The organism is Protaetiibacter mangrovi (genome assembly GCF_024752305.1).
In the GTDB taxonomy this organism is placed as follows: Bacteria; Actinomycetota; Actinomycetes; order Actinomycetales; family Microbacteriaceae; genus Homoserinibacter; species Homoserinibacter mangrovi.
This window is the reverse complement of the sequence record NZ_JANTHX010000002.1, coordinates 1-42,123: the sequence shown is the minus strand read 5'-3', so window position 1 is coordinate 42,123 and position 42,123 is coordinate 1. Positions and strand designations below refer to the sequence as shown.

37 protein-coding genes and 1 pseudogene are annotated in these 42,123 nt (G+C 72.2%); 13 read left to right on the top strand and 25 right to left on the bottom strand.

What is annotated here, in order from left to right; translation table 11 throughout:
- From NUH29_RS00445 to ku, 3 genes are all read right to left on the bottom strand, one after another.
- Nucleotides 1-1,031: DUF222 domain-containing protein (locus NUH29_RS00445; RefSeq protein WP_258796896.1), on the bottom strand; the 1,031-nt coding region annotated here is incomplete at its 3' end.
- Nucleotides 1,032-1,157: 126 nt separating this feature from the next.
- The gene (locus NUH29_RS00440; protein WP_258796895.1) at nt 1,158-1,925 is read right to left on the bottom strand and encodes a CPBP family intramembrane glutamic endopeptidase; all 768 of its coding nucleotides are present in this window, start codon (nt 1,923-1,925) and stop codon (nt 1,158-1,160) included.
- A 74-nt stretch (nt 1,926-1,999) separates the two neighbouring features.
- Nucleotides 2,000-2,830, bottom strand: a complete 831-nt coding sequence (ku, locus tag NUH29_RS00435; protein WP_258796894.1) for a non-homologous end joining protein Ku — start codon at nt 2,828-2,830, stop codon at nt 2,000-2,002.
- A gap of 76 nt (nt 2,831-2,906) precedes the next feature.
- On the opposite strand from ku, the pseudogene NUH29_RS00430 reads away from it, so the two are divergent.
- A pseudogene (locus NUH29_RS00430) lies at nt 2,907-5,379 on the top strand (ATP-dependent DNA ligase).
- A 14-nt stretch (nt 5,380-5,393) separates the two neighbouring features.
- Nucleotides 5,394-5,537, top strand: a complete 144-nt coding sequence (locus NUH29_RS00425; RefSeq protein ID WP_258796893.1) for a hypothetical protein — start codon at nt 5,394-5,396, stop codon at nt 5,535-5,537.
- Nucleotides 5,538-5,539: 2 nt separating this feature from the next.
- Here the strand turns inward: NUH29_RS00425 and NUH29_RS00420 are convergent, their stop codons facing one another.
- The 3 genes from NUH29_RS00420 to NUH29_RS00410 are packed head-to-tail and all read right to left on the bottom strand — an operon-like array spanning nt 5,540 to nt 8,512.
- The gene (locus tag NUH29_RS00420) at nt 5,540-7,096 is read right to left on the bottom strand and encodes an aspartate ammonia-lyase (protein WP_258796892.1); all 1,557 of its coding nucleotides are present in this window, start codon (nt 7,094-7,096) and stop codon (nt 5,540-5,542) included.
- 58 nt (nt 7,097-7,154) lie between these two features.
- Nucleotides 7,155-7,373, bottom strand: coding sequence for a hypothetical protein (locus NUH29_RS00415; protein ID WP_258796891.1), 219 nt, complete (start codon nt 7,371-7,373; stop codon nt 7,155-7,157).
- Nucleotides 7,370-8,512, bottom strand: coding sequence for an inorganic phosphate transporter (locus tag NUH29_RS00410; RefSeq protein WP_258796890.1), 1,143 nt, complete (start codon nt 8,510-8,512; stop codon nt 7,370-7,372). Before NUH29_RS00410 ends, NUH29_RS00415 begins: the two co-directional genes overlap by 4 nt.
- Before the next feature lie 190 nt (nt 8,513-8,702).
- Here NUH29_RS00410 and NUH29_RS00405 point away from each other — a divergent pair, with 190 nt between their 5' ends.
- Complete coding sequence (locus NUH29_RS00405; RefSeq protein ID WP_258796889.1) at nt 8,703-9,029, top strand: hypothetical protein; 327 nt, start codon at nt 8,703-8,705, stop codon at nt 9,027-9,029.
- A 9-nt stretch (nt 9,030-9,038) separates the two neighbouring features.
- On the opposite strand, the gene NUH29_RS00400 is transcribed toward NUH29_RS00405, so the two are convergent.
- Complete coding sequence (locus tag NUH29_RS00400; RefSeq protein ID WP_258796888.1) at nt 9,039-11,570, bottom strand: DEAD/DEAH box helicase; 2,532 nt, start codon at nt 11,568-11,570, stop codon at nt 9,039-9,041.
- Nucleotides 11,571-11,746: 176 nt separating this feature from the next.
- Between NUH29_RS00400 and NUH29_RS00395 the strand changes: the two genes are divergently transcribed.
- From NUH29_RS00395 to NUH29_RS00375, 5 genes are all read left to right on the top strand, one after another.
- Nucleotides 11,747-13,012, top strand: coding sequence for a DUF2510 domain-containing protein (locus NUH29_RS00395; RefSeq protein WP_258796887.1), 1,266 nt, complete (start codon nt 11,747-11,749; stop codon nt 13,010-13,012).
- A gap of 65 nt (nt 13,013-13,077) precedes the next feature.
- The gene (locus NUH29_RS00390) at nt 13,078-13,857 is read left to right on the top strand and encodes a DUF2510 domain-containing protein (protein WP_258796886.1); all 780 of its coding nucleotides are present in this window, start codon (nt 13,078-13,080) and stop codon (nt 13,855-13,857) included.
- A gap of 38 nt (nt 13,858-13,895) precedes the next feature.
- Complete coding sequence (locus NUH29_RS00385; protein WP_258796885.1) at nt 13,896-14,090, top strand: hypothetical protein; 195 nt, start codon at nt 13,896-13,898, stop codon at nt 14,088-14,090.
- Between the two features lie 120 nt (nt 14,091-14,210).
- Entirely contained in the window at nt 14,211-15,149 is a 939-nt protein-coding gene (locus tag NUH29_RS00380; protein ID WP_258796884.1) for a DUF2510 domain-containing protein, read from the top strand.
- A 122-nt stretch (nt 15,150-15,271) separates the two neighbouring features.
- Nucleotides 15,272-16,726 (top strand): DUF2510 domain-containing protein, encoded by a 1,455-nt coding sequence (locus NUH29_RS00375; protein ID WP_258796935.1) that lies wholly within the window; start codon nt 15,272-15,274, stop codon nt 16,724-16,726.
- Nucleotides 16,727-16,742: 16 nt separating this feature from the next.
- Here NUH29_RS00375 and NUH29_RS00370 read toward each other — a convergent pair whose 3' ends face one another.
- Nucleotides 16,743-17,645: a transglutaminase-like domain-containing protein gene (locus tag NUH29_RS00370; protein WP_258796883.1), complete on the bottom strand. Its 903-nt coding sequence runs from the start codon at nt 17,643-17,645 to the stop codon at nt 16,743-16,745.
- A 41-nt stretch (nt 17,646-17,686) separates the two neighbouring features.
- Nucleotides 17,687-18,589, bottom strand: a complete 903-nt coding sequence (locus NUH29_RS00365) for a DnaJ domain-containing protein (RefSeq protein WP_258796882.1) — start codon at nt 18,587-18,589, stop codon at nt 17,687-17,689.
- 57 nt (nt 18,590-18,646) lie between these two features.
- Here NUH29_RS00365 and NUH29_RS00360 point away from each other — a divergent pair, with 57 nt between their 5' ends.
- Together NUH29_RS00360 and NUH29_RS00355 are read left to right on the top strand one after the other, a co-directional pair.
- Complete coding sequence (locus tag NUH29_RS00360; protein ID WP_258796881.1) at nt 18,647-18,973, top strand: tryptophan synthase subunit alpha; 327 nt, start codon at nt 18,647-18,649, stop codon at nt 18,971-18,973.
- On the top strand, nt 18,970-19,845 hold the full coding sequence (locus NUH29_RS00355) for an aminotransferase class IV (RefSeq protein ID WP_258796880.1): 876 nt from the start codon (nt 18,970-18,972) through the stop codon (nt 19,843-19,845). The genes NUH29_RS00360 and NUH29_RS00355 overlap by 4 nt, the downstream gene beginning before the upstream one ends.
- 938 nt (nt 19,846-20,783) lie before the next feature.
- Here NUH29_RS00355 and NUH29_RS00350 read toward each other — a convergent pair.
- Entirely contained in the window at nt 20,784-22,916 is a 2,133-nt protein-coding gene (locus NUH29_RS00350; protein WP_258796879.1) for a DEAD/DEAH box helicase, read from the bottom strand.
- 204 nt (nt 22,917-23,120) lie between these two features.
- The gene (locus NUH29_RS00345; RefSeq protein ID WP_258796878.1) at nt 23,121-23,486 is read right to left on the bottom strand and encodes a DUF6804 family protein; all 366 of its coding nucleotides are present in this window, start codon (nt 23,484-23,486) and stop codon (nt 23,121-23,123) included.
- A gap of 54 nt (nt 23,487-23,540) precedes the next feature.
- On the opposite strand from NUH29_RS00345, the gene NUH29_RS00340 reads away from it, so the two are divergent.
- Nucleotides 23,541-24,866, top strand: a complete 1,326-nt coding sequence (locus tag NUH29_RS00340; protein WP_258796877.1) for a M20/M25/M40 family metallo-hydrolase — start codon at nt 23,541-23,543, stop codon at nt 24,864-24,866.
- 6 nt (nt 24,867-24,872) lie between these two features.
- Here the strand turns inward: NUH29_RS00340 and NUH29_RS00335 are convergent, their stop codons facing one another.
- From NUH29_RS00335 to NUH29_RS00280, 12 genes are all read right to left on the bottom strand, one after another.
- Nucleotides 24,873-25,706 (bottom strand): glycerophosphodiester phosphodiesterase, encoded by an 834-nt coding sequence (locus tag NUH29_RS00335; RefSeq protein ID WP_258796876.1) that lies wholly within the window; start codon nt 25,704-25,706, stop codon nt 24,873-24,875.
- Between the two features lie 149 nt (nt 25,707-25,855).
- The gene (locus tag NUH29_RS00330) at nt 25,856-26,713 is read right to left on the bottom strand and encodes an aldehyde dehydrogenase family protein (protein WP_258796875.1); all 858 of its coding nucleotides are present in this window, start codon (nt 26,711-26,713) and stop codon (nt 25,856-25,858) included.
- Nucleotides 26,710-28,221, bottom strand: coding sequence for an aldehyde dehydrogenase family protein (locus NUH29_RS00325; protein WP_258796874.1), 1,512 nt, complete (start codon nt 28,219-28,221; stop codon nt 26,710-26,712). Before NUH29_RS00325 ends, NUH29_RS00330 begins: the two co-directional genes overlap by 4 nt.
- 11 nt (nt 28,222-28,232) lie before the next feature.
- The gene (gene deoC, locus NUH29_RS00320) at nt 28,233-29,243 is read right to left on the bottom strand and encodes a deoxyribose-phosphate aldolase (protein ID WP_258796873.1); all 1,011 of its coding nucleotides are present in this window, start codon (nt 29,241-29,243) and stop codon (nt 28,233-28,235) included.
- Nucleotides 29,240-30,175, bottom strand: a complete 936-nt coding sequence (locus NUH29_RS00315; protein ID WP_258796872.1) for a sugar-binding transcriptional regulator — start codon at nt 30,173-30,175, stop codon at nt 29,240-29,242. The genes deoC and NUH29_RS00315 overlap by 4 nt, the downstream gene beginning before the upstream one ends.
- A 106-nt stretch (nt 30,176-30,281) precedes the next feature.
- Nucleotides 30,282-30,731, bottom strand: coding sequence for an SRPBCC family protein (locus NUH29_RS00310; protein WP_258796871.1), 450 nt, complete (start codon nt 30,729-30,731; stop codon nt 30,282-30,284).
- A gap of 40 nt (nt 30,732-30,771) precedes the next feature.
- The gene (locus tag NUH29_RS00305; RefSeq protein WP_258796870.1) at nt 30,772-32,064 is read right to left on the bottom strand and encodes an MFS transporter; all 1,293 of its coding nucleotides are present in this window, start codon (nt 32,062-32,064) and stop codon (nt 30,772-30,774) included.
- Nucleotides 32,061-33,011, bottom strand: coding sequence for a bifunctional riboflavin kinase/FAD synthetase (locus NUH29_RS00300; protein ID WP_258796869.1), 951 nt, complete (start codon nt 33,009-33,011; stop codon nt 32,061-32,063). The genes NUH29_RS00305 and NUH29_RS00300 overlap by 4 nt, the downstream gene beginning before the upstream one ends.
- Entirely contained in the window at nt 33,011-33,442 is a 432-nt protein-coding gene (locus NUH29_RS00295; protein WP_258796868.1) for a hypothetical protein, read from the bottom strand. Before NUH29_RS00295 ends, NUH29_RS00300 begins: the two co-directional genes overlap by 1 nt.
- A gap of 11 nt (nt 33,443-33,453) precedes the next feature.
- Nucleotides 33,454-33,822, bottom strand: a complete 369-nt coding sequence (locus tag NUH29_RS00290) for a hypothetical protein (RefSeq protein ID WP_258796867.1) — start codon at nt 33,820-33,822, stop codon at nt 33,454-33,456.
- The gene (truB, locus tag NUH29_RS00285) at nt 33,819-34,718 is read right to left on the bottom strand and encodes a tRNA pseudouridine(55) synthase TruB (protein WP_258796866.1); all 900 of its coding nucleotides are present in this window, start codon (nt 34,716-34,718) and stop codon (nt 33,819-33,821) included. Before truB ends, NUH29_RS00290 begins: the two co-directional genes overlap by 4 nt.
- The gene (locus NUH29_RS00280; protein WP_258796865.1) at nt 34,715-35,341 is read right to left on the bottom strand and encodes a TetR/AcrR family transcriptional regulator; all 627 of its coding nucleotides are present in this window, start codon (nt 35,339-35,341) and stop codon (nt 34,715-34,717) included. The genes truB and NUH29_RS00280 overlap by 4 nt, the downstream gene beginning before the upstream one ends.
- 91 nt (nt 35,342-35,432) lie before the next feature.
- Between NUH29_RS00280 and NUH29_RS00275 the strand changes: the two genes are divergently transcribed.
- Nucleotides 35,433-36,914 carry an MFS transporter gene (locus tag NUH29_RS00275; RefSeq protein ID WP_258796864.1) on the top strand — a complete coding sequence of 494 codons (1,482 nt, stop codon included), beginning with the start codon at nt 35,433-35,435 and terminating at the stop codon, nt 36,912-36,914.
- Nucleotides 36,915-36,970: 56 nt separating this feature from the next.
- Here the strand turns inward: NUH29_RS00275 and NUH29_RS00270 are convergent, their stop codons facing one another.
- Both NUH29_RS00270 and NUH29_RS00265 read right to left on the bottom strand, forming a co-directional pair.
- The gene (locus NUH29_RS00270) at nt 36,971-38,788 is read right to left on the bottom strand and encodes a glycosyl hydrolase family 18 protein (RefSeq protein ID WP_308445732.1); all 1,818 of its coding nucleotides are present in this window, start codon (nt 38,786-38,788) and stop codon (nt 36,971-36,973) included.
- A gap of 162 nt (nt 38,789-38,950) precedes the next feature.
- On the bottom strand, nt 38,951-40,987 hold the full coding sequence (locus NUH29_RS00265) for a helix-turn-helix domain-containing protein (RefSeq protein ID WP_258796863.1): 2,037 nt from the start codon (nt 40,985-40,987) through the stop codon (nt 38,951-38,953).
- A gap of 98 nt (nt 40,988-41,085) precedes the next feature.
- Between NUH29_RS00265 and NUH29_RS00260 the strand changes: the two genes are divergently transcribed.
- On the top strand, nt 41,086-42,081 hold the full coding sequence (locus NUH29_RS00260) for a ketopantoate reductase family protein (protein WP_258796862.1): 996 nt from the start codon (nt 41,086-41,088) through the stop codon (nt 42,079-42,081).
- The last annotated feature ends 42 nt before the right edge of the window (nt 42,082-42,123 follow it).

Below are 42,123 nucleotides of genomic sequence, written 5' to 3'. Positions count from 1 at the left end.
AGGGCGCGTCCGTCGTCGTCGAACAGGATCGGGATGGCGCCAGTTGCGCAGATGAACCGTTCCGCCGTGTCGATCGACACCGCTTCGCTCTGTCCTTCGAAGAACGCCGCACCCACCCGGGTATCGAGGTCGGTCTTCGTGACCAGGATCCGCACGGCGGGCTTCCGGTCCCCGAGCAGCCGGTTCGGGTCGACCTGCGCACCGGCACGGACCAGGTCGACGAGGGTGTCGAGGGTGAGCTGTTCCGTGCTGCGCTCGTCGCGCATGATGTCTTCCGTACGCTCGATGGCGTCCGGTGCGACGAATCGGGGTCCGCCGCGTCGGGGGGAGGTGGCGGCATCGAGGATCGGCACCACGATCGCCGCGGACTCCGGATCCAGCAACCCCGTCACCCGGGTCATCCCATCCAACTGCGGCGTGACCCGCAGGAACCGCTTCTGGTGCAGTTCCTGCTCTCGGGCGGCGATGCCGGCCAGATCCAGTTCGTCACGCACACGGCCCGCACGAATCGCGAGCTGCTCGATCGTCAACCCCGCCGCCTCACCCAGCAGCCGCCCGACCGCGGTCGCGAGAGCGTCCTCGTCGACACCCTCAGCGGCGGTCAGGCGAGTGCGGATCAGCTCCGCCGCCTCCACCGAGATCGTCGCGGCCGCGACCGCGTCGCCGAGCAGCCGCTGCCACCGGGCCACCCGTGCCGCGTCCGGGGCGAGTTCACGCGCGGGCAGCAGCTCCGCTGCCTTCACCAGCGTGCGGGCATCCCGGGTGGAGGTGCCGGACACCTTCGCGATCAGCTCCTCCGCGGTCCGCACCCCCTCCGACTGCGCGAGACCCGCATGCCCGAGTTCGCGGCGCGAGCGGTGGGCGATCTCACCCGCCACGGTCGCCGCGACTGCATCCAAGCGACGACGCACCTCCGCGATCTCACGCTGCGACACGAGCAGCTCCGCATCCTCAAGACCCGCCACCGAGAGCGGGGCGAACGGCACCGACAGGTCACCCACCCGGGTGAGGGAGTCGGTGATCGAAGCCATACCCGATCCTCCCACGACCCGAACGAATGTTCGAGAGTCAGGAGCGTATTGGTGGAGAAGTCACCACCCCACCCGAGCCGGAGGATCAGACACGCGAACCGGGAGCGCGCGGAGCGCCGCGTCCCCTCAATACAGGAAGATCGGGATCCACGTGGGGTTGTGGGCGTGCACGATCGCGAGGAACACGATCGCGTCGAAGAGCAGGTGAACCGACAGCACGTAGCCGAGCGAGCGGGTGCGCGCGAAGAGGTAGCCCTGCAGCAGTGCGAACGGGAACGTCAGCAGCGGACCCCAGGCGCGGTATCCGAGCTCCCACAGGAAGGAGACGAAGATCACCGCCTGGATGAGGTTCGCCGGCAGCACCGGGAAGTGCCGCCGCAGCAGGGCGAAGCAGGTGCAGATGAAGAAGAGCTCGTCCCAGGTTCCGACCGCGTTCACCCCCACGAAGAAGCGCAGCAGCTCCGACACATCCGTGATGTGCGGCCAGTTGAGGTAGGCCCCCGAACGGATGAAGTAGAACGGCAGGATCAGCCACCCGAGGAACGGCACCGCGAACAGGTAGGCGATCTCGAGGCACGTCTTCTTCTCGCGGCTGCGCCACGGGAACCGGATGGCGCGGCGGCGCAGCAGGAACCGGTCGAGCAGGAACGGCGTCGCCACCGCGAGCGCGAGCACGGCGCCGATGCGCACGAAGCTCGGCCACGAGACGTCGGCCTCGACCGAGGTCGACGAGACGATCGCGATGCCCACCCCGATCAGGGTCAGGTCGACGCCGAGCTCCTCGTCCATCCACCACGCGAGTCCGACGGCCGCGACGAGCACCAGGTGCCCCCAGCCGGGCAGCTGGAAGCCGAAGAGCAGCAGGGCGGATGCGGCGACGCCGACCGCGGGCACGAGCGCGCGACGCGACCAGGGTGCGGCGGTCTCGAGACGCGTCCGCTGCGCGGGCGCTCCTCGACCACCTGGGTTCACGCGCTCTTCGACTTCTTCGCGGGCGCCTTCTTCTTCGCGGGGGTCGACTCGCGGCGCTTCTCGACCGAGCGCTTCAGCGCCTCCATGAGATCGAGCACCTCTCCCCCGCCCTCGGCGGTGCGCCCGAAGGTCGCCTCGGTGTCGAGCGCGTCCCCCTGCTCGAGCTTCGCCTCGACGAGGGTGCGCAGCTGCTCCTGGTAGTCGTCGGTGAACTTCTCCGGCTCGAAGTCGGAGGCGAAGCTCTCGACGAGCTGCTTCGACATCTTCAGCTCGGCATCCGTGATCTTGGGCGACTCGTCGAGCTCGGGGAAGCGGGCCTCGCGCACCTCGTCGTCCCACAGCAGGGTCTGCAGGGTGAGCACGCCGTCGCGCACCCGCAGCGCGGCGAGCCGGGTCCTCTGGCGCAGGGCGAACTTCACGATCGCGGTGCGCTCGGCGTCCTCGAGGGTGCGCATGAGCAGCACGTAGGCCTTCGTCGACTTCGAGTCGGGCGCGAGGTAGTAGCTCTTCTCGAACATGATCGGGTCGATCTGGGCGGTCGGCACGAACTCGACCACGTCGATGTCCTTGCTGCGCTCCACCGGCATCGCCGCGAAGTCGTCCTCCGTCAGCACCACCGTCTGGTCGCCGTCGACGTACGCCTTCGCGATCTCCGAGTACTCGACGGTCTCGCCGTCGAGCTCGCACACCCGCTTGTAGCGGATGCGGCCGCCGTCGGCCGCATGCACCTGGTGCAGCGGCACGTCGTGGTCCTCGGTGGCCGAGTAGATCTTCACGGGGACGTTCACGAGCCCGAAGCTCAGCGAGCCCTTCCAGATGGAGCGCATCCCGCCATCGTCCCACCGAATGTGGACGCTGTGAACAGGGGTTGTCGCATCGATGCCGCCCGGTTATGGTGCGGAAATGGCTGCCCAGACCGGATCAGGCGAGCAGTATGTGAGCGTCGGCGGTCATCGGCTCCGCCTCACGCACCTCGACAAGGTGATGTATCCGGAGACCGGCACCACCAAGGCCGAGATCATCGACTACTACTCGCGGGTCGCCGAGTACCTCATCCCCCACGCCAAGGACCGGCCGGCGACCCGCAAGCGCTGGGTGTCGGGCGTCGGCACCGCACGGACGCCGGGGCAGGTGTTCTTCGAGAAGAACCTGCCGGATTCGGCGCCGTCCTGGATCGCGCGCCGCGACATCCAGCACAGCGACCACGTGAACAGCTATCCGCTCGTCAACGACCTCGCCACGCTCGTCTGGATCGCCCAGCAGAACGCGCTCGAGCTGCACGTGCCGCAGTGGCGGTTCGGGCGAGGCGGCACCCGCCGCAACCCGGACCGGATGGTGCTCGACCTCGACCCGGGCGAGGGTGCGGGGCTCCCGGAGTGCGTCGAGGTGGCGAAGCTCGTGCGCGAGATCCTGCAGGACATCGGCCTCGACCCGATGCCCGTCACGAGCGGCAGCAAGGGCATCCACCTCTACGCCGCCCTCGACGGCACGCAGTCGAGCGACCAGGTCTCGGCGATCGCCCACGAACTGGCGCGCTCTCTCGAGGCCGACCACCCCGACCTCGTCGTGAGCGACATGAAGAAGTCGCTCCGCGGCGGCAAGGTGCTGCTCGACTGGAGCCAGAACAACGGCTCGAAGACGACGATCGTGCCGTACTCGCTGCGTGGTCGTCTGCGGCCGACGGTCGCGGCCCCGCGCACCTGGCGCGAGCTGCTCTCGCCGAAGCTGCGCCAGCTCGAGTTCGCCGAGGTGCTGGAGCGCCTGGCGAAGAAGGGGGATCCGCTCGCCGAACTCTCGGCGAGCCATCCACCTGGGCGCTGAGGTCGACGAGCGGCTCGGCACCTATCGCGCGATGCGCGACGCCGCGAAGACCCCCGAGCCGATGGGCGGGCGAACGGATGCCGACAGCGGCACACGGCCGATGTTCGTCATCCAGGAGCATCACGCCACCCGCCTGCACCACGATTTCCGGCTGGAGCGCGACGGCGTGCTGGTCTCGTGGGCGCTGCCGAAGGGACTGCCCGCCGACCCGGGCGTCAACCACCTCGCCGTGCAGACCGAGGACCACCCGATCGAGTACGGGAGCTTCGAGGGAACCATTCCGAAGGGGGAATACGGCGCGGGCACCGTCACCATCTGGGACACCGGCGACTACGAGCTCGAGAAGTGGCGCGAGGGCCAGGAGGTCATCGTGACGATCCACGGCCGGAACCACGGATCGCACCGCCTCGCGCTCATCCGCACGGGCGGCGACGACGCCAAGCCCCAATGGCTCATCCACCTGATGAAGGACCAGACCCCGCACCCCGAGCACGACGACACGCAGCCGTATCGCAAGCCGCCGTCGACCTCGCCGGGTCGGGGCCTGCGGCGCGGCAAGACGGTCGTCGGCACCCGCACGCGCGCGGCGGGCACCGTGCACCCGATGCTCGCCACCGCGGCCGAGCCCGCGGAGCTGCGCGGCCGCGACGGGTGGCGCTACGAGATGAAGTGGGACGGCTTCCGCGCCATCGCCCGGATCTCGGGCGACGAGGTCGCGCTCACCTCGCGGAACGGCCTCGACCTCACCCCCACCTTCCCCGAGCTCGCGGTGCTGGCCGAGCGGGTGCGCGGCGACGCGGTGCTCGACGGCGAGATCGTCGCTCCGGACGAGCACGGCGTGCCGCGCTTCGCCCGCATCCAGCAGCGCGCCGGCCTCACGAACCCGCGCGACGTCGATCGCGCCCGCCGCGCCGTCGGGGTCGAGTTCTACGTCTTCGACGTGCTCGAGGCGGGTGGGCGCTCTCTCACCGGCCTCCCCTACGCGGAGCGACGCGCGATGCTGGAGGACCTCGTCGACGGCGGCGGGCTCGTGCGGGTGCCGCCCGGCGCCGGCGACGACGTCGACGCGGCTCTCGCCACGAGCCGTGAGCTGGGTCTCGAGGGTGTCATGGCGAAACGCGCGCTCTCCCCCTACCGCGAGGGTCGGCGCAGCCGCGACTGGCTGAAGCTCAAGCACACCCTCACCCAGGAGGTCGTGGTGGCCGGGTGGCGCACGGGCAACGGCGCACGTGCCGACACGATCGGCTCGCTGCTCGTGGGCGTGCCGGATGCCGATGGGCGCCTGCGGTACGCGGGTCGCGTCGGCAGCGGGTTCACCGACCGGGTGCTCTCCGACATCCGGTCGCGCCTCGACTCCCTCGCGGTCGACTCCCCCGCGCTCCTCGGCGTGCCGCCCGAGGACGCCCGCGACGCCCACTGGGTGACGCCGGCGCTCGTCGGCGAGGTGGAGTACGGCGAGGCCACCCCGGACGGGCGGCTGCGGCATCCGGTGTGGCGCGGGTGGCGGCACGACAAGTCGCCCGCCGAGGTGCGCTGGGAGCGCACAATGGGATGAGGGAGGGACGAGACATGGACCGCGACACCATCGAGTACGACCCGAACCCCGACGACGAGCGCCCCGTTCCGCTCGACGAGGAGGAGCCCGCTCCCCCGCCGACGCTCGACCCCGAGGAGCGCGTCGAGGAGTTCGACCCCGACGCCGACGACGAGTAGCGCTACTCGATCGCCTTGCCCACGACGATCGGGATCGCACCCGTCGGGGGCACGATGCCGGAGAGCCGCTCGGGCGCGAGCACGCGCTCGACCTGCTCGCGCGTCATGAGCTCACGGCCCACCACGAGGTCGGCGATCGAGGCGTTCGTGGTGAGCGCGATGTGGGCGAGCGTCGCCGCCTCGGTGTAGCCGATGTAGGGCGTCAGAGCCGTCACGACGCCCACGCTCGTGGCGACCTGGCCCGCGAGCCGTGCCTCGTTGGCGGTGATGCCGTCGACGCAGTTGACGCGCAGGGTGCGGCACGCGTTCGTCATCCACGCGATCGACTGCAGGATCGAGTGGGCGATCACGGGCTCGAAGGCGTTGAGCTGCAGCTGGCCGGCCTCGGCGGCCGCGGTGACCGTGGCATCCGCGCCGATCACGCTGAAGGCGACCTGGTTCACGACCTCCGGGATCACCGGGTTCACCTTGCCGGGCATGATCGACGACCCCGCCTGCCGCGCCGGCAGCTGGATCTCGTTGAGCCCCGCCTGCGGACCCGACGACAGCAGGCGCAGATCGTTGCAGATCTTCGAGAGCTTGACCGCGGCGCGCTTGAGCGTGCCCGAGAGCGTCATGAAGATGCCGGCGTCGGCGGTGGCCTCGATGAGGTCGGGCGCGGTCTCCTGCGGGATGCCGGTGACCTCCTCGAGGTGCCGGCGCACCGCCTCCGCGTAGCGCGGGTCGGCCGTGATGCCGGTGCCGATCGCGGTGGCGCCCATGTTGATCTCGTTGAGCCACGGCATCACCTGCTCGAGGCGGTCGTAGTCCTCGGCGAGCGTCGTGGCGAATCCCGCGAACTCCTGGCCGAGCGTCATCGGCACGGCGTCCTGGAGCTGGGTGCGGCCGACCTTCAGCACGTGCGCGAACTCGTGGCCCTTGGCGCGGAAGCTCGCCGTGAGCAGCCGGTGCTCCGCCAACAGTCGCTGCGTGCCGAACACCATGGCGAGCTTGATGGCGGTCGGGTAGACGTCGTTCGTCGACTGGCTGCGGTTGACGTCGTCGATGGGGTGCAGGTGCGCGTAGTCGCCCTTCGCGTACCCGAGCTCCTCGAGGCACGCGTTGGCGATGACCTCGTTGGTGTTCATGTTGGTGCTGGTACCCGCGCCGCCCTGGATCACACCGACCACGAACTGGTCGTGCAGCTCGCCCGCGACGATGCGCTCGCACACCCGGTCGATGACGTCGGCCTTCGCGGGATCGAGCACCCCGATCTCGCGGTTGGCGCGCGCCGCCGCCTGCTTGACCCGGGCGAGGGCGCGGATGAGGTCGGGGTAGTTCGAGATGGCGCGGCGGGTGATCGGGAAGTTGATCAGCGCGCGCGCCGTGTGCACCCCCCAGTAGGCGTCGGCCGGGACGTCGAGCTCGCCGAGCGAGTCGCGTTCGGTTCGGGTGGCTGTGCTGCCAGGGTGGCCGGCGCCTGAGAGCAGTTCGGGAGCGCCGTCGGGACCGGTCGTGATGACGTCCTCGCCTCCGACGATGAACTGCTCGGAGGCGGTCAGACCGGTCGTGTCGGACATCGCGCATCTCCTTCGATGGGGTGTGATCCGAGTCTAGGACGCGCGGATCACGACGCGGTCATGCCCCGAACAGGGTCAGCAGGTGGTCGCCCACGATCAGGTAGAGCCCGAAGACCACCGCCGCCGCGCACAGCACGAACATCAGGACCGACACGGGGCGGCGCCAGGCCGCGGTGCCGTCGCCGAGTCGCAGCCCCAGCGAGAAGAGGGTGACCGCGATGCACGCCGACACCAGCGCGGCGACGAACACCGTGAGGAAGGCCATCCAGTCGATCATCGGCGCGCCTTCCGCTTCTTGGGTCGCACGAAGACGCCCGGCTCCGGCTGGTGCAGGTTGCGGTGGTCGACGTGGCTGCGGCGGGACCACAGGAAGATCCCGGTGATCGCCACGAGCGCGAGCACCACGGCCGCCACGATCCCGCCGGGTCCGAGCTGCACGAGCAGAGCGGCCGCCGCGCCGACGAGCCCCGCGGCGGGGATGGTGATGAGCCAGCCGAGGGCGATCCGCCCGGCCGTGCGCCAGCGCACCGAGGCGCCCTTGCGCCCGATGCCGGTGCCGATCACCGATCCGGATGCGACCTGGGTGGTGGAGAGCGCGAAGCCGAGGTGGGTGGAGGCGAGGATCGTGGCGGTGGTCGCCGCCTCGGCGGCGAACCCCTGGGCGGGCTCGACGTCGGTGATGCCCCGACCCATCGTGCGGATGATGCGCCAGCCGCCGGAGTAGGTGCCCGCGGCGATGGCGATCGCGCACGCGGCGATGACCCACAGCTCGGGGCCGCTGCCGACGGTCTGGAATCCCGCCGCGATGAGCGCGAGCGTGATGACGCCCATCGTCTTCTGCGCGTCGTTGGTGCCGTGCGCGAGCGAGACGAGGCTCGAGGTGAAGATCTGGCCCTTCTTGAAGCCGTCGCGCTCCCGTTTGCGGGTGACCGCGTAGGCGATCTTGGTGGCCAGGTACGACACCACGCCCGCGGTCACGGGCGCGAGGACCGCCGGGATCAGGATCTTCGAGACGAGCACGCCGCCGTCGATGACGCCGAATCCGGCCCCCACGACGGATGCGCCGATCAGGCCGCCGAACAGGGCATGGCTCGACGACGACGGCAGGCCGAGCAGCCAGGTCACCAGGTTCCACACGATCGCGCCGATCAGGCCGGCCAGGATGAGCTCCGGCCCGATCTGCACCCCGCCGTCGCCCTCGCGGATCAGCCCGCCCGAGATGGTCTTCGCCACCTCCGTGCTGAGGAAGGCGCCGATGAGGTTGAGGACGGCGGCGAGCGCCACGGCGGTCTTGGGTCCGAGCGCCCCCGTCGCGATGGGAGTCGCCATCGCATTGGCCGTGTCATGGAAGCCGTTGGTGAAGTCGAAGAACAGGGCCAGCGCGATGACGAGCGCGACCAGAATCAGGGGGTCCACTGCGGGCTATCCAAACATGACGCCGGGGTGGGGGCAACTCGCCGATGAACTCTCGGTGACGCGCCGGTGAACGGGCCCGCAGCGCCGGGCCGGATGCCGGAACCCCCGGACGGGGGAATGTCGCCGCCGGAGCCCCCGGCCCTAGCATCCGGATCAGGAAAGTCGGCCCGAACCGGCAGGAGAACCTCGCGTGCGCTCCCAGAGGGCGCTGGGCACGATCGCGCTCGTCGCGGTCGTCGTCGCAGCGATCAGTTTCGCCGTGGTCGACATCTCGACCTCGGCGGCGAGCGGCTGCCTGGACACCGCCTCCCCCTGCGTCGAGCGGACGAGCCCCGTCATCGCCGGCGTCTTCGCGGTGATCGGCGCCGTCTCGCTGATCGCCGCCGTGATCCCCGCGATCACCTGGCTCGTGACGAGCCTGCAGGCCGGTCACGGATCGCGCCAGACCGAGGTCGACTACTCGCGCGGCCCGAGCGCCCGGGTGCGCGAGGACGACGACGACCTCGACTTCCCCTGATCCGAGCGGTCAGTCGAGCCGCCGCAACCCCGCGACCCGCAGCACCGCGACCCCCTCGGTGCGCGACGCGGCGAGGTCGACCTCGGCGTCGATGCCCCAGTCGTGGTCGCCCGCCGGGTCCTCGACGATCTGCCGCACCTGCCAGCGCTCCGCGGACTCGCGGATGACGAGCCGCGCTGCGGAGCGCGCCGAGGCGCCCGTTCCGATGGCGTCGTGGTCGGCGTAGTAGTCGTCGAGCGCGTCCGGCCAGGCCGCATCCGGATCCAGCGCGACCAGCTCGTCGTCGCGCTGCAGGGCCGCGAGCTGCACCCGGCGCCAGAGCTCGTTCCGCACCAGCACGAGGAACGCCCGCCGGTTGGTGGTGACGTCCGGCGGGGGCGGCGGCACGACCGGCGCATCCGGTTCGGGGGCCCGGGCGGGGTCGACGAGCGCCGACCATTCGTCGAGCAGGCTCGAGTCGACCTGCCGCACGAGCTCGCCCAGCCACTCGACGAGGTCGCGCAGCTCCTCCGTCTTCGCCTCGTCCGGGATCGTCTGGCGCGCGGCGCGGTAGGCGTCGCTCAGATAGCGCAGCACGAGCCCCTCGCTGCGACCCAGCTGATAGAAGCCGACGTACTCGGTGAAGGTCATCGCGCGCTCGTAGAGGTCGCGCACGACCGACTTGGGGCGCAGCTCGAAGTCCCGGATCCACGGCTGGGTCGAGGCGAAGGTCTCGTAGGCCTGCTCGAGCAGCTCGGCGAGGGGACGCGGCCAGCCGACCTCCTCGAGCAGCTCCATCCGCTGCTCGTACTCGACGCCCTCCGCCTTCATGGCGGCGACGGCCTCCCCGCGCGCCCGGAACTCCTGCTGAGACAGCACGGGGCGCGGGTCGTCGAGGGTCGCCTCGATGACGCTCACGGCGTCGAGCGCGTATCCGGGATCGGCGGGGTCGAGCAGCTCCAGCGCGGCGAGGGCGAACGGCGAGAGGGGTTGGTTGAGGGCGAAGTCGGCCTGCAGCTCGACCGTGAGGCGCACCCGCGCCGTGCCGTCGAATCCGCCGCCCAGCTGCTCGACGACGCCGGCGGTGCGGAGCGTGCGGTAGAGCGCGATCGCCCGCCGCGCGAGGGCCGCGCGGCGCCCCGCGGGTTCGTGGTTGTCGCCCAGCAGCTCCCGCACGATCCGGAACGCGCTCCCCGCCTCGGCGGCGGGTGCGTCGGCTCCCGGACGCGACAGCAGCTGCAGGAGCATCGCGGCGGTGACGCGCATGGAGCTCGCGAGCGGTTCGGGTTCCGCCGCGATGAGGCGCTCGAAGCTCGCCGGCCCCCAGCTGACGAAGCCGTCCGGGGCCCGCTTCTTCACGAGCTTGCGCTTGGCCTTCGGGTCGTCGCCCGCCTTCGCGGCGGCGCGCGCGTTGTCGATCTCGTGCTCGGGCGCGAGGGCGACGACCTCGCCGGCGGTGTCGAATCCGGCCCGCCCGGCACGCCCCGCGACCTGGTGGAACTCGCGGGCCGTCAGCTGCCGCATGCGGGTGCCGTCGAACTTGGTGAGGCCGGTGAGCAGCACGGTGCGGATCGGCACGTTGATGCCGACCCCGAGCGTGTCGGTGCCGCAGACCACCCGCAGCATCCCCTGCTGGGCGAGTTGCTCCACGAGCCTGCGGTAGCGCGGGAGCATGCCGGCGTGGTGCACGCCGATCCCCGAGCGCACGAGCCGACCGAGCGTCTGCCCGAATCCGGTGGAGAAGCGGAAGCCGCCGACGGCCTCCGCGATCGCGTCGCGCTGCTCGCGACTCGCGACGCGCACGCTCGCCAGCGCCTGCGCGCGCTCGACGGCCGCCGCCTGGGAGAAGTGCACGATGTAGACGGGAGCGAGCCCGTCGGCCAACAGGCCCTCGACGAGCTCCTGCACGGGGGTGACCTCGTAGCGGTAGTGCAGCGGCACGGGGCGCTCCACCCCGGTCACCCGCGCCACCTCGCGGCCCGTCCGGCGCTCGAGGTCGGCGGCGAGCGAGGTCACGTCGCCGAGGGTCGCCGACATGAGGACGAAGCGCGCACCGGGCAGGGTCAGCAGCGGGACCTGCCACGCCCACCCGCGCTCCGGGTCGGCGTAGTAGTGGAACTCGTCCATCACGACCGACTCGACACCCGCATCCGCGCCCCGGCGCAGTGCGAGGTTCGCGAGGATCTCGGCGGTGCAGCACACGATGGGGGCGTCGGGGTTGACGCTCGAGTCGCCCGTCACCATGCCGACGTTGTCGGCTCCGAAGACGGCGACGAGATCGAAGAACTTCTCGCTCACGAGCGCCTTGAGCGGCGCCGTGTAGAAGGAGCGCCTCCCCTGCGCGATCGCGGCCGCGTGCGCCGCGACCGCGACGAGCGACTTCCCCGTGCCCGTCGGGGTGCTCAGCACGAGGTGGCGGTCGAGCACCAGCTCGAGCACGGCCTCCTCCTGCGCCGGATAGAGGGCGAGACCGCGCGACCGCGTCCAGTCGTCGAACGCGACGAGGAACGCATCCGGATCCCAGGGCCGGGGCAGGCGCGCCAGGAGGTCGTCGGAAGCCATCACACGAGTCTGCCGCACGCCTGGGACCGGGGCCCGTGTCCCCAGGCTTGGGGGGAGGTGAGTGTCTATCGGCGCGCACGAGGCCGCCCCTATCATGGCCCCGACGAACGAGTCGTTCCGTCGGGGGGAAGCAATCCGAGAGCTCCTCCCGCGGCACGCAGTGAGGAAGGTAACTCATGGCTGAAGAGGAAGGCCATGTGCCGGCGGGGTGGTACCCCGATCCGCTCGGGCTTCCCCAGCTCCGCTGGTGGGACAACCACGCGTGGACCGAGCACACCTCCGACGCGCGTCAGCCGATGGTCGCCCAGGAGACCGTCACGGCGAAGCTCGCCTACGCCGACGACGACGAGTACCTGAGCCACGACGTCCGCGAGGACCTGCACACCGACTTCGCCGGCGGGACGCCCGCCGCCGAGCCCGCGTTCGCGCCGGCCGACCCGGTGCTCTCGCTCGAGGCCGCCCCGAGCCAGACCCGGCTCGTCGAGGAGGTCTCCCCGGGCCTCAAGTACGCCCAGGAGCACGTGATCGAGGACGCGCCGACGAGCGCGCCCTTCCTGCTCGACACCAGCTACGACGACCTGCTCGGCGTGCCCATCGACCCGTCCGAGGCGCAGCAGGCCGCGCCCCGACCGTCCTTCTCGCCGAGCCCCGTCTTCGATGCCATGCCGACCTTCCAGGTCGACCCGAACGCGGCATCCGGCCTCGGCACCTTCACGACCACCAACTTCGACCCGTCGGCGTTCGGCAACTTCAGCTACGCGCCGTCGGTGCTCGCCGAGCACGACGGCTCCCAGCCGCTCACCCGCCGGGCCGTGCTGGCCGAGAACGGGCTGTCGGTCAACACCGGGCCGGTGTGGATCATCGCCCTCATGCCGGTCATCATGCTGGTGCTCGCGCTCATGTTCCTGGTGGCGGGCAATGCCGGCCAGGACTCGGCGCTGTTCGCCGGCATCATCCTGTTCGGCTCGTACATCGCCACCGTGATCCTCGCGATCGTCGACCGGGCGATGCTGCGACGCGCGGGCCACTCCCGCACGGCCAACTGGGACTGGGCGTTCCTCGGCGCACCCGTGTACCTCATCGCGCGGATGTCGAACGTCGTGCGCGAGACCGGTCGGGGGCTCCGTCCGTTCCTCACCTGGTCGGCGCTCACGATCGTGCTCATCGGCTCGTCGGTCGCGATCCCCGGCATCGTCATGGCGCTCGCGCCGGGCGTGTTCTCGGACGAGGCCGAGCAGTCGATCTCGGAGCAGGCGGGTGCGATCGGCGCCAGCGTCAACGCCACCTGCCCCGACGTCCCGCCGCTGCTCGTCGGCGACACCATGATCTGCAGCGCCGTCACGCCCACCAAGGTCGCCAACGTCGTGGTCAGCCTCCAGCGCAAGAACGGCTGGATCGACTGGCGAGTCGACGACTGGGGCGTCTTCTCGACCAACCGATGAGTCTGCCCCGCATGGTCGACGACGACCGCCCTGAACCCGAGACGAATGCACAGGAGGTGGTTCGCGTGACCGATCAGGCAATCCGCGTGGTCCCGGCCGGATGGTACGAGAACCCGGCCGATCCGACTCAGGTGCGCTGGTGGAACGGCATCGCCTGGACCGACCACGTCCAGGCCAAGCCCGACCTGGAGGCCGCGGCGCTCGCCGAGTCGGCGGAGCTCGACGAGCAGTTCGCGGACGCGACGGCGAGCCTGCGGCCGCGCGGGCGCGTCGCCTCGACCTCCACGATGTCGAGCTGGCTGCTCGCCTTCAGCCCGATCCTGTTCATCGCGGCCGTCGCCGCGTCGATCTACGCCCAGCTGTACTACGTGCAGTCGCCCATCACCTGGCTGATCATGCTCGTGCCGTACGCCCTCGGGGTCATGTGGGGCATCTTCGACATCCGCAAGCTGACGCGGTGGGGGCACACCCCGCCCGCCGTCTTCTGGGCGTTCCTGACGCCGCTCGGCTACCTCATCGCCCGCAAGATGACGGTCGCCGGCTGGGGACAGCTCGGCACCTTCGTGGGCATCCTGCTCGCGGCCGGCGCGGCTCATCTCGCGCTCTGGACCACGGGTGCCGCGGAGCCTCTCGAGTTCGCCATCACGATCCAGACCGAGATCCGCGACGACCTCGTCGGGAGCGGCGTGGCCACCGCGGTCGCCTGCCCGCCGGTCGCCGACACCACGACGGTCGGCGCCATCTACACGTGCGACGCGACGCTGACGGACGGCACCCACCGGAACGTCTGGGTCAGCATCGACTCGGAGAACGGCGACTACAGCTACACCCTCGCCGTCCACTGACCGTCGAGGTCTCCCCCGCTCGGGCGTACGCTCGTGCCATGGATGACCGTCGATCGGATCAGGAGCGGATCGCGGACGCCCTCCGGGCGCGCGCCTCGCTCGAGGGCGAGGAGTTCTCGGCGGGAGAGCTGCTCGAGGGCGGCGCAGGCGCCGCCGAGCACCTGTACCTGCCCGGGGATCCTCTCGCCGAGGGCGAGGAGCTCGTCGAGGACGCCGAGGGCGACGAAGCCTGACCGGACGGTCTACCCCAGCTTCGGGGGTCACCCCTACTGGGGCTCTCCCGCCGCGCTCCGGCGTCCCTAAACTGCCTCTCAGTAGCCGAGGGGAGGCTGCAGCTCGAGGGGGAGGAACTCGTGAGTCTCAGTGCCGCAGCTCCGGTCGCCGCTTGGTACCCGGACCCGACCGACACCGATTCGCTGCGTTGGTGGGATGGTCTCGGATGGACCTCGCACACGCGCCCGCGGCCCGCGCAGGTGCCGCAGAGCCTGCCCACGCCCGATCCCGCGACCGCCTACATCCCCGAGGCGCCTCCGACCGCTGCTCCCGTCGTGACGGAGCCTCCGGCCGCCGAGGTCCCCGCCGCCGCATCCGCGGACGGTGACCCGACCCGGCTGGCGGCGGCTCTCGCCGCCGCACCGGCTCCCGCCGCGGGCACGGCGGGCATCGCCGCCGCACCGCCGCCGCCGCCCATGAGCGCCGTGCCGGGCATCCCGATCGCCGAGACCGCATCGACGCCCGCCGCGACGGGGTTCTCCGACCTCGTGCTGCCCGACCTCGAGCTGCCGGCCGCCGCAGAGCCGGCGCCCGCGCCCGCCGCGCCGACCGTCGACGAGAGCCAGTCGGTGGCCGCCGCGCGCGCCGCCTTCGCCCTCGCACAGGCCGAGAAGGCCGCCGCCGCCGCGGCCGCTGCAGCCCAGGTGGCCGCGCAGGCCGCCGCCGGCCTCGCCGCCGTCGAGACCGGCCCCACGACTCCCGCCGCCCCGCCCGCCGCACCCGCATCCCCGGCGGCCGGAGGCGGCGAGGAGCAGTTCACCTCGGTCGCCCAGGCGCGCGCCGCCTTCGCGGCGAAGAACGCGGCCAAGAAGGCCTCTGCGGAGGCGCCCGCCGCCGCCGCAGAGCCCGAGACGCCCGCCCCGGCGATGCTCGCCATCGACGACGGCCGGCCGGTCTCCGTGGCAGCGGCCCGCGCCGCGGCCGCGAAGGCGAAGGCGGAGGCCGCCGCGACCGGTCAGCCGGTGGACGCCGCATCCGAGGCCCAGGATCGGAAGTGGCACCTCCCCAAGCTCAACTGAGCGGGCCGTCGGGGTACGCGCCGAGGGGGCCTCTCACCCGAATGGGGGACTGAGCGGTTTCGACTTCGACGCTTAGGCTCGATCCATCACGGACACAGTGGGGGCTGAACGTGTCGGACAACATGGGTGTGTCGCCTCGGGCGGCATGGTATCCCGACCCCAACGATGCGACCATGCAGCGTTGGTGGGACGGGCGGGGCTGGACCGCGTACACGACGCCGATTCCGACGCCCCCTCCGATGCCCGCGCCCGTGGGACCGCCGTCGAGCGACATGCCGGCGCCGGCGGCCTACGCCGCCGAGGAGCAGGCACGAGCCGCCGAGCAGCGCGCCGAACAGCAGCGCCTCGAGCAGGCTCGCGCGGAGCAGCAGGCCCGCGCGGAGCAGCAGGCTCGCGCGGAGGCCCACGCCCGCGCGGAGGCGCAGGCGCACGCCGACGCGCAGGCACGCGCGGAGCAGCAGGCCCGCGCTGAGCAGGAGCGCGCCGCCCACGAGCGCCTCGAACAGGAGCGCGCCGAGCGGGCGCGTCTCGAACAGCAGCGGGCCGAGCAGGAGCGCGCCGAACAGGAGCGCGCCGCGCACGAGCGGGCCGAGCAGGAGCGCGCGGAGCAGCTCCGTGCCGAGCAGCTCCGTGCCGAGCAGGAACGCCTCGAGCAGGAACGTGCAGCGCTGCGTGCCGAGCAGGAGCGCGTCGAGCAGGAACGCGCCGAACAGGCGCGCCTGGCCGCGCTGCAGAGCGCCCCTCCCCCGGCGCCCGTCGCACCGCAGGCACAGCCGTCGGTGATGCCCGCGCCGGCGAGTGCGGCCCCCGGGACACCGGCTGCGCCCGCCTACGCGGGGCAGCCGGCACCGACCGCGGCGCCTCAGGCACCGCGGGTGCCCGCCGTGCCGCCGGAGCTCCTGGCCCGCCAGGTTCCGCCGGCCGCCGCGCCTGTCGCTCCCGCCGCCGCCCCGAGCCTCGCGTCCGCACCGCCGCCGATGGCGCCGCAGCTCGGAGCGCCGCCCGTCGCGCCTCCGGGTGCCGAACTCCCTCGGATGACGCCTCCGGGCGCTCCCCCGTCGGCGTACGCCTCTGCTCCGTCGCCGTCGGCCTACGCCTCGGCGCCCGCTCCCGCGGCGCCCGCCCTCGAGATCGAGGCCGGACCGTCGGCGATCCCGGGCTTCACCCCCGCCCCCACCATCCTTGCGCTCCCGTCTCTGCTGGGAGGCGGCGCGCCCACGAACGCTGCGGCACCGTCAGCGCCGGCCCCCACGCCGGCCCCCGACGCGCCTCACCCCACGATGGCGTCTCCGGTGACGGTGCCGCCGGTGTCGCAGCCCTCCCCCCCGTCAGGCGAGAGCGACGCCAACGCCGCCTACCTCGCCGCGTTCCGCCTGGGTGCGACCGCATCCCCGGCCCCAGCCGTCGACAGCACGGCTCCCGCGACGGGCCCGCAGCCCGTTCCGCTGCCCTCCGACGGTGGTCCGCTCGGAACGGCCCCCTCGAGCGCCATGGCGCTGCCTCAGGGGGACCACCCGGGGCTCGACCTCGCCCCTGACGGGCGCGGGGACTTCGGCGCCCCCATGCACCGCATCTGAGCGGCGCCGCAGACGGTCAGCGCGTCGAGGGGCGCAGCTCGACGTCGATGTCGGGCAGCCCGTAGGGGCTCGCCTGCATCACGCGGCCGCGCGGATTGAGGGCGTCCTCACGCGCATAGCGATCGCGCAGCGCCGCGGCGGCCTCGTCGTCCCCGTCGTCGGCCGCCCGCACCAGCGCGGCCAACTCGTCCATCCAGAGCAGCTCCGGCTCCGCGACCGGCCGTTGCCCGTGCATGGCCCCCCAGACGTCCCACAGCAGCAGCTCGTCCCCGTGGCGATGCGCGATGTCGCGGATCACGTAGTCGAACACGAAGGGGATCCCGCCGAAGGGGGATCCCGGGAACACGCCGAAGGTCCGCGGATCGGCATCCCCGCCCCGGACCGCCGCCCAGACCTCGGCCGCGGTCGCGAAGCCGGCGAGACCCCGATCGGGCAGGTCGTGCGTGTCGAAGGGATACCAGTCCGGTTCGAGCTGCGCGTCGGCGCGCACCCAGCGCGCACCGTCGTGGTACTCGACCACGACGTGGTCGAAGTGGTACCCCGGATCGAAGTAGCCCGCGAACCCCACCCGGCTGCGCGCCGGGATACCCCGTTCGCGCAGAGCCGAGACGGTCAGCAGCGTGAAGTCCCGACAGCATCCGGCCACCCGCTCGGAGCGCTCCCGCGGCTCGTCGATCGGTTCGGGGTGACGTTCGGCATCGACGCCCAGGGTGCGATCGGCCCACCGCAGGTCGATGTCGCCGCGCCGTTCGGGCGGCACCTCGATGCCGTCGGCGCGGTAGTGGTACACCAGATTGCGCACGACGGCCGAGATCACGGCGACGTCGGCGTCCGGCGACAGGGCCGCCCACCTCGGCGCGTACTCCCCCGGGTCGCTGTACGGCGAGTGGTCCATCGCCCGCGCGGTCTCCGACTCCATGGAGGAATACTGGCGCGCACCGCCGGGCGATGTCGAGCGGCTCACACGAATCGCACGGCAGCCTGGACGCGGGAACGCAGCTCGAACAGGTCGGTGCCGCCGGTGCCGACCCCGGGGATGCCGCTGCGCACCACGTGGGCGAGTTGCGGCTGCGGGATCAGCAGCGCGCGCGAACCGCGCACGGAGCCGAGGTCGACGAGCGCCGGCGCGTCGCCGTCCGGGACCACCACGCCGATGGCCGAGAACCTGACGTGCGCATGCCTCCCGAACACCCGGGCACGGGCCGACAGCTCGCGGACCGGCCGCTCACCCTCGAGAGCCGCCCCGATGAGCTCCGATCCCTTGACGCGCACCGCGCCACCCCAGTCCTCGCTGAGCAGCGCCCAGAGCCCGCTCGCGCCCAGCACGATGTGGTCGATCTTGCCGGCCGGGGTGTCGACGTCGTGCCACACCGTGTAGCCGATGCCGAGGCCGGCCAGCTCGCGGGCCGACTGCTCCTCGGCGATCGCGGCCGCGAGCAGATGGGTGACCTGGTGCGGCGCCGAGCGGATGAGGGCCGGATCGTAGGGGTCGGGCACCGCGACACCGCGGCCCGCCCACTCGCGCAGCTCCGCGAGGTAGCGTTCGCGGTACCACCCGCCCGGATGTCCGCTGGCGCGCGCCTGCGGGCGGGAATCGGCCCGCGGGCGCGGCGCCCGGGGCGCGTAGACCGGCTGCTCGCTGGAGCCGGATGCGGAACCGGAGTCGTACGCCGCGCGCGCCTGCGGGGTGCCGACGAGCGACCACGCGCGCTGCACCGCGTGGAACTCGGCCGCGCGACCTCCGGCATCGGGATGCGTCTCCCGCAGACGGCGTCGGTAGGCGCGCCGGAGCTCGGCGTCGCTCGCACCCGCGCCGACGCCCAGCACCTCGTAGGCGGACGCGGTGAGCGGGCTGTCGGGCACCCTTCGATCGTAGGCGCGCCGACAGCCGCGAGGCTGTGAGCGACATAGGCTCGAGGGGTGAGTTCCCGCGATGAGACCGGCGTACGGCGCCGGGCGAGCCTCGAGGTGCTGCGCGCCGAGGCGGGCGACGAGCTCGCGGTCGTCGTCTTCGAGCGGCTGCGCGCGGGCGAGGACCCCTGGGAGTTCATGCAGGAGCTCCCGAGCGTCGACGAACTCGTGGTCCTCACGCTGCGCGCCGAGCTCATCCGCTCCGACTACGACCGCCGCCCGAGCGCCGAGGTCGACTACCGGATGCTGCGTCAGATCGCCCTCGCCTACCCCGCGCTGAGCTCGACCGTCTGGTCGATGCTCGACGCCGAGCCGACCCGCCGGAGGACCGCGTGAGCGTCGTCGCCCTCATCGAGTTCGACCCCGCGTCGGGAGCCGCGACCGGGCACCGCCTGGCGGACGCCGATGCGGCGCTGCTGCGGGTCACCGACCTGGGCGCCACGCGCGGTGACGGCGTCTTCGAGACCGCGAGCCTCGTGCACGGCCACGTGCAGGCCCTCGAGGCGCACCTGGAGCGCCTCGTGCAGTCGGCGCGGATGCTGGAACTGCCCCAGCCGGATCCCGCGGTCTGGCGCGCCGCCGTGCTCGCGGTGGGCGACGCCCTCACCGCGGAGGGCGTCGACGAGGGATCCATCAAGTTCGTGCTGACGCGCGGCGTCGAGGGCGGGTCGGTCCCGACCGGGTGGGTGTTCGGCACGGCCGCCCCCGACTTCACGGCGGACCGGACCTCGGGGGTGCGGCTCGTGCTGCTCGACCGGGGCTTCCGGCACGACGTCTCGCAGACCTCGCCCTGGCTGCTCGCGGGCGCCAAGACGCTCAGCTACGCCATGAACCGCGCGGCGCTCCGCGAAGCCGCCCGTCGCGGGGCCGACGACGTGCTGTTCGTGTCGAGCGACGGCTACCTCCTGGAGGGGCCGACGTCGACCCTGGTGCTCCGCACGGGTCCCCGGCTGATCACGCCCCGCGTCGACCTCGGGATCCTCGCCGGCACCACCCAGGCGGATCTGTTCGCCTGGGCCGAGGCGGCCGGCTTCCCCACGGGCTACGAGCTGCTCACCCCCGCCGACCTCGCCGCCGCGGACGCCGCGTGGCTCGTCTCCAGCGTGCGGCATGTGGCCCCCGTGCGGGCCGTGGAGGGCGTGGAGCGCGCCATCGACGCGGAGCTCACGGAGCGTTTCAACGAGGCTCTCGACGCGCGTACCGCCTGACGAGGGCCGCGGACGGCCGGCACCCACGACGAAGGGCCCCCGGTCAGCTACACCAGGGGCCCTTCTGTGTCGGTGAGGCCGCCGCTCCCGCGAGCTCTCGGGTCGGGCGTTCGCCGAGCCGGACGGCAGCTCGATCACGCGCGGCGAACCGCGCGTGCCGAGACGGCCTCGGTGGTGGGATCTCCCCCGCGGCGCCTCGCGGCCCCGCGGAATCCTCTCCGCCTCCGCGTCGACCCGGCCCTACGGCCCGGCGTCTGCGGCTGCGGATCGTCATCCCGCCACCGGTGCTGCCCCACGGACGGAACTCGCGTTCCGCGATCCCTTGGGGCCACTCCCCGCTCCCGTCGGGCTGACCCGACCGGCTCGAGAAGATCACCGCCCCGCTTCGGCTGCGGACTCCCGGCTCCCGGATCTCTCCGTTCACCTCGTGTCCGCGCCTCATCGGTTGAGTAGAGATTACTCAGCGAGCAGACCGGCACAAGTGGTCAAGTCTCACTAGATGGTTGAGACTGCCGCCGGCCCGTGCCGCGGCGTGCGGCCGCGTTAAACACTGGCGGCGGTGATGCTGTCCGCGATCCCTCATACCCCCGTATCGGAATCGCGATGATGACAGGATCACCGCCGCCTGCTAGTCCCCCAACTAGTGCAGTCATCACGATAGGTGCGCGTTCGATGGGAACGCTCCCCCCAGTGCGGGGGACTGACATCCGGTGCCCGCGCGTGGCACGATCCGCCCCCTCGGTACGGTCGCCGACACGACGAAAGGCCCCCGGTCGCCGCGTTCCGCCGGTGCCGGAGCACCGCGGTTCGTCGAGCCCCGAGGGCCTTTCAGTCACCTTCCGGCCGACCCCCGAGGGGATCCGCGCCGTCTGGTGAACACGAGAATACTCAGCCGTGAACAGCGCGCAAGACGTGAAGTCTCACTGGATGGTTGAGCGTCAGAGCTCGCGGATGGCGTCGCTCAGGAGCGCCACGAGAGCCTCCAGCTGCACCGAACCCTCGGTCGCTTCGGTCGTGTCGCCGTCGAGCGCACGGGCCGCGAGGCCCGCCTTCGAGTCGATCAGCTCGGCGATGCGCCCGTCGATCGTCTGGGCGGCGATGATGCGCCACGCCGTGACCGGCAGCTCCTGCCCGATCCGGTGGACGCGGTCGATCGCCTGGGTCTGCTCCGCGTTGGTCCAGCTGAGCTCGGCGAGCACCACGTTGGAGGCCGCCTGCAGGTTCACCCCCACGCCCGCAGCCGTCAGCGAGCACACCGCGACCGCGACATCCGGATCGTTCTGGAACGCGTCGATCTCCGCCTGGCGAGCCTTCGACGTCTGATCCCCGCGGATCGAGACGGTGCGCAGGCCCGCCTTCGCGAAGTGCGCCTCCGCGGCGTCCATGACGTCGATGTGCTTCGCGAAGAAGACCACCTTGCCGACGTTGCGCGCCAGGTTGACGGTGTAGTCCGCCGCGGGCGTGGCCTTCGCCTGACCGATGCGGCGCACCATCGTGAAGACGTTGTCGCCACCCGACTGGGTCTGCTTCGACTCCTCGAGCTCCGCGGCCGCGACGAGACGCACCAGATCGGCGGCATCCGCGTCGGGACGCGACGACCGCAGCCGGCGGAACCGCTCGACGAGCCGCGCCACGAGGGCCCGCTCGGCCTCGCGGATCGAGCGCCCCGCCTCGCCGTCGAGCTCGACCGGGATGTCGGCGATTCGGCGTGCGGGGATGTCGGCGGCCACGTCGACCTTCTTGCGGCGCACGATCCCCATGCCGACGACGGCGCGACGGGCGGCGGCGAAGAACCCCGGGTCGACGGGCGTCAGCTCGGTCTCCTCGAGGGCCTCCATGAGGCGCGGCATCGGCTTCTTCTCATCGATCCAGCCGAGGAACTGCCAGATCATCCGGAAGTCCTCGATCTGGTTGATGAGCGGGGTTCCGGTGAGCGCGACGAGCAGCGGGTTCGGGCTCTGCTGACGGATCGAGCGCGACAGCGCCTGCACGTTCTTCGAGCGCTGCGACTCCTTGTTCTTGATGAAGTGCGCCTCGTCGACGATCATGCCGCGGAAACCGCGCCGGGAGAGCCAGGCGACGTGGCGGTCGAGGACCTCGTAGTTGACGATCACGACGTCGGCGAAGGCGTCGATGTCGTCGCCGTCGCCGTGCACGACGGTCGCGCTGCGGTGCGGGGTCCACTTGTCGACCTCGCGCGCCCAGTTCACCTTGACGACGTTCGGCACCACCACGAGCAGCGGGTAGGCCTTCGCCACGTCCGCCGCGAGCAGCGCCTGGGCGGTCTTGCCGAGGCCCGGCTCGTCGGCGAGCAGGTAGCTGCGGTGGCCCTCCCGGGCCGACTCGACGAACCGCGCCTGGTGGCGCATGAGCTCGAGCCCTCCGGGCGTCGCGAGCGAACGCGCCTCGGGCAGCTCCATGCTGGCCGCTCCCCCGCCGGCTCCGATCTCGAAGGAGCGGAACAGCGGCTCGATGAGCTCCCAGCTGTCGAGGTCGCCGCGCGGTGAGGGCTGGGCCGTCTGGTACGCGGAGAAGTCGGGCGCGAGGAACGGGTTCGACATCTGGTACTGCCGCACCGACTGCGGCACCACCTGGCGCTCCTCGACGGCGGGCTTCTGCTCGGGCTCGGTGACCACGACGAGGTCCTCGGGGGCCAGCGGCGTGCCCGCCTCGATCAGCAGGGTGCGGCGCACCTCCTGGGCGGAGGGGCTCAGCGGCGCGGTGTCGGTAAGCAGCTGGATGAGGCTCGCATCGCGCGCCGCCGTCTTCGCCATGATCGTGGCGATGCCGTCGAGGCGCGTCAGCTCCTTGGTGCGCTCGGCATCCGTGATGCTCGCGTCGCCCTTGATGCGGGCGCGCTCCTCGCGCGCGAGCACCGCCACGACGCGGTAGCGCACGCGGTTGGCGGCGTTGACCTTGCCGCGCTCCGCGGCGTTCTCGATGCCGCGCACGACGCGCGCGAGCACGGGGATGATGCCCGTCTCGTCCTGGTGCGGGCGGCGACGCTGCTGTGCGCCCTTCGCCGACGACGACTTCGCGCCGGAGCGCGTCTTCTGGCCGGATGTGGCCATCGTTCTCCTCGGGGGCGTTCGCCCCATCGCGACGAATGCGTCGCGGCTACGTGTGATCCGACGGTGCGCCGGACCGGATTCTCGGTGCAGATCGCCCCCGCGACTCCCCTGATCCGGCTTGGCCGGCGGGGCGGTGGGCGTTGTCAGTCTAGCGCACCGGGGCCGACGGGAGGGTACCCGGCGTCGCGACGGCGCGTCCGCGGGTCAGCGGCGCGATCCCTCCGAGGGCACCGGCACCTTGATGAGCACGCCCGCGGCGAGGAACGCGACGACCGCGAGGTACTGGGCGCCGATCCACAGCGGGCCGTCGAACCCGAACGGCAGGACCGGGTTCCAGAGCACGGCCACCGCCGCGAAGACCGGCAGCCACCACCAGTGCTTGGCCTGGATCGCGAACACCATCACGATGAGCGCGAGCACCGCGACGACCCAGCTGATGTAGGTGAACGCGTCCTGCCCGATGAGGGCGATGCCCACGAAGAGCACGACGGCAGCGATGAGACCGGGGGCGAGGGCGAGCCGACGCCATCCGGGGTCGCCGTAACGGGAGGCGGGGCGCTGGGAGCTCACCCCTCCAGGGTATCGAGCGCCGACGCCCCCTTCCGCGCTCCCTAGGATCGGAGGATGAGCGATGCCGCAGTCGAGAGGTTCCGGGACCTGCTGAGATACCCCACCTTCTCGCACGCCGGCGCGGCCGACGTCGCCGAGGCGTTCGCCGGGTTCCACGCGGCACTCGAACGGCACTTCCCGCTCGTGCACGAGACGCTCGAGCGCGAGGTCGTCGCGGGTCGCAGCCTGCTGTACCGGTGGCGCGGCACCGGCGACGGCCCGGCGGCCGTGCTCATGGCGCATCAGGACGTCGTCGCCGTCGACGATCCGGACCGCTGGAGCCATCCGCCCTTCGAGGCGCTGCTCGTCGGCGAGGGCGAGGAGCGGGCGGTCTGGGCACGCGGAGCGCTCGACGACAAGGCGGCGCTCGGCGCGATCCTCGAGGCGGTCGAGTCGCGTCTGGCCGCCGGGTTCACCCCCGCCGCCGACGTCTACCTCGTGTTCGGACACGACGAGGAGGCCGGCGGCACCGGAGCGGAGGCGATCGTCGCCCTGCTCGGGGAACGCGGGGTCCGGCCGTGGCTCGTGATCGACGAGGGCGGAGCGGTGATGGACGGCCTGCTGCCCGGGCTCGGCCCGACCGCCGTCGTGGGCGTCACCGAGAAGGGCGCGATGAACGTCGAGCTCGTGGTCGAGCAGTCGGGCGGTCACGCCGCGATCCCGCTTCCGGGCGGCTCGACGGCGGTGCTCGCCCGCGCGATCCTGCGGCTCGAGAACCAGCCGGAGGCACCGCACCTCATCGAGCCCACGATCGGGCTGCTGGCGGCGCTCGGGGCGCGGATGGGCGGTGTCCGCGGATGGCTGCTGCGCCACGCGCGCACCTTCCGCGGCCCCCTCGCGCGCACCCTCGCGGGGTCGAGCCCGCAGCTCGCCGCGATGACCCGCACGACGCGCGCGGTGACCCAGCTGCGCGGATCGTCGAGCATGAACGTCGTTCCCGAGCGCGCGAGCGCGACGCTCAACGTGCGCATCCTGCCGGGCGCGACGGTCGCGTCGGCGGTCGCCGACATCGAGCGCGTGATCGACGACCCGGACGTGCGCGTGCGGGTGATCGAGGGCTGGGATCCGGCCCCCGTCTCCCCCGCCGACGGTCCCGCCTGGGAGGCGATCTCGGCGAGCATCGGGGACGCCTTCCCCGAGGCCGCGGTCGCCCCGTACGTCATGCTGCAGGCCAGCGACTCGCGGCACTTCGCCGCCATCTCCGAGCACGTCTACCGCTTCCTGCCGTTCGACCTGCGGCAGGAGGAGCTGCAGTCGATCCACGGCATCGACGAGCGCATCCGCGTCTCGACCTACCACCGGGCGATCGCCTTCTTCGAGGCCCTCGTCGCCCGCCTCTGACCCGGATCAGGTGCCGGGGGCGGTCTCGGCGATCCAGCCGTCGAGCTTCGAGGGCTTGTCGGTGACGATGCCGTCCACCCCGTCGGCGAGCGCCTCCGACCACCGCTCGGTGCTGTTGAGCGTGTACACGAGCACCCCGAGCCCGGCCTCGTGCATGCGCGCGACGGCATCCGGGTCGTTCTCGAGCGACGTCGGCGTCGTGAGGATGGCGATGGCGTCGTAGTACCGCGCGAGGCCGACCGGGTCGTGCGGGAGGTCGCGTTTGATGATGACGCGCGGGATGGCGGGGGCCGTGTCGGCGAGGTGCGCGACGGTCGAGAGGTCGAAGCTCGCGAACACGACGCGGTTCTGCACGCCGCGCAGGTAGACCGCGTCGAGCACCGTCCGGATGCCGTCGGGCGCCCAGTACCCCTTGAGCTCCACGATCGCCTTCTGCCTGCTGCCGGCGAGCGCGTCGAGGAACTCCACGAGCAGCGGCACCCGGGTGCCCGCGAACTCCGGCGCGTACCAGGACCCGGCGTCGAGGGCGCGGATCTGATCGACGGTGAGGTCGGCGACGGCGCCCGTGCCATCGGTCGTGCGGTCCACCGTGTCGTCGTGCATGAGGACGGGCACGCCGTCGGCGGTGAGCTGCACGTCGGTCTCGACGAAGTCGAGCCCGGAGGCGAAAGCCGCCGCGAAGCCCGGCATGGTGTTCTCGGGGGCGTCCGCGCGATCCCCGCGGTGCCCGGCGACGAAGGCCGGCTCACCGGGTGCGCGCAACGCGCCCATCATGTTCGTCGCGTAGACGCGCACCGCGTCGGGCACCAGCAGCAGCACGGCGACGAGCGCCAGTGTCACGACGGCGGAGGCCAATGCCCGCCGAACAGGATGCGTCACCATCGACACGTCCGCTTCCGACTCGGGTTCCCCGCAGGGTCGCGAGGTGACCCGACTGTAACACGTTCGTTATCGTTCCGTTACCTCGAATCGCCGAGGCGCGCGACGCGTCAGATGAGGCTCTTCGTGTGCCAGACGGTCTTCGTCTCGGTGAACGCGAGGATGCGGTCGAGCGAGCGCTCCGGCACTCCCGGTTCGGGACGCATCACGCGGGTGAGCGTCTCGGCGGCCGCGATCTCGAGGTCGACCCACTCGAGAGCGCCGGCACCCGCGAGGTCGAGCGCGTCGACGTCGGAGTGCGAGGCCAGCCACGGCGCGACCTCGGCGGGAGACCCGGTGAGCACGTTCACGACTCCGCCGGGGAGGTCGGAGGTGGCGAGCACCTCGGAGAGGCTGATCGCCGACAGGGGGTGCGCCTCGTCCGCGACCACGACGACGGCGTTGCCCGCGACGAGAGCCGGCGCGACGACGCGGACGAGACCCAGCAGGCTCGCCTCGCCCTGCGGCGCCACGATCGCGACGACACCGGTCGGCTCCGGGACCGAGAGGTTGAAGTACGGACCGGCCACCGGGTTGCCGGCGCCCGCGACCTGCGCGAACTTGTCGGCCCATCCGGCGTACCAGACCCAGGTGTCGATCGCCTCGTCGACCTGACGGCCGGCCTCCGCGGCCGTCACGCCCTCGGACGACGAGATCTCCTGCACGAACTGCGCACGGCGGCCCTCGAGCACCTCGGCGACGCGGTAGAGCACCTGGCCGCGGTTGTACGCGGTGGCACCCGACCATCCGGGGACGGCGGCGCGGGCGGCGACCACGGCATCCCGGGCGTCCTTGCGGGAGGCGAGCGACGCGTTCGCGAGGAAGCCGCCGTCGGCGCCGAGCACCTCGTAGCTGCGCCCGGACTCGCTGCGCGGGAACTTGCCCCCGATGTAGAGCTTGTAGGTCTTCGGGATGGTGAGGCGGGTCACTTGTTGTCTCCCTTGGTCTCGACACGCTCGCTGCGCTCGCTACTCGACCCGCCTGCGGCGAGGTACGCACCGAGTCCGTGGCGGCCGCCCTCGCGGCCGTAGCCCGACTCCTTGTAGCCGCCGAAGGGGCTGGCCGGGTCGAAGCGGTTGAAGGTGTTGGCCCAGATGACGCCCGCGCGCAGCCGGTCGGCGACGGCGAGGATCTTCGACCCCTTGTCGCTCCAGATGCCCGCCGACAGGCCGTACGGGGTGTTGTTGGCCTTCGCGATCGCCTCGGCGGGCGTGCGGAAGGTGAGCACCGAGAGCACCGGGCCGAAGATCTCCTCGCGGGCGATCGTCGACGAGGTCGAGACGCCCGTGAAGATCGTCGGCGCGAACCAGAAGCCGTTCTCGGGGATCTCGCACGGCGCGCTCCAGCGCTCGGCCCCCTCCTGCTCGCCGAGGTCGCTGAGCGAGCGGATGCGGTCGAGCTGCTCCTTCGAGTTGATCGCCCCGATGTCGGTGTTCTTGTCGAGCGGGTCGCCGAGGCGCAGGGTCGTCAGGCGCTGCTTGAGGCGGTCGACGACCTCGTCGTGGATCGACTCCTGCACGAGCAGACGGCTGCCGGCGCAGCAGACGTGACCCTGGTTGAAGAAGATGCCGTTCACGATCCCCTCGACCGCCTGGTCGATCGGGGCGTCGTCGAAGACGATGTTCGCGGCCTTGCCGCCGAGCTCGAGGGTGACCTTCTTGTGGGTGCCGGCGACCGCCTTGGCGATCTCGCGGCCCACCGAGGTGGAGCCCGTGAAGGCGACCTTGTCGACATCCGGGTGCCGCACGAGCGCGGCACCCGTCTCACCCGCACCCGTGACGATGTTGACGACGCCGGCGGGGAGGTCGGCCTGCTGCAGGATCTCGGCGAACAGCAGCGCCGTGAGCGGCGTCGTCTCGGCGGGCTTCAGCACGACGGTGTTGCCCGCCGCGAGGGCGGGAGCGATCTTCCACGCGAGCATGAGCAGCGGGAAGTTCCACGGGATCACCTGCGCGGCGACGCCGAGCGAGCGGGGGTTCGCCCCGAGCCCGGCGTAGTCGAGCTTGTCGGCCCAGCCCGCGTAGTAGAAGAACCATGCGGCGACGAGCGGCACGTCGGTGTCGCGACTCTCCTTGATCGGCTTGCCGTTGTCGAGCGACTCGGCGACCGCGAGCTCGCGCGCCCGCTCCTGCACGAGCCGGGCGATGCGGAACAGGTACTTGCCGCGGTCCGATCCCGACATCTTCGACCAGGTCCTGGTGTGGGCACGGCGGGCAGCGGCGACGGCGAGGTCGACGTCGGCCTCCGAGGCGATCGCGATCTCGGCGATCCTCTTCTCGGTCGCCGGGGAGACGGTGGCGAACGATCCGCCCGAACCGTCGACGAACTCCCCGTCGATGAAGAGCCCGTAGGAGTCCTGGAGGTGCAGGATCGCCGTCGACTCGGGGGCGGGTGCGTAGTCGAGGAAGCCGCGGCCGGTGATCTCGATGTCCTTCATGTGCGGTGTCCTCAGTCGATCGTCACGTAGTCGGGGCCGGAGTAGTGGCCGGTGCGGAGCTTCTGGCGCTGCAGGAGCACGTCGTTGAGCAGGCTCGACGCACCGAAGCGGAACAGGTGCGGCTGCAACCACTGCTCCCCCACCGTCTCGGCGACGGTCACCAGGTAGCGCACGGCGTCCTTCGAGGTGCGGATGCCGCCCGCCGGCTTCACGCCCACGTGCTCGCCCGTCAGCCGGTGCCAGTCGCGCACCGCCTCGAGCATCAGCAGGGTCACCGGAAGGGTCGCGGCGGGCGTGACCTTGCCGGTGGAGGTCTTGATGAAGTCGCCGCCCGCGAGGATCGAGAGCCAGGAGGCGCGGCGCACGTTGTCGTACGTGTTCAGCTCCCCGGTCTCGAGGATCACCTTGAGGCTCGCGGAGCTGCCGTCCGGGCGGCGGCAGGCGTCCTTGACGGCCACGATCTGCTCGAAGACGGTGCCGTAGTTGCCGGCGAGGAAGGCGCCCCGGTCGATGACCATGTCGATCTCGTCCGCACCCGCCGCGACCGCGTCGCGCGTGTCCGCCAGCTTCACGGCGAGCGAGGCGCGCCCCGAGGGGAAGGCGGTGGCGACCGCGGCGACCGAGACGAGCCCGTCATCCGGGTCGCCGTGTGCCGCTCCGAGCGCCTCGACCGCGACGGGCACCATGTCGCCGTACACGCACACCGCGGCGACCCGCGGCGTCGTCGGGTCGCCCGCGTCCGGGTGGAGGGCCTTGGCCACGAGGGAGCGCACCTTGCCGGGGGTGTCGGCGCCCTCGAGCGTGGTCAGGTCGATGAGCTCGATGATCCGGTCGAGCGCCCACGCCTTCGAGCCGGTCTTGATCGATCGGGTCGCGAGGGATGCGGCGCGCTGCTCGAGCCCGACCGCGTCGACGCCGCTCAGCCCCTCGAGGTACTGCCGCAGGCTGCGCTCGGTGAGATCGCCTCCCAGCACCCGGATGGCGCGCTCGGCGGGTGCGAGCGCGGTGGTCTGCATGGTCATGAGTCCTCCAGAAGGGCGCGGGCGGTGGCCTCGTCGGTGATGAGCACGGTGCACAGACCGCTCGTCACCACCGCGCGCGCGATGTCGTGCTTGGCTGCGCCCGCGATGACGAGGATCGCGGTCGCGGCGGCGCGCAGCGTCTCGAGCGAGACGCCGAGCGTGCGCTCGTCGAGCGCGGGGTCGACGATGTTGCCGTTGGCGTCGATGTACCTGCCGACGATGTCGCCGATGGCACCGCGCCGCGCGAGCTCCTCGACGTCGTCGGCGCGCAGGTAGCCGCTCTCGACGTGGGCGGAGTTCTCGTCGACGACGCCCGCGCTGTAGAGGTAGGCGTTCGCCTCCTCCGCCCGTTCGAGCACGGCGGCGACGGTGCGGTCCGATTCGATCGCCTTCTTGGTCGACAGGCGCTCGAGGATGGCGGGGCTCGGCAGCAGCACGGCGTGACCGCGCCCGCGCTGCGCGATCGTCGAGGCGAGGGTCGCCGCGGTGCCGGGGCGCCGGTTGAGGCTCACGCCCCCGTTGATCTGGACGACCGTGACGCCGGTCGCCCAGCCGTCCGGCATCCGCTCGGCCACGTCGGTGAGGGTGCGCCCCCAGCTGACCCCGAGCACCCGGGGCACGGGGCGGAACCCGGCGAGGAAGTCGGCGGCCGCCTGAGCGACCCGGCCCTGCACGCCGATTTCGTTCTCGGGGGTCGGCACCACCACGGCGTCGGCCAGGCCTAAGCGCTCCCGGAGGGCGCGCTCGGTTGCGAGCCGGCGGGCGCGCGGGTGCACGATCTCGATGCGCACGATGCCGTGTTCGCGGGCCTGGGCGAGCAGTCGGCCCGCCTTCCAGCGCGAGATGCCGAGCAGTCCGCCGATCTCGTCCTGCGTCTTGTTCTCGTCGTAGTAGAGCTCCGCGACGCGGACAGCGAGAAGTTCGTCGTCCATCATGTCTCCCCTACGACGGTAACGCCGCCGGGGAGTCGCTGCCAACATCCGCGTATCCATCTGCTCATATGAGCAGGGCCGTCTGTGCGCCGGCGCGGATGCGCGGTCAGCGCGCGGGACGGAAACGGGCCTCGCTGCGTGCTGCCGCGTCCTCGGCGCCGTGCTCCTCGGGCCAGCGGGCCCAGTCGACCGGGTGGCCCCGCAGGAGGTCCTCGAGCTGGTCGAGCCGCAGCTCCCAGAGCGCCGCACGATCGTCGCGCCGGCCCCAGACGTCCGACACCCGCACCTCGAGGCGGGTCGACTCGCCCCGGGTGCCGCCCTCGACCCGGAGGAGCCGCACGCGCACCGTGCCGAAGGTGGGCGAGGCCACCGCCAGCTGGGCGTCGGCCTGCGGATCGTCGGGCTCGCGGAACTCGAGCGGGGTGCTGCCCTCGAGCAGGCCCTCGTGGGGATGCAGCCACCCGGAGACGAGGACGGGATCGACGAGCGCCTCCCACACGATGGCGCGCGGCAGGTCGATCTGCCGCGCCAACCGGATCGCCTCCACGATGCTCACGGTACGCCTGCCCGCAGACGGCGCCCCCGCACGCCGCGGTTCAGAGTTCGGAGTCGACCGTGCGGGCGCGCGCGAGGACGGCGCCGGCGGGGAGCACCAGCACGACCACCGCGAGCAGGAACACGAGCGGCACTGTCCATCCGTCGGTCGCGTCGTGCAGGATGCCGACCACGAACGGTCCCACCGCCCCGAGGAGGTAGCCGACCGTCTGCACGAACCCCGAGAGGGCGACGGTCGTCTGCGGGGCGTCGGATCGCAGGTTGATGAGCACGAGCGCGAGCGGGAACAGCAGGGGCCCGGAACCCGCGCTCGCCACCCACAGCACGGGCGCCGCGCCCGGAGCGAGCAGCAGGCCGAGGTAGCCGACGACGAAGAACGCGCCGCCGAGCGCGACGAGCGGTCCCGCGCTGCGCGGGAACCGGGCCGCGATGACGGGCACGAGCAGCCCCGCGGGGAACCCCATGAAGGCGTAGAGCGCCAGAAGCGCCCCCGCCGCCGCCTCGGTCACGCGCGCCTGATCGACCAGCAGGGTCGGGAGCCACGCGAAGCTCGCATAGGCGCCGAGACTCGACGAGCCGAAGATGACGCCGAGCGCCCAGGCGGTCGGCGAACGCAGCAGCCGGATGCCGAGCCGGCGCGGCGGCGGTGCCCGATGCTCGACCGCGGCCTCGGTCGCGGCGGCCTGGGCGTCTCCGAGCTCGACCGCGCCGAGCTCGATGGGTCCGGTGCGGGCGAGGTCGACGGGTTCCGCGATGGCCGGAGGTCGCCGCCGCACCAGCACGGCGACCCAGGGCACCGCGGCGATCGCCGCGACGAGCATCCACATGGCCAGCGAGACCCGCCAGCCCGCGGCGTCGGCGACCGGGACGGCCACCAGGGCCGGCACGGCCGTCGAGACCGACATGAGCGTCGCGTACAGCGAGGTGATGAGCCCCACCCGGTCGGGGAAGTAGCGGCGCACGACCGGCGGCAGGAGCACGTTGCCGACGCCCACGCCGACGAGCGCGAGCACGCTGCCGAGCGTCAGCACGAGTGCCTCGGGGGCGAACGCGCGCACGAGGTGGCCCGCCGCCATCGCGACGAGCGAGGCGAGCAGCGCCTGCTCGAGGCCGATGCGGCGCGCGAGCGACGGGGCGAGCAGGCCGCTCGCCGCGAAGGCCAGCGGGGGCGCGGCGCCGATGATGCCGAGCACCACGGGATCGAGGGGGATGTCGCGGCCGATCCGGTCGAGGATCGGCGACATCGCGGCGACGGGGGTGCGCAGGCTGAGCGCCACGAGCAGCACGCCCAGCAGCGCGAGCGTGCGGCCCGCCCACAGCGGGCGCGCGGTCACGCGCTCTCCGCGAGCAGGCGGCGCGCCTGGTCGGCGTCGGCGCGGATCGCCGCGATCAGCTCGTCGAGCGAGGCGAAGCGGACCATGCCCCGCAACCGTGCGACGAACGCGAGCTCGATCGTGCGCCCGTAGAGATCGATGTCGACGTCGAGCAGGTGCGCCTCCGCCTGATGCTGCGGAACCCCGTCGAAGGTGGGGTTGTTGCCGATCGAGACGGCGGCCGCGTGCCGCACCCCGTCGACCGTGGCCCACGCCGCGTAGACGCCGTCGGCGGGGAGGAAGCCCTCGAGACGCTCCGGGTCGAGGTTGGCCGTGGGGTAGCCGAGTTCCCGCCCCCGCCGCTCGCCCTCGATCACGACGGAGCGCACCGTGGGCAGGCGGCCGAGCACCTGCGCGGCCTCGTCGACGCGCCCGGCCTCGAGCGCCTCGCGCACCCAGGTGGAGGAGGCGCGTCGCGCCGACCCGTCGGCATCGGTGCGCACATCGTCGATCAGCACGACCTCGAAGTCCGCCGCGGCTCCGAGCTCGCGCAGCATCGCCACGTCACCGGCACCCTTGCGTCCGAAGCGGAAGTCGCTGCCGGCGAGCACCACCCGCGCGCCGAGGCCGTCCACGAGGACGCGGCGCACGAACTCCGCGGGCTCGAGGTCGGCGAGCGCCTGGTCGAATTCGAGCATGAGCGTCGCGTCGACGCCCGACGACTCGAGCAGCTCGCGCTTCTGCGCGTTGCTGACGAGCGGATCGGGGCAGAAGGCGGGCGCCAGCAGCGAGAGCGGATGCCGGTCGAACGTCACCACGGCGCTCGCGATGCCCCGCTCCGCCGCGATCGCGCGGAGCCGGTCGAGCACCGCACGGTGCCCGGTGTGCACGCCGTCGAACTTGCCGATCGTGACCGCGCTCGGCCCGAAGCCGCTCGGGATCCCTCCGAGCCCCGAGAAGAACTCCATCACGCGTCGACCGCGGATCGTGCGCGACTGCGCAACCAGAGGATCCCCAGCACCGGGAGCGCGAGCGGGATGAACAGGTATCCCGCACCGAACGCGCTCCACACGGTGGCCTCCCGGCCGAAGGGGTTGGCGTCGTCGAGACCGAGCAGCGCCGGGGCCGCGAGCGACAGCGTGCCCACGACGAGCACCCCCGCGAGCTCGAAGCTGATGGTGATCCACGCGAGGCGATCCCAGCCCGCCGCGAGCGCGACCGTGGCGAGCACGTAGACGACCGCGGAGACCGCCGAGAGCGAGAAGGCGATCGGCGCCTCGTCGAACCGGTCGATGATCTGGAAGATCGATCGCCCGAGCGCGGCGATGGCGAGGATGGCGTAGACGGCGACGAGCACGCGGCCGATGCCGGATGCGCGGGGACGGGAGGGGGCGGACATCGCCATCCAGACTAGGCCAGCTGCACGGTCCAGATCTGTTCCATGCGCCAGAGCATCACGGCCACCGCGAAGGCCGCGGCCCCCAGCACGACGTTCGACCAGCGCGTGCGCTCGACGAGCGCCCACACGATGGCGAGGGGCGGGATGAGGAGCGCGGAGACGAGGTACATCCAGAACTCCAGCGGGTTGCCGGTCGGCGCGTTGCCGACGGCGGGCGCCACGATCGCCACCACGAGCTGCGCCAGCAGCAGCAGCTCGACGAGCGCCACCGAGAGCACGGTGAGGTCGTTGGGCTTGCGCCCCGCCAGTCCCGCGATCACGCAGACCAGTCCGACGAGGCAGGCGAGCACGAGCTGCGCGACGGTGAAGCCGAGGATCACGGGAGCACCTCCGCAGTCGGGAGCCCGAGGAGCACGCGGGTGCGCCCCCCGCGCAGCTCGACGAGCGCGGCGAGGTGCCCATCGGGGGTGAGCGCCGCGGCGACGGCGGCGTCGGGCGCCTCGAGTTCGATGCGCTTGCCGTGGGCGACGTCGCGGGTCGCGTCGGCGTCGAGCCGGACCACCGGGAAGAGCCGGCCGGCGACCTCGGCGGACGTCAGCAGGGCGGGCGCGGGCGCGTCGGGATGCTCGCGCGGGTCCGGGAGCTCGAGCGCATCCGCGACGTCGAACGGCCCCACCCGGGTGCGTCTCAGCGCCGTGAGGTGGCCGCCGACGCCGAGCCCGGCGCCCAGGTCGCGGGCCAGCGCCCGGATATAGGTGCCGGAGCTGCACGCGACGCGCGCGTCCACGTCGAGCAGCCGCCCCTCGCGACGGATGGCGTGCACGTCGAAGGCGTGGATGGTCACGGGCCGCGACGCGAGCTCGACCTGCTCCCCCGCGCGGGCCCGGTCGTAGGCGCGACGACCGTCGACCTTGATCGCGCTGAAGGTCGACGGGACCTGCTCGATCGGGCCGGTCAGCGCCGCGACACCGGCGGCGATGTCCGCATCCGAGACGCCCGAGGCGTCGGCCGTCGCCGTGACCTCGCCCTCGGCGTCGTCGGTGTCGGTCCGCGCACCGAGGCGGATGGTGGCCGCGTACTCCTTGTCGAGCCCGACGAGGTAGGTGAGCAGCCGGGTCGCGCTGCCGACGCCCAGCAGCAGCAGCCCGGTCGCCATCGGGTCGAGGGTGCCGGCGTGCCCGACCTTGCGGGTGCCGAGGAGGCGGCGGGCGCGCGCCACCACGTCGTGGCTCGTGACGCCCTGCGGCTTGTCGACGAGCAGGAGACCGGTCGTCACGACTGGCGGTCCCGCAGCGACAGCAGGAAGGGGAGCTTGGTGGGGAACACCTCGTCGAGCAGCTCGCGCACCGCGGGCTCCTTCTCGTAGTCGTCGGCCATCCGCAGCCCCACGAGCGTGTTGAGCATCATGCCGGTCGACAGGAAGCCGTGGGCCTCCGCCGGCGACATGCCCGCGTCGTCCCGCAGGAACTCGTAGACGCGGCGCATGCAGGCGCGCGCCTCCGGACCGATCACCGGATCGGCGCCGAGCATGAAGGCCTGCATGAGGCTGAGCAGCAGGCCGCGATCGGACAGCAGCTCCACGTAGTTGTGGGCGATGCAACGATGCAGCGTCTCGGCGTCGGGCGTCTCCGACTCGGCCGTGCTCTCCTCGAGCGCGGCGCGAAAGCTCGCCATCATGCGGCTGACGGCGCGCTCGAGCACGGCGAGGAACATCGCCTCCTTGCTGCCGAACATCCGCACCACATAGGGCTGACTGACCCCGGCCGCCTTGGCCACCGCGTCGGTGGTCGCGCCGTGGTAGCCGCGCTCGCCGAACACCCGGGTGGCCGCCTCGAGCACGAGGACGCGGCGGTCCTCGGAGCGCATGCGCGTGCCGGTGTCGGGAGCCGTCGTGGTCATGCTTGACATGTTATCAACCGATTACTACTCTCGCCATTTGTAATCATTCGATTACCACCAACCGCATCCGCCTCGACCGCACGGAGCCATCATGTCCACCTCCCCCGCCCCCCAGGCGCCGACCCGCCCGGCACGGCGCGTCCCGTTCGGGCTCGTCGTGCTCGCCACCGGCCTGCCGATGTTCATGGCGACCCTCGACAACCTCGTCATGACCAACGCCCTCCCCGCCATCCGCCTCGACCTCGACGCCAGCATCGAGGAGCTGCAGTGGTTCATGAACGCCTACACCCTGGCGTTCGCGAGCTTCATCCTGATGGCGGTCGCGCTCGGCGATCGCTTCGGGCGCCGCACCGTCTTCGCGGTCGGCATCGCCCTCTTCACCCTCTCCTCCGCGGCGGCCGCGATCGCGACCGACCCGACGCAGCTCATCATCGCGCGCGCCGTGCAGGGGCTCGGCGGCGCCGGCATCATGCCGCTCTCGCTCTCGCTGCTCGCGGGCGCCGTACCGGAACGCCGTCGCCCCCTCGCGATCGGCATCTGGGGAGGGATCGCGGGTCTCGCCGTCGCGCTCGGGCCGCTCGTCGGCGGCGCCGTCGTCGAGGGCTGGAACTGGAACGCGATCTTCTGGCTCAACGTGCCGATCGGCGTGATCGCCATCCCCGTCGTGCTGGCGCTGCTGCCGAACCCGTTCGGGGAGCGGCTGCGCGCCGACATCCTCGGCGTCGTGCTGGCCGGGCTCGGCGTGCTCGGCCTCGTGTGGGGCATCGTGCGCGGCAACGACGCGGGCTGGGACAGCGCCGAGGTGCTGACCGGACTCGTCGGAGGCGGCCTTCTGCTCGTGCTCTTCGTGCTCTGGCAGCTGCGGGCGAGCGCCCCCCTGCTGCCGCTGCGCCTGTTCCGCGACCGCTCGTTCTCGCTCGCGAACGTCGTGGGTCTCGGCTTCAGCTTCGGGATGTTCGGATCGGTCTTCATCCTGATCCAGTTCCTGCAGATCGTGCAGGGGTACTCGCCCCTCGAGGCGGGCGTGCTGACGATGCCCTGGACCATGGCCCCGATGGTCGTCGCCCCGCTCGCCGGCGCCTTCTCCTCGCGGATCGGCACCCGGCAGCTCATCGTGGCGGGCCTCGTGCTGCAGTCGGCGGCGCTCGCCTGGATCGCCCTCGAGATGTCGGCGGACGTCTCGTACGCCCTGCTCGTCGGACCGTTCGTCATGGCCGGTGTCGGCATGGGACTCGTGTTCGCGCCGTCGTCCACCGCGGTGCTCGCGAACATCGTCCCGACCGACACCGCGAAGGCGTCCGGCACCAACTCGACGATCCGCGAGGTCGGCATCGCCCTCGGCATCGCCGTGCTGACGGCCGTGTTCACGGGCGCCGGCGGCGAGCTGAGCCCGACCGGGTACGTCGACGCCGCGATCCCCGCGGTGCTGACGGGTGCGGGGGTCGTCGCCGCGACCGCCGTCGCAGCCCTCTTCCTGCCGTCCGGGCGACTCCGTCGCATCCGCCCGGACGACGCGGGAACCGCCGCGGCGGAGCCCGCGCCCGCGCGGGAGCCCGCGCTCGAGGTGCGGTAGCCGGTGACGGCAGCGCGGGCGCCCGGAATCCGGGCGCCCGCGCGTTGTCGACCGGGCTACTGCTCTGCCCAGGGTCCCCACTCGGATGCGCCGGGCGTGTCGCCCTGCGTCCACCACTTGGCCTTGTAGGTCGAGCCCTGGTAGGTCACCAGGTCGCCGGCGACGTAGACCGCGCCCGCGCTCCACGCGGCGGCGCCATCGCCCGGACCGCCCGGGTCGGTTCCGTCGCCGTCGCAGGCGGCGACGAGCGCCCAGACCTGCGCGCTTCCGGGAGTCTCACCCTGGGTCCACCACTTGGCGCTGTACTCCGAGCCGCCGTACGACACCGTGGCACCCCCCGTGTACACGGCACTCGCGCTCCATGGGGCTGCGGTGCACTCGCCCGGATCGGTCGGATCCGTCGGGTCGGTGGGGTCGGTCGGATCGGTCGGATCGGTGGGATCGGTCGGGTCGGTCGGATCCGTCCCGTCGCCCGGCACGCCGGTGCGCAGCTTGTCGGCCGCGACCGAGACGAGCTCGTTGTCCCGGTCGCCGTCGAGAGACCACCACATGGTCCCGCCGAGGCGCTTGTCGATCACGTACTGCGCCTTCTGCGCCGTCGTCTGCGCGTTGTCGTAGCTCCACCAGCGGGAACCGTCGTAGCGCCACGCCGCTCCCACGGCCGCGCTGTAGTACCCGGTGCCGACCGACTTGAGCTTGTAGTAGTCCTCGATCCCCGCCTCGTAGGTACCGGGGGCCGGACCGGATGCGCTCGACCACGGCGTCGAAGAGGCGACCCCGGTCCAGCCGCGGCCGTACGCGGCCAAGCCGATGCCGAGCTGCGCCGGAGCGATGCCCGCGCCGAGGTAGGCCGTCACGGCCTTGTCGACGCTGAAGCGCTTGTCGGCAGGCAGCGGGTTCGCCGGGTCGTCGTAGAGGTTCGCCTGGTGGCCGGTGCGGGAGGGGTCCCACGCGCCGTGCAGGTCGTAGCCCTGGATGTTGCCGTAGTCCAGGTAGTCGAACAGCTCGGGGTCGTTCCATCCACCCGCGCTGATGTCGGCGGGGTTCGCCGGCAGGAACGCGGACAGCAGGTAGTGCTTGCCGGTCTGGGCCCCGAGTGCGTCCAGCTGGGTGCGGAACTCCTTCAGCAGCAGGCGGAAGTTGTTCCTGTCGTTCGCCTGGTCGACGATGTTGCCCTCGAGCCCGTTGAGCGAGCCCGGCCACTCCCAGTCGATGTCGATGCCGTCGAACACACCCGCTGCGGCACCCGTGCCGCCGCGTCCGTCGATGACCGGCAGGTTGCCCTTGATGTAGAGGTCGATGCAGCTCGAGACGAGCTTCTTGCGGGACGCGTCGGTCCTCGCCGCAGCCGAGAAGTTCTTCGACCAGGTCCAGCCTCCGAGCGAGATGAGCGCCTTGAGGCCGGGGTGCTTCGCCTTCAGCTGCTTGATCTGGTTGAAGGAGCCCGCAAGCGGCTGATCCCAGGTGTCCGCCGCGCCCGAGACCGAGTCGGCGGCGGAGTAGCCCATGCCGAAGTCGGCCCACGCGTCACCGGCACCGTCGGAGCCGTTCGGCCCGGTGCCCTGCGCCTTGTTGGCGATGAAGCACTCGAGGCTCTGATAGTGGATGTTGCCGAATGCGTAGTTGAGGTGGGTCAGGTCCGCGGCTCCGCCCGAGCGCTCGAGCTGGCTCAGCTTGTACCCGCGCCCGTAGACGCCCCATTGGGCGAAGTACCCGACGTTGCGGTAGCCGTTGACCGCGGTGTCCTGGGCCGCGGATGCCGCCTGCGGAGCCGCGACGGCGGAACCCGCTGTCATCCCCGCGAGCGTCGCCACCATCGCACCCGTCGCGAGCGCGGCGATGATGCCGCGCGCGCGGTATCTCGTTCTCGTCATGTCGATCCTTGTCTTCAGGTCGGCGCGGCGACAGGGCGTCGGCGCGCCTGGTGCCGCCACGCTAGAGCGAGACGAGCGATGCGGCATCCGCAGCATCCACACGATCCCCGGGCCGCGGTGTACCCCGGGGTACGTGTTTCCACGTACCGGCGCCCGCACCTGTCAGGCGCTGAGGCCGACGCGGTGCACGAGCGCCGCCAACTCGACGCGGGATCGCAGCGTGAGCTTCGCGAGCACGCGCCCCACGTGGACCTCGACGGTTCGCACCGAGACGAAGAGCAGATCGGCGATCTCGCGATTGCTCGCGCCGTCGGCGACGAGCAGCGCCACCTCGAGCTCGCGGTCGGTGAGCAACTCGCGCCAGGTGGCCCGCGCGGGATCCGCGCTGCTCCTGGGCGGAGCCGGGCGGGGCGGCACCGAGCCCGACCGTACGAGCGCCCGCCTGACCGCATCGCGCCAGGCCAGAGCCCCGGCCTCCTCCAGCAATCGCTCTGCGACGAGCAGGTGCCCGCGAGCGGTCACGGGATCGCCGAGCTCAGCCCAGCGCCTCCCGATGACCGCCTCCGCCCGTCCGCGCTCGAACGGCGATTCGAGCTCGCGGGCGCTCTCGGTCACCGCGATCAGTTCCGGACGTTCTGCAGCGCGTGCCCCCGCCCGGATGTCCGCGGCGAGAACGGCGTCGGGCGGACGGTGCGCCCGACGACCGGTTCGATCCGCGCCCCCCGGGCCGTTCCCGCGGGAGGCCGCGAGCTCGACGGCCCCGGGCACCCAGAGCGCGTCCGCGACACAGCCGAGCTCGGCATCCAGGCGTGCCTTCACGACCGCGTCGTCCGGCCGATCGGCCAGGAAGTCGACCGTCGCCTGGTCACCCAACGGGACCACGCCCGCGGGCTGCGAACGCGCCCGTGCGAGCACGCGGGAGAGCAGATCCGGCTCCCCGGCGATCGCGATCTCGAGTCGGCGCGCCAGGGCGACCGCGAGACCGCCGAAGGGGATCGCGACGGGCAGCTCGAACGCCGAGTCCAGGAGCTCGCGGTGCGCGCCGCTCACGTCGCCGCTCCAGAACCGCACGAGGCTCGCGACCACGGCGCGATAGGCGCGACCCAGCGGTGAGCACTCCAGCCCGCCCGCCGGATCGCCGGCGATCGACGACGGCGGGGCCGGGCTGGTCGCGACCAGGCGAAGCGCCTCCGCGTAGTCGCCGTCCAACGCCAGCGCGACTGCGGACGCCACCTGACGGGCCGCCGTCTCGACGTCAACGTTCGCGTCGTGATCTCCCGGACCGAGCGCCGCCCACCGGTCGAGCTCGTCCTCGGGGGCGACAGCGACCTGTGCGCCGGTGGTCGCGAGATAGGCGCCGAGGGTGTCACCTGCCGCCGATCGACTCGATCCCCCGACTGCCGCGAGCCACCCGCGCGCGTCGTCGACGTAGCCTCCGGCGAGAGCAGCGAGCGCCGTGAGCAGTCGGGCTCGATCCCGCAACGCGCCGTCGGCCGCGTGGCTCGTCGCCTCCCGTGCGATCGCGAGCGCCCGCTCCGCGTCACCCGCCGTGAGCGTCTCGCGGGCGAGCGCGAGAAGAGGCGCGACGAGCTCGGAGTCGCCTTCGAGCGTGCACAGCGCACGATGCCATACGGCGCGACCGGCGTCGCCACGACGCTCGTAGAGGGCCCGCAACGACGCATGGACCGCTGTGCGCGCGGCGAGCGAGGCGCTCTCGTGCACCCACACGCGCATCCGCCGGTCGGCGAACGCGAAGTGCCCGGCGACGAGCTGGAGGTGCCGGCTGACTCCCCCCTCGACCAGGTCGCCCATGGGCCGACCGGCGAGGGCGAGGAGCACCTCCGTGCGATCGTCGACGCAGACCGCCGCCGCGAGGAGGGTCTCGTACTCCCAGTCCTCGAGCGCCGGATCCCCCACGGAGCGCTCGATCTGATCGAGGAGCGGCAGCGGGTCGGGCAGCGGTTCCCCGCCGCGTCGCTGGCCGGGTGTCATCCACGCGATCATCTGCATGATCGCGTCGTCGTCACCCGCGAGCTCACGCTCCAGCCGTGCGGCGACCGCCGGCGCGAGGGCGAAGTCGTGCGCATCGAGCCGACGCAGGATGCGCGATGCACCGTCGACGGCGGAGGAGTTGTCCGGGGCGGCAAGCGGATGACGTGCCGGTCTGCTCGCGCTCGTCCCCATCCACGCTCCGCTCACGTCGTCGGTGTTGCAGGCAATGCGGTATGTTAGCAAGCTTTACAAACACGGACCAAGCCCTCGCCGACGCTCGTTTCGCGAACTCGTAGGCTCGGGACATGCGGATCGGCGTGATCGGGGCTGGGGCGGTCGGTGGGACCTTCGCGGGGTTGCTCGCGGCGAAGGGACACGAGGTCGAGGTGACCGCGCGCGGCGCGCAGCTCGACGCCCTGCGCGCGGGCGGGTTGCTGCTCGACGGCGGATGGGGCGAGCACCGCGCCGCGATCACCGCCCACGCGACGCTGACGGAGCGTCCCGAGCTCGCCATCCTGGCCACCAAGGCGCAGGACTCGGCGACGGCGCTCGCCGCCAACGCCACCCGCCTCGAGGGCGTGCCGATCCTCGTCGTGCAGAACGGTCTCGGGGGGCTCGAGGTCGCGCATCGCGAGCTCCCGGATGCGCCGCTGCTGGGAGCGCTCGCGCTCTTCGCGGCGTCGTACCTCGAACCCGGGCACGTGACGGTGACCGGCCCGAACCCCGTCGTCATCGGCGCGGGCCCCGGTGCCGACCGGGTGCTCCTCGAACGGATCGCCGGCGTCGTCGGCGAGGCGATGCCCGTCGAGGTGAGCGACGACATCACCGCGGCGCAGTGGACGAAGCTGCTCATCAACCACGTCAACGCGCTCCCGGCGATCACCGGGCTCAGCGTGCAGGAGGTGGTCGTCGACCGCGGCCTCCGCCGGGTGATGACCGCGAGCATGCGCGAGACCGTTCGGCTCGCACGCCGGATGGGGGTGCGCTTCGGGAAGGTGCAGGGGGTGTCGGGATCGGTGCTGAACCTCCTGGCCGTGCTCCCGCTCGGCATCGGCGAGCAGTTCCCGCGGCTGTTGGCCCGACGCATGGGCGCCGTGCCGAACCCCGGCTCGACCCTGCAGAGCATCCGTCGCGGTCAGCTCACCGAGATCGACTTCCTCAACGGGGCCGTGGTGCGGGCGGCCGCCGACCACGCGCTGCTCGCGCCCGTCAACGCCGCGATCGTCGCCCTGGTGCACGAGGTCGAGCGCACGGGGTCGTTCCTCTCCCCCGCCGAGGTCGTCGACCGAGTCCCGGTCTAGGTGTAGTTCCTCGACACGTTGTGAACGGCTGAGGTAGGCGAA

What these genes read in the sequence shown, in the direction of transcription:
- NUH29_RS00340 (WP_258796877.1), top strand. Translation starts at nt 23,541, where the DNA reads ATGAGCGATGCCGCAGTCGAGAGGTTCCGGGACCTGCTGAGATACCCC.
- NUH29_RS00395 (WP_258796887.1), top strand. Translation starts at nt 11,747, where the DNA reads ATGGCTGAAGAGGAAGGCCATGTGCCGGCGGGGTGGTACCCCGATCCG.
- NUH29_RS00420 (WP_258796892.1), bottom strand. Translation starts at nt 7,096, where the DNA reads ATGTCCGACACGACCGGTCTGACCGCCTCCGAGCAGTTCATCGTCGGA.
- deoC (WP_258796873.1), bottom strand. Translation starts at nt 29,243, where the DNA reads ATGACCATGCAGACCACCGCGCTCGCACCCGCCGAGCGCGCCATCCGG.
- NUH29_RS00260 (WP_258796862.1), top strand. Translation starts at nt 41,086, where the DNA reads ATGCGGATCGGCGTGATCGGGGCTGGGGCGGTCGGTGGGACCTTCGCG.
- NUH29_RS00280 (WP_258796865.1), bottom strand. Translation starts at nt 35,341, where the DNA reads ATGACCACGACGGCTCCCGACACCGGCACGCGCATGCGCTCCGAGGAC.
- NUH29_RS00400 (WP_258796888.1), bottom strand. Translation starts at nt 11,570, where the DNA reads ATGGCTTCCGACGACCTCCTGGCGCGCCTGCCCCGGCCCTGGGATCCG.
- NUH29_RS00270 (WP_308445732.1), bottom strand. Translation starts at nt 38,788, where the DNA reads ATGACGAGAACGAGATACCGCGCGCGCGGCATCATCGCCGCGCTCGCG.
- NUH29_RS00315 (WP_258796872.1), bottom strand. Translation starts at nt 30,175, where the DNA reads ATGGACGACGAACTTCTCGCTGTCCGCGTCGCGGAGCTCTACTACGAC.
- NUH29_RS00295 (WP_258796868.1), bottom strand. Translation starts at nt 33,442, where the DNA reads ATGTCCGCCCCCTCCCGTCCCCGCGCATCCGGCATCGGCCGCGTGCTC.
- ku (WP_258796894.1), bottom strand. Translation starts at nt 2,830, where the DNA reads ATGCGCTCCATCTGGAAGGGCTCGCTGAGCTTCGGGCTCGTGAACGTC.
- NUH29_RS00350 (WP_258796879.1), bottom strand. Translation starts at nt 22,916, where the DNA reads ATGGCCACATCCGGCCAGAAGACGCGCTCCGGCGCGAAGTCGTCGTCG.
- NUH29_RS00275 (WP_258796864.1), top strand. Translation starts at nt 35,433, where the DNA reads ATGTCCACCTCCCCCGCCCCCCAGGCGCCGACCCGCCCGGCACGGCGC.
- NUH29_RS00370 (WP_258796883.1), bottom strand. Translation starts at nt 17,645, where the DNA reads ATGGAGTCGGAGACCGCGCGGGCGATGGACCACTCGCCGTACAGCGAC.
- NUH29_RS00425 (WP_258796893.1), top strand. Translation starts at nt 5,394, where the DNA reads ATGGACCGCGACACCATCGAGTACGACCCGAACCCCGACGACGAGCGC.
- NUH29_RS00325 (WP_258796874.1), bottom strand. Translation starts at nt 28,221, where the DNA reads ATGAAGGACATCGAGATCACCGGCCGCGGCTTCCTCGACTACGCACCC.
- NUH29_RS00385 (WP_258796885.1), top strand. Translation starts at nt 13,896, where the DNA reads ATGGATGACCGTCGATCGGATCAGGAGCGGATCGCGGACGCCCTCCGG.
- NUH29_RS00300 (WP_258796869.1), bottom strand. Translation starts at nt 33,011, where the DNA reads ATGGAGTTCTTCTCGGGGCTCGGAGGGATCCCGAGCGGCTTCGGGCCG.
- NUH29_RS00415 (WP_258796891.1), bottom strand. Translation starts at nt 7,373, where the DNA reads ATGATCGACTGGATGGCCTTCCTCACGGTGTTCGTCGCCGCGCTGGTG.
- NUH29_RS00375 (WP_258796935.1), top strand. Translation starts at nt 15,272, where the DNA reads ATGGGTGTGTCGCCTCGGGCGGCATGGTATCCCGACCCCAACGATGCG.